General features: G+C 71.0%; 52 protein-coding genes (1 of these 52 only partly in view). 25 read left to right on the top strand and 27 right to left on the bottom strand.

The window, feature by feature from the left end:
- Positions 1-180 precede the first annotated feature (180 nt).
- The 5 genes from ABD831_RS04145 to ABD831_RS04165 all read left to right on the top strand — a co-directional run bounded on the left by ABD831_RS04145 (position 181) and on the right by ABD831_RS04165 (position 3,177).
- The gene (locus ABD831_RS04145) at positions 181-744 is read left to right on the top strand and encodes a DoxX family membrane protein (protein WP_344941925.1); all 564 of its coding nucleotides are present in this window, start codon (positions 181-183) and stop codon (positions 742-744) included.
- 115 nt (positions 745-859) lie between these two features.
- Positions 860-1,300 carry a hypothetical protein gene (locus tag ABD831_RS04150; RefSeq protein ID WP_344941928.1) on the top strand — a complete coding sequence of 147 codons (441 nt, stop codon included), beginning with the start codon at positions 860-862 and terminating at the stop codon, positions 1,298-1,300.
- A 100-nt stretch (positions 1,301-1,400) separates the two neighbouring features.
- The gene (locus tag ABD831_RS04155; protein ID WP_344941931.1) at positions 1,401-2,120 is read left to right on the top strand and encodes a dienelactone hydrolase family protein; all 720 of its coding nucleotides are present in this window, start codon (positions 1,401-1,403) and stop codon (positions 2,118-2,120) included.
- Positions 2,121-2,244: 124 nt separating this feature from the next.
- Positions 2,245-2,592 (top strand): YciI family protein, encoded by a 348-nt coding sequence (locus tag ABD831_RS04160; RefSeq protein ID WP_344941934.1) that lies wholly within the window; start codon positions 2,245-2,247, stop codon positions 2,590-2,592.
- Positions 2,593-2,736: 144 nt separating this feature from the next.
- Complete coding sequence (locus ABD831_RS04165; RefSeq protein ID WP_344941937.1) at positions 2,737-3,177, top strand: hypothetical protein; 441 nt, start codon at positions 2,737-2,739, stop codon at positions 3,175-3,177.
- A gap of 16 nt (positions 3,178-3,193) precedes the next feature.
- Here the strand turns inward: ABD831_RS04165 and ABD831_RS04170 are convergent, their stop codons facing one another.
- The 5 genes from ABD831_RS04170 to ABD831_RS04190 form a co-directional block, all read right to left on the bottom strand.
- Positions 3,194-3,955, bottom strand: coding sequence for a phosphodiesterase (locus tag ABD831_RS04170; RefSeq protein WP_344941940.1), 762 nt, complete (start codon positions 3,953-3,955; stop codon positions 3,194-3,196).
- A 105-nt stretch (positions 3,956-4,060) separates the two neighbouring features.
- Entirely contained in the window at positions 4,061-4,675 is a 615-nt protein-coding gene (gene idi, locus ABD831_RS04175) for an isopentenyl-diphosphate Delta-isomerase (protein WP_344941943.1), read from the bottom strand.
- Positions 4,672-5,754: an NAD(P)/FAD-dependent oxidoreductase gene (locus ABD831_RS04180; RefSeq protein ID WP_344941946.1), complete on the bottom strand. Its 1,083-nt coding sequence runs from the start codon at positions 5,752-5,754 to the stop codon at positions 4,672-4,674. Before ABD831_RS04180 ends, idi begins: the two co-directional genes overlap by 4 nt.
- Complete coding sequence (locus ABD831_RS04185) at positions 5,751-6,302, bottom strand: isoprenylcysteine carboxyl methyltransferase family protein (RefSeq protein WP_344941948.1); 552 nt, start codon at positions 6,300-6,302, stop codon at positions 5,751-5,753. The genes ABD831_RS04180 and ABD831_RS04185 overlap by 4 nt, the downstream gene beginning before the upstream one ends.
- A 7-nt stretch (positions 6,303-6,309) precedes the next feature.
- Positions 6,310-7,380, bottom strand: coding sequence for a type III polyketide synthase (locus tag ABD831_RS04190; RefSeq protein ID WP_344941951.1), 1,071 nt, complete (start codon positions 7,378-7,380; stop codon positions 6,310-6,312).
- A gap of 105 nt (positions 7,381-7,485) precedes the next feature.
- On the opposite strand from ABD831_RS04190, the gene ABD831_RS04195 reads away from it, so the two are divergent.
- A complete protein-coding gene (locus tag ABD831_RS04195; RefSeq protein WP_344941954.1) occupies positions 7,486-8,292 on the top strand; it encodes a UbiA family prenyltransferase in 807 nt (268 codons plus the stop codon).
- Between the two features lie 12 nt (positions 8,293-8,304).
- Here the strand turns inward: ABD831_RS04195 and ABD831_RS04200 are convergent, their stop codons facing one another.
- On the bottom strand, positions 8,305-8,706 hold the full coding sequence (locus ABD831_RS04200) for a PPOX class F420-dependent oxidoreductase (protein ID WP_344941957.1): 402 nt from the start codon (positions 8,704-8,706) through the stop codon (positions 8,305-8,307).
- Between the two features lie 55 nt (positions 8,707-8,761).
- A complete protein-coding gene (locus ABD831_RS04205; RefSeq protein ID WP_344941960.1) occupies positions 8,762-9,427 on the bottom strand; it encodes an endonuclease/exonuclease/phosphatase family protein in 666 nt (221 codons plus the stop codon).
- A gap of 224 nt (positions 9,428-9,651) precedes the next feature.
- On the opposite strand from ABD831_RS04205, the gene ABD831_RS04210 reads away from it, so the two are divergent.
- A complete protein-coding gene (locus tag ABD831_RS04210) occupies positions 9,652-11,850 on the top strand; it encodes an ATP-dependent DNA ligase (protein ID WP_344941963.1) in 2,199 nt (732 codons plus the stop codon).
- Between the two features lie 45 nt (positions 11,851-11,895).
- Here ABD831_RS04210 and ABD831_RS04215 read toward each other — a convergent pair whose 3' ends face one another.
- The gene (locus ABD831_RS04215) at positions 11,896-12,237 is read right to left on the bottom strand and encodes a hypothetical protein (RefSeq protein ID WP_142175804.1); all 342 of its coding nucleotides are present in this window, start codon (positions 12,235-12,237) and stop codon (positions 11,896-11,898) included.
- A gap of 117 nt (positions 12,238-12,354) precedes the next feature.
- Positions 12,355-12,873, bottom strand: a complete 519-nt coding sequence (locus ABD831_RS04220; protein ID WP_344941968.1) for a hypothetical protein — start codon at positions 12,871-12,873, stop codon at positions 12,355-12,357.
- An 80-nt stretch (positions 12,874-12,953) separates the two neighbouring features.
- On the opposite strand from ABD831_RS04220, the gene ABD831_RS04225 reads away from it, so the two are divergent.
- On the top strand, positions 12,954-13,955 hold the full coding sequence (locus ABD831_RS04225) for a methyltransferase (RefSeq protein ID WP_344941971.1): 1,002 nt from the start codon (positions 12,954-12,956) through the stop codon (positions 13,953-13,955).
- A gap of 26 nt (positions 13,956-13,981) precedes the next feature.
- Here ABD831_RS04225 and ptsP read toward each other — a convergent pair whose 3' ends face one another.
- The 5 genes from ptsP to ABD831_RS04250 all read right to left on the bottom strand — a co-directional run bounded on the left by ptsP (position 13,982) and on the right by ABD831_RS04250 (position 19,846).
- Positions 13,982-15,682 carry a phosphoenolpyruvate--protein phosphotransferase gene (gene ptsP, locus ABD831_RS04230; RefSeq protein WP_344941974.1) on the bottom strand — a complete coding sequence of 567 codons (1,701 nt, stop codon included), beginning with the start codon at positions 15,680-15,682 and terminating at the stop codon, positions 13,982-13,984.
- Positions 15,683-15,687: 5 nt separating this feature from the next.
- Positions 15,688-15,957: an HPr family phosphocarrier protein gene (locus tag ABD831_RS04235; protein ID WP_142175786.1), complete on the bottom strand. Its 270-nt coding sequence runs from the start codon at positions 15,955-15,957 to the stop codon at positions 15,688-15,690.
- 76 nt (positions 15,958-16,033) lie between these two features.
- Positions 16,034-18,088 carry a PTS fructose transporter subunit IIABC gene (locus ABD831_RS04240; RefSeq protein ID WP_344941978.1) on the bottom strand — a complete coding sequence of 685 codons (2,055 nt, stop codon included), beginning with the start codon at positions 18,086-18,088 and terminating at the stop codon, positions 16,034-16,036.
- A gap of 55 nt (positions 18,089-18,143) precedes the next feature.
- Positions 18,144-19,088: a 1-phosphofructokinase gene (gene pfkB, locus ABD831_RS04245; protein WP_344941981.1), complete on the bottom strand. Its 945-nt coding sequence runs from the start codon at positions 19,086-19,088 to the stop codon at positions 18,144-18,146.
- Positions 19,085-19,846, bottom strand: coding sequence for a DeoR/GlpR family DNA-binding transcription regulator (locus ABD831_RS04250; protein WP_344941984.1), 762 nt, complete (start codon positions 19,844-19,846; stop codon positions 19,085-19,087). The genes pfkB and ABD831_RS04250 overlap by 4 nt, the downstream gene beginning before the upstream one ends.
- Positions 19,847-20,038: 192 nt before the next feature.
- Between ABD831_RS04250 and ABD831_RS04255 the strand changes: the two genes are divergently transcribed.
- Together ABD831_RS04255 and ABD831_RS04260 are read left to right on the top strand one after the other, a co-directional pair.
- Complete coding sequence (locus tag ABD831_RS04255) at positions 20,039-20,974, top strand: alpha/beta hydrolase (protein WP_344941987.1); 936 nt, start codon at positions 20,039-20,041, stop codon at positions 20,972-20,974.
- Positions 20,975-21,009: 35 nt separating this feature from the next.
- Positions 21,010-21,756, top strand: a complete 747-nt coding sequence (locus tag ABD831_RS04260) for a DUF3291 domain-containing protein (protein WP_344941991.1) — start codon at positions 21,010-21,012, stop codon at positions 21,754-21,756.
- Here ABD831_RS04260 and ABD831_RS04265 read toward each other — a convergent pair.
- Genes ABD831_RS04265 through ABD831_RS04275 form a run of 3 tightly spaced genes read right to left on the bottom strand, consistent with a single transcriptional unit; the run spans position 21,741 to position 25,314 of the window.
- Positions 21,741-23,402, bottom strand: coding sequence for a DUF4389 domain-containing protein (locus ABD831_RS04265; RefSeq protein WP_344941994.1), 1,662 nt, complete (start codon positions 23,400-23,402; stop codon positions 21,741-21,743). The genes ABD831_RS04260 and ABD831_RS04265 overlap by 16 nt on opposite strands.
- Positions 23,403-23,407: 5 nt before the next feature.
- Positions 23,408-23,893 (bottom strand): hypothetical protein, encoded by a 486-nt coding sequence (locus ABD831_RS04270; protein WP_344941997.1) that lies wholly within the window; start codon positions 23,891-23,893, stop codon positions 23,408-23,410.
- Positions 23,890-25,314, bottom strand: a complete 1,425-nt coding sequence (locus tag ABD831_RS04275) for a cyclic 2,3-diphosphoglycerate synthase (protein WP_344942000.1) — start codon at positions 25,312-25,314, stop codon at positions 23,890-23,892. The genes ABD831_RS04270 and ABD831_RS04275 overlap by 4 nt, the downstream gene beginning before the upstream one ends.
- Before the next feature lie 175 nt (positions 25,315-25,489).
- On the opposite strand from ABD831_RS04275, the gene rocD reads away from it, so the two are divergent.
- Positions 25,490-26,743, top strand: a complete 1,254-nt coding sequence (gene rocD / locus ABD831_RS04280) for an ornithine--oxo-acid transaminase (RefSeq protein ID WP_344942003.1) — start codon at positions 25,490-25,492, stop codon at positions 26,741-26,743.
- 123 nt (positions 26,744-26,866) lie between these two features.
- Here the strand turns inward: rocD and ABD831_RS04285 are convergent, their stop codons facing one another.
- A complete protein-coding gene (locus ABD831_RS04285) occupies positions 26,867-27,565 on the bottom strand; it encodes a hypothetical protein (protein ID WP_344942005.1) in 699 nt (232 codons plus the stop codon).
- Between the two features lie 162 nt (positions 27,566-27,727).
- On the opposite strand from ABD831_RS04285, the gene ABD831_RS04290 reads away from it, so the two are divergent.
- The gene (locus ABD831_RS04290; protein WP_344942007.1) at positions 27,728-27,967 is read left to right on the top strand and encodes a PLD nuclease N-terminal domain-containing protein; all 240 of its coding nucleotides are present in this window, start codon (positions 27,728-27,730) and stop codon (positions 27,965-27,967) included.
- 53 nt (positions 27,968-28,020) lie between these two features.
- Here the strand turns inward: ABD831_RS04290 and ABD831_RS04295 are convergent, their stop codons facing one another.
- Both ABD831_RS04295 and ABD831_RS04300 read right to left on the bottom strand, forming a co-directional pair.
- Positions 28,021-28,665 carry an SRPBCC family protein gene (locus ABD831_RS04295; protein WP_344942009.1) on the bottom strand — a complete coding sequence of 215 codons (645 nt, stop codon included), beginning with the start codon at positions 28,663-28,665 and terminating at the stop codon, positions 28,021-28,023.
- A gap of 282 nt (positions 28,666-28,947) precedes the next feature.
- Positions 28,948-29,472 carry a 2'-5' RNA ligase family protein gene (locus tag ABD831_RS04300; RefSeq protein ID WP_344942011.1) on the bottom strand — a complete coding sequence of 175 codons (525 nt, stop codon included), beginning with the start codon at positions 29,470-29,472 and terminating at the stop codon, positions 28,948-28,950.
- 84 nt (positions 29,473-29,556) lie between these two features.
- Here ABD831_RS04300 and ABD831_RS04305 point away from each other — a divergent pair, with 84 nt between their 5' ends.
- The 3 genes from ABD831_RS04305 (at position 29,557) to ABD831_RS04315 (ending at position 32,601) form a co-directional block, all read left to right on the top strand.
- On the top strand, positions 29,557-29,952 hold the full coding sequence (locus tag ABD831_RS04305) for a PPOX class F420-dependent oxidoreductase (protein WP_344943018.1): 396 nt from the start codon (positions 29,557-29,559) through the stop codon (positions 29,950-29,952).
- Positions 29,953-30,060: 108 nt separating this feature from the next.
- On the top strand, positions 30,061-31,017 hold the full coding sequence (locus ABD831_RS04310) for an oxygenase MpaB family protein (RefSeq protein WP_344942013.1): 957 nt from the start codon (positions 30,061-30,063) through the stop codon (positions 31,015-31,017).
- A gap of 252 nt (positions 31,018-31,269) precedes the next feature.
- The gene (locus ABD831_RS04315; RefSeq protein WP_344942016.1) at positions 31,270-32,601 is read left to right on the top strand and encodes a hypothetical protein; all 1,332 of its coding nucleotides are present in this window, start codon (positions 31,270-31,272) and stop codon (positions 32,599-32,601) included.
- 94 nt (positions 32,602-32,695) lie between these two features.
- Here the strand turns inward: ABD831_RS04315 and ABD831_RS04320 are convergent, their stop codons facing one another.
- On the bottom strand, positions 32,696-35,155 hold the full coding sequence (locus ABD831_RS04320; protein WP_344942019.1) for an Ig-like domain-containing protein: 2,460 nt from the start codon (positions 35,153-35,155) through the stop codon (positions 32,696-32,698).
- 203 nt (positions 35,156-35,358) lie between these two features.
- Here ABD831_RS04320 and ABD831_RS04325 point away from each other — a divergent pair, with 203 nt between their 5' ends.
- The 6 genes from ABD831_RS04325 to ABD831_RS04350 all read left to right on the top strand — a co-directional run bounded on the left by ABD831_RS04325 (position 35,359) and on the right by ABD831_RS04350 (position 42,501).
- Positions 35,359-35,883, top strand: a complete 525-nt coding sequence (locus tag ABD831_RS04325) for a glycine cleavage system transcriptional repressor (RefSeq protein WP_344942022.1) — start codon at positions 35,359-35,361, stop codon at positions 35,881-35,883.
- Between the two features lie 471 nt (positions 35,884-36,354).
- Positions 36,355-38,238, top strand: coding sequence for a glycoside hydrolase family 15 protein (locus ABD831_RS04330; RefSeq protein WP_344942025.1), 1,884 nt, complete (start codon positions 36,355-36,357; stop codon positions 38,236-38,238).
- 43 nt (positions 38,239-38,281) lie between these two features.
- Positions 38,282-38,917, top strand: a complete 636-nt coding sequence (locus tag ABD831_RS04335; RefSeq protein WP_344943021.1) for a cysteine hydrolase family protein — start codon at positions 38,282-38,284, stop codon at positions 38,915-38,917.
- A 45-nt stretch (positions 38,918-38,962) separates the two neighbouring features.
- Positions 38,963-39,520, top strand: coding sequence for a hypothetical protein (locus ABD831_RS04340; protein ID WP_142175752.1), 558 nt, complete (start codon positions 38,963-38,965; stop codon positions 39,518-39,520).
- Positions 39,521-39,789: 269 nt separating this feature from the next.
- Positions 39,790-41,310: a M28 family metallopeptidase gene (locus tag ABD831_RS04345; RefSeq protein ID WP_344942029.1), complete on the top strand. Its 1,521-nt coding sequence runs from the start codon at positions 39,790-39,792 to the stop codon at positions 41,308-41,310.
- 114 nt (positions 41,311-41,424) lie between these two features.
- Entirely contained in the window at positions 41,425-42,501 is a 1,077-nt protein-coding gene (locus ABD831_RS04350; RefSeq protein WP_344942032.1) for an NYN domain-containing protein, read from the top strand.
- Between the two features lie 47 nt (positions 42,502-42,548).
- Here ABD831_RS04350 and ABD831_RS04355 read toward each other — a convergent pair whose 3' ends face one another.
- From ABD831_RS04355 to ABD831_RS04365, 3 genes are all read right to left on the bottom strand, one after another.
- The gene (locus ABD831_RS04355) at positions 42,549-43,817 is read right to left on the bottom strand and encodes a S1C family serine protease (protein WP_344942035.1); all 1,269 of its coding nucleotides are present in this window, start codon (positions 43,815-43,817) and stop codon (positions 42,549-42,551) included.
- A 118-nt stretch (positions 43,818-43,935) separates the two neighbouring features.
- Positions 43,936-44,130 (bottom strand): DUF4177 domain-containing protein, encoded by a 195-nt coding sequence (locus ABD831_RS04360; RefSeq protein WP_142175740.1) that lies wholly within the window; start codon positions 44,128-44,130, stop codon positions 43,936-43,938.
- A gap of 48 nt (positions 44,131-44,178) precedes the next feature.
- Positions 44,179-45,642, bottom strand: a complete 1,464-nt coding sequence (locus ABD831_RS04365) for an MFS transporter (protein ID WP_344942039.1) — start codon at positions 45,640-45,642, stop codon at positions 44,179-44,181.
- A 112-nt stretch (positions 45,643-45,754) separates the two neighbouring features.
- Here ABD831_RS04365 and ABD831_RS04370 point away from each other — a divergent pair, with 112 nt between their 5' ends.
- Complete coding sequence (locus ABD831_RS04370) at positions 45,755-46,549, top strand: MerR family transcriptional regulator (RefSeq protein ID WP_344942042.1); 795 nt, start codon at positions 45,755-45,757, stop codon at positions 46,547-46,549.
- A gap of 13 nt (positions 46,550-46,562) precedes the next feature.
- On the opposite strand, the gene ABD831_RS04375 is transcribed toward ABD831_RS04370, so the two are convergent.
- The 3 genes from ABD831_RS04375 to ABD831_RS04385 form a co-directional block, all read right to left on the bottom strand.
- Positions 46,563-47,273, bottom strand: a complete 711-nt coding sequence (locus ABD831_RS04375; protein WP_344942045.1) for a DUF6308 family protein — start codon at positions 47,271-47,273, stop codon at positions 46,563-46,565.
- 96 nt (positions 47,274-47,369) lie between these two features.
- On the bottom strand, positions 47,370-47,972 hold the full coding sequence (locus ABD831_RS04380) for a PASTA domain-containing protein (protein WP_344942048.1): 603 nt from the start codon (positions 47,970-47,972) through the stop codon (positions 47,370-47,372).
- A 146-nt stretch (positions 47,973-48,118) separates the two neighbouring features.
- Positions 48,119-48,772 (bottom strand): DUF4352 domain-containing protein, encoded by a 654-nt coding sequence (locus ABD831_RS04385; protein ID WP_344942052.1) that lies wholly within the window; start codon positions 48,770-48,772, stop codon positions 48,119-48,121.
- Positions 48,773-48,944: 172 nt separating this feature from the next.
- Here ABD831_RS04385 and ABD831_RS04390 point away from each other — a divergent pair, with 172 nt between their 5' ends.
- The 3 genes from ABD831_RS04390 to ABD831_RS04400 form a co-directional block, all read left to right on the top strand.
- The gene (locus tag ABD831_RS04390) at positions 48,945-50,309 is read left to right on the top strand and encodes a sensor histidine kinase (RefSeq protein WP_344942055.1); all 1,365 of its coding nucleotides are present in this window, start codon (positions 48,945-48,947) and stop codon (positions 50,307-50,309) included.
- Entirely contained in the window at positions 50,297-51,004 is a 708-nt protein-coding gene (locus ABD831_RS04395) for a response regulator (protein ID WP_344942057.1), read from the top strand. Before ABD831_RS04390 ends, ABD831_RS04395 begins: the two co-directional genes overlap by 13 nt.
- A 304-nt stretch (positions 51,005-51,308) precedes the next feature.
- Positions 51,309-56,117 carry the 5' portion of an AAA domain-containing protein gene (locus tag ABD831_RS04400; protein ID WP_344942060.1) on the top strand. Its footprint extends 2,361 nt past the window's final position, so 4,809 of the gene's 7,170 nt are visible here — the first part of the coding sequence; its start codon is at positions 51,309-51,311; its stop codon lies off the right edge, out of view.

The following is a 56,117-nucleotide window of genomic DNA, read 5'->3' on the forward strand; positions in this document are numbered from 1 at the left end:
TCCACTGCGCGAATCCTGTTTCAGGTCAAGCGAATTGATGATGCAACAAACTGCGCCCGTTTTGCCCGCGTAGGGCTGCGTTTCGTCTAGGTACATCGACTCAACCCGTCGCTGAGGCGTATCTGCCAGCGTGCTTCTCCTTCTGAGGTCTCGACAGTTCGACCTCAAGGAGCAACCACCATGTCCCAGCTCGTCATCGACCACCTCGACCAGCAGACCGGCCGTCCGGCCTCGTCCCGCGCGAACGACACGACCACTGCACCGGGCCTGCGCCGACACGTGACCCGGATGGCCACGTCCGCCGTCGACCGCCTCCAGGCGTTCCTCGTCGCCTACAGCCTCCAGGCCCTGCGGATCTGCCTCGGGCTGGTCTTCCTCGGCTTCGGTGTCATCAAGTTCGTGCCGGGCCTCAGCCCGGCCGAGGCCATCGCCTCGGCGACCATCGACCGGCTCACCTTCGGGCTCGTCTCGGGTCACACGGCCGTGCTGCTCACGGCCGTCACTGAGACGGTCATCGGCCTGACGCTCGTCACCGGCAAGTTCCTGCGCGTCGGCATCGTCGTCCTCGGCGGCGCCCTCATCGGGATCATGTCGCCGCTCGCGCTCTTCACGGCCGAGCTCTTCCCGCACGGCCCGACCCTCCTGGGCCAGTACGTCCTCAAGGACATCGTCCTCGCCGCGTCGGCCCTCGTCGTCGCCGCGTACGCCCTCGGCGCCCGGCTGCACACCGGCTCCGACGACTGACCGGAACCCCTCCCGGCGAGCCACCGCTGGGTGCACCCTGAGAGTGACGGGGCACCCAGCGGTGCCACGCCGTCCGGTCACCCCACCGTCCAGACCACCGACAAGGAGCCAGCAGATGACCGCCCTGACCGCGACGCCCGCACCACACCCACACCTCGTCGACGTCCCGTCCGACTACCGACCGCACGTGCGCGGCCGCCGCGGCGACCCGCACCGCTTCCCGGCCGCGACCTACCTGTGCCGCAGCGTCGCCCGTGAGGAGCGAGCCATCGCCCAGGAGTCGCTGAGCGCGGTCGACCGCACCGCCTCGCGGCGCATCAGCGGACTCGGCACCGTCGTGGCACTGCTCTTCGCGGCCGCCCTCTTCCTCCTCGCCACCGGGCGGGCCGAGACCGGTACCGGCGTCATCGCCCTTGCCGGCCTCGGCGCCCTGGCCGTCGTCACGATCGTCGCGCTCGTCGCGGTGCTCCGCAGCCACGAGCGCGAGCACGACATCCTCGCCGAGCGGGTCCGGATGTACGACGCCCGCCTGCTCGAGCTCCGTCCGCGACGCTGACCACCCGGGAACCGCGCTACGAGCACCCGACCCGGGCACACGGCATACGCCATCCCGCCCGCCCCGGGGGGACCGGGACCATCCCAGACATACTGACCGCATGACCGAACACGTGACGATCACGACCGATGCCGGCGACATGCCCGCGCACCTCTGGCTCCCGCCGACCGGTCACGGGCCCGGGATCGTCGTGCTGCAGGAGATCTTCGGCGTCAGCGACTACATCCAGCGGCGCGCCGCCCAGCTCGCCGAGCACGGCTACGTCGTCGTCGCGCCCGAGATCTTCTGGCGCCTCGGCGTGACCTCGCCCGTCGAGGGCGACGACGCGCTGCAGCAGGGCATGGGTCTCGTGCAGCACCTCGACTGGGACGCCGCCGTCAGCGACGCGGCCACGACGGTGGAGTGGCTTCGCGGCCGCGACGAGGTCACCGCCGGTGTCGGCGCGGTCGGCTTCTGCTTCGGTGGCGGGCTCGGCTACGCCACCGCCGCGCACCTCGAGTCCGGTGACGCCGGAGACACCACGCCCCTGGACGCGCTCGTCAGCTACTACGGGTCGGCGCTGCCCGGCCTGCACGACACCCTGACGGTGACGGCGCCGAGCCTGCACCACTTCGGGCTCGCCGACTCCTTCATCGACACCGAGACGGTGCGGCGGATCGAGGCCTCGGTGACCGAGCAGCCCGCCACCGTGTTCGAGACGTATGCCGGCGCCGACCACGCGTTCGACAACGACGACATGCCGTGGCACGACCCCGCCTCCTCGACGCTCGCCTGGGCGACCACGGTCGAGTTCCTGCGCGAGCAGCTGCCCGTCTCCTGAGGTCGCAGATTTTCTCAGCGGGACGTGTCGAGTCTGCTCCCGTCCGTTCGACGCAGGAGCGGGCCGGCAGTCACGCCGTCAGCCACCGACCAGCGCCGAGCACCCATCACACCAGGAGCACCTCATGACGCAGTTCCTTCTCTCCGTCCACCACCGTGAGGGCGACGCCATGCCCTCCACCGACGAGATGCAGCAGATGTATGCCTCCGTCGACGCCTTCAACCAGAAGCTGCAGGCGACCGGTGCGTGGGTCGTCGCCGGCGGCCTCACCGACGTCAGCCAGGCCAAGGTCGTCGACGCCTCGGCGGGGGCCACGGCGGTCACCGACGGACCGTTCAGCGAGGCGCGCGAGTGGCTCGGCGGCTTCTGGATCATCGAGGCCGCAGACCTCGACGCCGCCCTCGCCCTGGCCCGGGAGGGCTCGGCGGCCTGCCACGGACCGGTCGAGGTGCGGGCCCTGCAGGGAGAATGACCGGGCGACTGGTGCATTTCGTGTCGTGACGGGAGTGTCTCCCCGTCACGACACCCCCGGGCACCGGGAGGGCACGACCCGCAACGGGTATGGCCCGGAGGGCTGTTCCTGCAGTGCCGACCGTTACTGCTGAGGAGAGAGCCCGTGGAGCTGCACAGGGTCGAGGCCGTGGCGCCCGGCCTCGCCGCGCGGATTGCGGGCGCCGAACCGGCGAGCGCACGCACGTTCGCGTTCCGCGTCGCCCGCCTCGCGTGCGCGGTGGCGGGGGTCCACGACGCCAATGCCCTCGAGGTCGCGCGCGGTGGCCTGGAGCGCTACCCCGAGATCGCCGAGCTGGTCCAGCTGTGGGACCTCGAGCGCGAGCTCGACGCCGCATGTGACGACCGGCTCGAGGCTGCGACGGTCGCGCGCTCGCTCCAGGAGCTGCAGCAGCCCTCGGAGTGCGTCGAGGCGCGCGCCGTCGGCGCGGTCATCGCCGCCCTGACCCCGGACGCGCGCGAGGCGGCCCGGGGCGCGACGTACGAGGCGCTCACGGCCGGCTGCGACGGCAGGGCCCTCGAGGCCCTCGCCGACGAGCTCTTCTGACACCTCGAGCGAGCGCTCAGCCCCACTCGAGCGAGCGCTCAGCCCCACTCGAGCGAGCGCTCAGCCCCACCCCGTCTCGCGTTCTGCGCCCATGACGACTGAGCCGCCGCGCCCAGCGGTAGGCGGGCTCGCGGAGCGCGACGACCCAGGCCGGCGCGGTCGTGCCCTCGAGCTCGTCGACGACCGGGTCGAAGCGCAGGGCTGAGTCGAAACGCTCCTGCCGCAGCTGGAGCAGTCCCACCACGTCCCAGGCGCCGCGGTCCACGGCGACGGCCAGCTCGAACTCCTGCGGCGCCGGCTCGTCGTCGACCGGTTGCACGAGCAACGCCATCGTGTGCCCCCCAGCTCTCGTCGGCAGGAGCGTGGTCAAGGGCCGACCGGCGGCACGACGCACGGGACGCAGGAGGTGACGCGTCACGCGCCCCGTGCCCGTGGTGGCGAAGAGCAGGTCTGCCGGCCGGCCGGCGGTCCCTGCACCGGGCAGGCGCAGCGCCAGACCGCCGATGTCCCACCAGCCCTCGGGGGTGCCGACCGCCCGCGAGACTCGAACGGTGCACGGGTGCACGCCGCGGTCCCGCAGCAGCGGCACCCCGAGGCGGGTCTGCGGCGCGTCGATGCGCAGGTCCGCGGCCCAGGTGCGACCAACCGCGTGCAGCGGTTTGCGTCCGGTGGCCAGGGCGACGAGACCGAGTCCTGCGGCCAGCGCGACTCCGAAGGCCCGAGCCGGTGGTGTGGGCAGGCGCGGGGACGCCGGCGTCGAAGTGGGGATGGTGCTCACCCCCTCCACCTACCCATCGGTCGGCGAGCCAGCCCTCCCAGACATCCAGGCGGAGGCGCAGCGCTCACTCGTGTGGGGCGGGGCGCTCGCTCGACGCCGTGGGGGTCACAGACGGGTGGTCATGGCGGGCGGGAGGTCGGCGGGGTCGGCCGTGGGCCAGGCGATCGGGTCGGGACCGAGGGACTCCAGCTCCGCCACCTGCTCGCGGCACCAGGTGGACACCGCGCGAGCACCGGAGAGGACGTCCGCGGCGAACGACACCCACGGCACCCACCGGGCCTCCTCGACCTCGCCCGGGTCGGGGCGGGGCCCCGGCGTCGTCCCTCCAACGCGTCCGGTGAGCACCGGGCACAGCTCCCACTCGACGACGCCGTCCATCTCGGCACGGTAGGAGAAGCGCGGCAGGACGAGGCGCAGGTCGTGCACGTCGAGGCCGAGCTCGTCCCGCGCACGCCGGCCGACGGCGTCCTCGACGGGCTCGCCGGGCGCCGGGTGGCCGCACGCCGAGTTGGTCCAGACGCCCGGGAAGGTGGCCTTCGCGAGCGCACGCTGGGTCACGAGGAGCGAGCCGGTGTCGTCGAAGAGGTAGACCGAGAAGGCGAGGTGGAGCGGGGTGTCGGCGTGGTGCACCGTCGCCTTGGGCGCCGTGCCGATGGCCTCGCCGGCGGCAGAGACGAGGACGACGAGCTCCTCCTCCACGGCCGGCTTCATCGCGGTCATCGGCCCGGCCTCGCGAGCTCGTTGACCGCACCGCGGAAGACCGGCGGCAGCGTGGCGGCGGCCGGCACGAGCAGCCGTCGGGTCCACGACGGCCGCGTCACCTGGACGAGCGTGTGGGTCAGCAGCGAGTAGCGCCGGGTGGCGGCGCGCCACGACCGCTCGTAGGACTGCGGGTCGTCCGCGGAGATGGCCAGGACCGCTGCCCGCGCGTGGGCGAGGCCGAGCGAGATCCCCTCCCCGGTCAGGGCATCCACGTAGCCGCTCGCGTCACCGGCGAGCAGGACCCGGCCCGCGACGCGGTGCGTCGTCCGCTGCCGCAGCGGTCCGGCGCCGCGCACCGACGTGACGACCGGCGCGCCCTCGAGCCGTTCGCGCAGCTGAGGGAACTCGGCGAGGCTGTCCGACAGGGGGTTTCGCTGCCTGCTGAGCACCGCCACGCCGACGAGGTCGTCGGCGACGGGAGTCACGTAGGCCTCGCCGTGGGTGCCCCAGTGCACCTCGACGTGATCACCCCAGGGTCGTATGCGGTGGTGCTGGCGCAGCCCGTAGCGGCGCAGCGGGCGCGCCTCGACCGCACGTCCGACGGTGTGGTCGCGGTCGAGCCCGAGGGCGCGGCGCGTGGGCGAGTGCAGTCCGTCGGCCGCGACGACCCACGGGGCGACGAGGGTCGGCCCGGCGTTGCCGGACTCCTCGGTGCGCACGGTCACGAGATCGTCGTCCTGCGTCACCTCGGCGGCGCCGAACGGCAGCACCTCGATGCCGGCGGCCCTCACCGCTGCGCTCAGCGCGTCGTGGAGGGTCGTGCGCCGCACGCCCCGGCCGAGCCCTGCGGTGAAGTCGGCCTGGGCGCACCGCCCTCGGGCGACGTAACGGATGCCGCGCAGGTCGTGACCGGGCGGGTCGACGCCGAGGTCGGTGAGCGCCTGGAGCCCGCCGGGCATGAGCCCCTCGCCACAGGCCTTGTCGATGGTCCCGGCCCGCGGCTCGAGGACGACGGGAGACAGACCCGAGCAGACGGCATACAAGGCCGTGGCGAGCCCGACGGGGCCCCCGCCGATGACGATGACGTCGGCACTCATGTGGCGACTTCGCTGGACGCGTTTGCGGGAGAGGCGATCTCACGCAAGGCGGCGTTCTCGACCCGGATGCGGACGGCGAGCAAGAGGGCGTTGGCGACGGTGAAGACGAGCGCCGTCACCCAGGCCGTGTGCACGAGCGGGAGGGCGAGACCCTCGACGACGACGGCGACGTAGTTCGGGTGGGGGACGACGCCGTAGGGACCACGGCGCACGAGGGAGAGTCCGGGCACGACTATGACGCGGGTGTTCCACTGGTTGCCCAGGGTGCTGATGCACCACCAGCGCAGCGCCTGGCTCGCGACGACGAGGGCGAGCATGACCCAGCCGAGGGCGGGCACGAAGGGCCGGTCGGCCAGCCACACCTCCGCGACGGCGCCCACGAGCAGCCCGGTGTGGAGCACGACCATGACCGGGTAGTGCGACTGGCCTCGCTCCACCCCGCCGCGCGAGAACGCCCATGCCGCATGCCGTTTCGAGACGACGAGCTCGGCGAGCCGCTCGATCCCGACAAGCAGGACGAGACCGGTGAAGAGCCACTGCGAGATCATCGGCGCCTCAGTCGGCCGCGCGGAGCAGGACGAGCTCGAGGCAGAAGCCAGGGCCCATGGCCAGCAGGACGCCCCACGAGCCGGGCTCGGGCGTGTGGTCGGCAAGGGTGTCGGCGAGGACGTGCAGCACCGACGCGGAGCTGAGGTTGCCGATCCGGTCGAGGGAGCGCCACGTGACGCCGAGCGCCTCACGGTCGACCTCGAGCGCCTCCTCCATCGCCTCGAGCACCTTCGGGCCGCCGGGGTGCGCGACCCACCAGCCGATGTCGGAACGGGTCAGGCCCTGGCTCACGAGGAAGCGGTCGACGTCGTCACGGACGTTCTCGCGCACGAGGTCGGGCACCTCTGCGCCGAGGACGATGCGCAGCCCGGTCGCGCCGACGTCCCAGCCCATGGCGCGCTCGGTCTCGGGGTAGAGGCGGCTCCGGGTGGCGACGACGCGGGGCTGGTCCGGCGCGAGGGCTGCGGCACGGTTCGCGCCGACCATGACGACCGCGGCGGCGCCGTCCCCGAAGAGGCCACTGGCGACGAGGTTCGCGACCGAGCGGTCGTCGCGCTGGACGGTCAGGCTGCACAGCTCGACCGAGAGCAGCACGGCGACGTCGTCCGGGTGGCCGAGAAGGTAGTCGTGGACGCGAGCCACACCGGCGGCACCGGCGACGCAGCCGAGCCCGACGAGCGGGACGCGCTTCACGTCGTCCCGGAGCCCGATCTCGGCTGCGACCCGGGCCTCGATCGAGGGGACGGCGAGGCCGGTGATCGTCGTCGACATGATGAGATCGACGTCCCGCGGAGTGAGACCGGCGGCTGCGAGCGCCTTGGTCACGGCATGTGCGCCGAGCTCGGTGGCGACGCGGATGAACTCGTCGTTCGCCGCACCGAAGTCCTCGAGCTCCCAGTAGCGCTCCAGCGGCAGCGCGAGGTGCCGCTGACTGACGCCGGCGTTGGCGTGGAAGCGCTCCAGCAGCGCCCGGTCGGACCCGACCGAGCCGAGCACGTCGGCGAAGGCAGCCGTGACGTCGGCCTGCGCGTAGGTGTGCTCGGGCAGGACGCCGCGGACGGCCGCAAGGTGGCTCACCGCGCCAGCCTAGGCGGCGCGGCTCGGAACATGGGTGGAGGTTGGACAGAGTCGGGCGCAGGCGGTCACGGGTCCTGCGTACCCGCGGGCCCCTAGGCTCAGCGCGTGGCGGTCGGTCGGACGGTTCGGGGGCTGGCGCTCGCCTGCCATCCCGGGCCCACCGTGGCGGTCACCGCCCTGACCGCGCTCCTCGCCTGGTCGGCCGGGCACACGCTGGGTCGCGGGGCGCTCGTGACCACCGCCGTGCTGACCGGCCAGCTGTCGATCGGCTGGTCCAACGACCTGCTCGACGCGCGTCGCGACCGTGCCGTGGGGCGTACCGACAAGCCCCTGGCTGCCGGTGACCTGACGGAGTCCGTCGTCCGGACCGCGTGCGGCGCCGCGCTCGCCGTGTGCGTCGTGCTCTCCCTGGCGTGCGGCTGGGCATCCGGTCTCGTCCACCTGCTGCTCGGGGTCGCGTCCGGCTGGGCCTACAACCTCTGGTTCAAGCGCACCCCACTCTCCCCGCTGCCGTATGCCGTCGCCTTCGGCGCGCTGCCCGCTGTCGTCACGCTCGCCCTCCCCTCCCCCACGTGGCCACCGGCCTGGGTGCTCGTCACGGGCGCCCTGCTCGGCGTCGGAGCGCACCTGCTCAACGCGCTGCCCGACCTGGCCGACGACGAGGCCACGGGCGTACGCGGGCTGCCGCACCGCCTCGGGGCGCGGGTGGTCCGGTGGCTGGCGCCCGCGGTGCTGCTCGCAGGGTCGGTCGTCGCGGCATACGGCCCCGGGCTCGACGGCACCGGGCTGGGACTGCTCGCTGCGTGCGTCGCCCTCGCGGTGGTCGCCGTCGTGGGGCGCGGGCGGCTGCCGTTCGTGGCGGCCGTGCTCATCGCGCTCGCGAACGTCGTCAGCCTCGTCGCGCGGAGCTGACGCCTGCCGACGTCAGTCGGTCGGGGTGATCCGCACGACGACGCGGTTGCTGTTGCCGCGGCGCACGACCCACTCGATGGCCATGAAGATGCGGAACTCGACGCCGTACTTGCGCGAGAGCCGGCGGTTCACGGCCTCGGACGCGGCGGAGTCGGTGATGATCTCGGCGCGACCCTCGACGACCGGGGCGCCATCCTCGACGTTGCCACGACGGTCGCACGGCGCGAGCGTGACCCGAGGGTCGTTGCGCAGCCGCTTGAGCTTGCCGGCGCCCTCAGGCGTGCTGACGATGGCCGCACCGGCGTCGGGCAGCACCCACACCGGGGTCTGCACCGGCTCGCCGGAGCGGCGGTAGGTCGTCAGCAGCACGAAGCGTTCGCCGCCGAGGTTGTGGAGGGTTGGCGCCTGGGTCATGGCGGGGACATACCCGTTGACCGTTCATCGACCTCGCTTTCCTCGGCGTCTGGGCTCAGACGCCGAGCGCCACCTCCACGACGTAGGCATCGTGGTCGGACAGGTGCCGTCCGTCCTCCTCCATGGAGACGCGTTCGGCAGGGTGAACCACTCTCGCCCTGGACGGAACCGCGAGGTGGTCGATCGTGCCGTGTCCGTCGAGTCGGTGCGCCAGCCCCGTCGTGAGGATGGTGAGCCCGAGCCCGGTCGCTGCATCGAGGATCGCCTCACGGCCAGCCCGGCTGCCGGCATGCTCTGGCCCTTCGACCGCGTGGTTCCAGTCACCGCCCCAGACCGTTCTGTCCACGGGAAGGACGGATGTCAGGTCGCCGAGGGCGTATGCCGTCCGCTCGGCGGTGCTCGACCCGCGCCATGGGTGGTCCCCTCCGCTGGTGCGCCACGGCAGGACGCTGCTGCAGAAGGTGACCCCGCCGACGGCCACCGCTGCGCTCGCCGGGTGGGGGTCCGGCAAGGGACACGGGTCCAGCTCTTCGCGTGCAGCCACAGCAGCCCAGCGCCGTCCCGGGGCCATCGAACCGGCCGTCGTGTGCATGGCGTAGCCGTCGAGTGTCGCCGCGGTCGGGACCTCTGTGAGGAGCCAGATGTCGCAGTCCTGTCGGCCCAACGCCCTGACCTGCGCGGGAGTCCATCGGCCTTCGAGGTTCCACGTCCCGATTCGCATGGGCTGACCGTAGCCACAGGAGACGGGGAGCGTCGTCCCTTCAGCGAGGGCGGGTGGGATCCGCTGTTGGCTTGCCCGTCCCCTGTGCCTTGGGTCGCCAGGTGACTCACGCGGGGCGGCTCCGTGGTGCGACGGGCCCACGAGCATCCGCTGGGTCACGTCAGGACGCGATGCACAGTGCGCGCCACACGTCGTGCGTCGGACCCCGTGGCTACGATCGGCGGGTGAGCGCCAAGCCCGTCGTCGTCGCAGCGCCCAGTCCATCGAGCCCGTCCGGGGTGCGGGAGGTGCGTGTCTCGAGCCCCGACCGAGTGCTGTGGCCGGCGGCGGGGATGGCCGACGGCCGGCCCGTCACCAAGCTCGACATGGCGCACTATCTCGTCGCGGTCGCCGACCCGATGCTGCGGGCACTCGGCGACCGGCCGGTGACCCTCCAGCGCTTCCCGGAGGGCATCGAGGGCGAGGAGTTCTTCTCCAAGAACCCGCCCAAGGGCGTTCCGGAGGGCACGCGAACGGTGATGTGCACCTATCCGTCGGGGCGCAAGCACCCGCAGCTCGTCATCGACGAGATCGCCGACGCCGTGTGGGCGGCGCAGATGAACACCATCACCTTCCACCCGTGGCCGGTCCGCACGGCCGACGTCGACAAGCCCGACGAGCTGCGCATCGACCTCGACCCGCAGCCGGGCCGGGGCTTCAAGGACGCCGTCGAGGCGGCCGTCGCCCTGCGCGAGGTGATGGCCGAGATCGGGCTGACCGCCTGGGCCAAGACCTCGGGCAACCGTGGTGTGCACGTCTACGCGAGGGTCGCGCCGACGCACGAGTTCCTCGACGTGCGGCACGGCGTCATCGGCATCGCGCGCGAGCTCGAGCGACGACTCCCCGACCTCGTCACGACCTCGTGGTGGAAGGAGGAGCGGGGCGAGAAGATCTTCGTCGACTTCAACCAGGCCTGCCGCGACCGCACCATCGCCTCTGCCTACTCACCGCGACCCCTGCCGGGTGCGCCCGTGTCGACGCCGGTCACGTGGGACGAGCTCGGGTCCGTCGACCCGAAGGAGCTCACGGTGCGCACGGTGCCGGAGCTCGTGGCGTCGCGGGGCGACGCCTGGGCCGGCATCGACGACGCGGTCGGCGACGTAGCGGCCGCGATCGCGTTGTGGGACAAGGACGTCGAGCGCGGTCTCGGAGAGCTGAACTTCCCGCCGGACTACCCGAAGATGCCCGGCGAGCCGCCGCGCGTCCAGCCGAGCAAGCGACGCACCGACAAGGCCGACGCTGAGTACATGGCGCCCAAGGCCGAGCGGGACGCCGACCTGCGCACGACATGGGGTATGCCGGTCGTCCCTCCCGTGTCCCCGATGCTCGCCAAGCCGGTCAAGGACGTCACGGCCGTCAAGGTCGACGTGCTCTACGAGCCGAAGTGGGACGGCTTCCGCTCGATCATCTTCCGGTCCGGCGACCTCGTCGAGATCGGGTCGCGCAACGAGAAGCCCATGACGCGCTACTTCCCCGACGTCGTGGAGGCGGTGCTCGCCAACTTCCCCGAGAAGTGCGTCATCGACGGCGAGATCGTCCTCGTCTCGCCCGAGTCCGGGGACCGGCTCGACTTCGACCTGCTCCAGCAGCGCATCCACCCGGCGGCGTCCCGCGTCAAGAAGCTCGCCGCCGAGACGCCGGCCTCGTTCGTCGCCTTCGACCTGCTGGCGCTCGGAGAGGAGTCCTACCTGGACAAGCCCTTCTCCGAGCGGCGCGCAGCGCTGGAGAAGGCGCTCGCCGCCGCCGAGGCCCCCATCCACCTGACGGCTGCCACGGCCGACCGCGACGTCGCGAAGGGCTGGTTCACCAAGTTCGAGGGCGCCGGCCTCGACGGGGTCATCGCCAAGCCGGTCGACGTCGCCTACGAGCCCGACAAGCGCCTGATGTTCAAGATCAAGCACGAGCGCACCGCGGACTGCGTCGTGGCGGGCTACCGCGTGCACAAGAGCGGCCCCGACGCGATCGGCTCGCTGCTCCTCGGCCTCTACGGCGAGGACGGGCAGCTCGCCTCGGTCGGGGTCATCGGCGCCTTCCCCATGGCACGGCGTCGGGAGCTCTTCGAGGAGCTCCAGCCGCTCGTGGCCGAGTGGGACGAACACCCCTGGAACTGGGCCGCTCCCGCAGAGGAGGCGGGCGGCGTACGTACTCCACGCTCGTCGGAGTTCTCCCGCTGGAACAACCAGAAGGACCTCTCGTTCGTGCCGCTGCGACCCGAGCGGGTCGTCGAGGTGCGCTACGACCACATGGAGGGTGCCCGCTTCCGGCACACGGCCCAGTTCGTCCGGTGGCGCGAGGACCGCACGCCCGAGTCGTGCACGTTCGAGCAGCTCGACGAGCCCGTCAGCTACGACCTTGCCGACGTGCTGTCCGCCGGTTCCGACTGACCCTCGGCATCGGGCCGTCGGCGGCGGGCTGTCAGTGCCAGACCCTCAGTGACGCGTCTGGCGGGGGCGGCGGTCGTGGTGGCGGTCCGCGGCTTCGCGCAGCTGCGAGACGACCTTGGCCTCGGCGTCGTTGAGGGCGGCCTTGGTGTCGCCCAGGTTCGAGACGCCGATGACGGTCGGCAGGCCACTGATGCACACCTCGACAGAGGTGTGCATGCCCGGCTGCCCGCGGTCCTTGACCCGGAGGCCGATGTGCACCATCGACGGGTCGAAGCGCTCCAGCTGGGTGAACAGCTGGGTCAGTGCGTGCTCGATGAAGGGGAGGTCGTCCTCGTGGTACCCGTCCTCGAGGCGGACCCGCTCCATGTACAGGCTGGACGTGCTCATGCCGAGCTCCTTTGCCGCGTGGACGCCGTTCTCGACGTCCGACTCGAGTCTATCGATCGCCCTCGGCGCCAAGCCGTTCCGCGGCTATGAAAGTGGTCACCCCCGCCCGTAGGTGACCTATCGGTCGCTGTGCCCCGAGCGCCGCACGTGCCGCCTCACCGAGCCGTCCGCGACGAGGGCGGCACCGGCCCGGTGGACTCGGGCCAGGACCACCTGGTCGGCGGCGGGACCGCCGGGACCGAACTCGAGGAGCACCAGTCGGGGACGCTCGACGAAGTGCCCCGGCACGGGACCCTCGGGCCCGATCACCTCGTCGTCGGGCTCCTCGCTCCACGACACCGCGAGGTGGACGCGCCCGTGGCTGCTCGCGACGACGGCGCTCGCGTCCACGCAGGCCTGTTCGACCAGCACGATCTCGCGCCCCATGCCATCGATGGCCATGCCCGGTGACACCACGAGGTCGTCGCCCTGCACGGTGACCTCGAAACCGGAGACGACGCCCTCGCCGTGCAGCACCCGGTTGTGCAGCCACGTGCGCTCCCGCGCGTACTGCTGCTCGGCAGCAAGGTCGCCCGCGCTGAGCAGGCGCCCCTCGAAGTAGTTCACCCTCCGGCGTGGTGCCCCCGGCAGCGTCATGGCTGGCTCCTTGTCGTGGTCGCAGCCCCATTGTCGTCCGAAACTGTCACGTCGACAGGCACTCGGAGGACGATGGCGGCATGGACGTCTGGCCGGACCTCGGGTCGCTGATCACCGGCTTCCGGACGTCGGCAGCCATCAGCGTGGCCGCCGAGCTCGGGATCAGCGACGAGCTCGCTGCGGGTCCGCTGTCCCTCGCGGAGCTCGCCGCACGGGTGGGCGCGGACGAGGACACGCTCGGCCGGCTCATGCGGGTCCTCACCGAGCTCGGGTTGTATGCCGTGTCGCCCGAGGGCGCTTGTGCTGCAACGCCGCTCGGGGCCGAGTTGCGCTCGGACGTGGCCGGGTCCCTGCGTCCGCTGGCCCGCACGCTCCAGGACCCAGCGACGTGGGCGGCCTGGGGGCACCTGCTCCACAGCGTGCGCACGGGCGAGACCGCGTTCGAGGCCCTGCACGGCGTCGACGTGTGGAACTACCGGGCCGACCACCCGCAGGCCGGCGACGTCTTCAACGACAACATGACGGCGCTGACGTCGCGGGTGGCCGCTGCGGTGGCTCGCGCGTACGACTTCGACGGCCTCCGGTCGGTCGTCGACGTCGGGGGTGGCCACGGGGTGCTGCTCGAGGCCGTCCTGACGCGGCACGCGCATCTGCAGGGCGCCGTGTTCGACCTGCCACAGGGCATCCCGGACGGCCCGCCCGCGAGCGCGAGCGAGTCCGTCGCGTCGCGGTGGTCGGTCGTGCCGGGGAGCTTCTTCGAGTCGGTCCCGCCTGCCGACGCGTACCTCTTGAAGAAGGTCCTGCACGACTGGTCAGACGAGAAGTGCGTCGAGATCCTGAGCACGTGCCGTCGCTCGCTCGAGCCGGGAGGGGTCGTGCTCGTCGTGGAGCTGGTGCTCGACCGACCGGGGCACGAGCTCGAGGCCGCGCTGTCGGACCTCAACATGCTGGTGCTTCCCGGAGGGCGTGAACGCACGGTGGCGCAGTTCGACGAATTGTTCACCGCCGCCGGCTTCGAGCCCGCGCGAGTGGTCGACACGGACGCCGACGTCGTGATCCTCGAGGCCCACGCGGCTCGCTGAGCAGGAGTGGGCACTCGAGGCCGATGTCAGAGCAGGTCGGTCAGCTCGGTCCTCGCGGCCTCGCGAACGGCGGTGAGCGCGTCGACGGCGGTGCGCGCACCTCGTGCGGCGACGGCGATCGCCTGGCACTCGGCCACGGAGTGCAGCGAGAGCGCCAGCCGCACGACGGGCACCTTGCTCGGCGCCATCGACAGGGACGATACGCCGAGCCCGACGAGCACGAGCGCGAGCAGCGGGTCGCCGGCCGACTCTCCGCACACACCGATCGGCCGGTCGGCGCGGGCGGCGCCCTCGCAGGCCAGCCCGACGACGTCGAGCACGCCCGGCTGCCACGGGTCGAGCAGGTCGGACAGCGCGCCCTGCATGCGGTCGGCGGCCATCGTGTACTGCGCGAGGTCGTTGGTGCCGAGCGAGCCGAAGTCGACCTCACCCAGGACGTCGTGCGCTCGCAGGGCGGCCCCCGGCACCTCGATCATGACGCCGGCCTTGGGCAGCCCGTTCTCGCGGACGCGCCGCGCGAACCACGCCGCCTCCTCGGCCGTCGCGACCATGGGCGCCATGACGCGCACGTCGGCTCCCGTCTCGCGGGCGGCGATGGCGAGCGCCTCGAGCTGGGCGTCGAGCAGGTCGGGGCGCTCGGCCGACAGGCGCAGGCCGCGGCGCCCGAGGGCCGGGTTCTCCTCCGGCCCGAGGTCGGCGAACTTCAGCGGCTTGTCGGCCCCCGCGTCGAGGGTGCGCACGACGACGCGCCGCCCCTCGAACGGCGCGAAGACGCCGCGGTAGATCTCGGTCTGCTCCTCGACGGTCGGCGCCTTGGTCGCGGAGAGGTAGACGAACTCCGTGCGGAAGAGCCCGACCCCCTCGAGGTCCTGGGCGCCAGCGTCGACCGCGTCCTCGACGCCGCCGATGTTGGCGAGCAGCGCGACCTCGACGCCGTCAGACGTCCGTCCCGGGCCGGAGAGGTGCGACAGCGCCTCGGCCCGGCGGGCGGCCCGCTCCCGCTGGGCGGTGACGAGCTCCATGTCGGGGGCGATCGTCACCTCGCCGGTGTCCCCGTCGAGCGCCACGGGCGTGCCGGGCGCGATCTCCATGGCGTCGGCGAGCTGCACGACGGCCGGGATCCCCATCTGGGCGGCGAGGATCGCGGTGTGGCTCGTGCGGCCGCCGGTCTCGGTGATGATGCCGACGACGAGCCGCCGGTCGAGCGTCGCCGTCTCGGCGGGCGCGAGGTCCTCGGCCACGATGACGCTCGGCTCGGAGAACGAGGGCACGCCCGGAGCCGGGACCCCGAGCACCGCTGCGACGGCTCGTGACCCGACGTCCCGCAGGTCGGCCACCCGCTCGGCGAAGTAGCCGCCGAGCGCCTCGAACTGCGCGGTATACGTCTCCACGGCGTTGGCGATGGAGTGCGCCCGGCCGTGGCCGGCGGCGAGCTCCTTGGCGGCCGCCTTGACCAGGCCCTTGTCGCGCGCGATGAGGGCGGTCGCCTTGAGGATCTGCTGGGCCGTGTCCTCGACCCGCGTCGCCCGCTCCTCGAGCGAGACGGCGACCGACTCGAAGGCCGCGCGCACGTCGGCGAGCGCGGCCTCCTCGTCGTCGACGGCTCCCTCGTCGGCCGGCGGCCGGACCGGCGGTGCGACCTGCACCACCGGCCCGTATGCCGTGCCCGGGCTGACACCGATGCCGTGCCGGGTCTCCGGCTGGGCGTGGGTCTCCGAGTCGGCCATGGTCGTTACTCCGCGTCGAGGTCGCGCGACAGGAGCGCGACGAGCGAGTCGAGCGTCTCGTCGGCGCCGTCGCCGTCGGCCGTCAGGACGACCTCCTCGCCGTACTTGGCTCCGAGGGCCATGACGCCGAGGATGCTCGTGGCGTCGACCGGGTCCTCGCCGGGCTTGGCGATCTCGACGTCGAGGCCGGAGGCGCTGGCTGCCTCGACGAAGAGGGCGGCCGGGCGGGCGTGCAGGCCCACCGAGGAGGCGATGGTGACGGTGCGGGTTGCCATGGGACGTGCTCCTTCGTTGGAAACGGGTAGTCGTGCTGTCGGTGAGGATCAGACGGCGATCGCGATCACGCCCTGATCAGACCGTAGCGGTCGCCTCGACCTGCGCAAGGTTCCCTTCGCGGGAGCGCAGCGCGATGAAGATGACGGTCATGACCGCCACGCCGGCGAGAAGGGCGAGGATGAAGAGCGCGAAGTTGCCGATGAGCGGCAGCACCCAGATGCCTCCGTGCGGGGCCCGCAGCGTCGCCCCGAACAGCATGACCAGGGCGCCGGTGACAGCGGAGCCGACGACCGAGCTGGCGATGACGCGGACCGGGTCAGCGGCCGCGAACGGGATCGCGCCCTCGGAGATGAACGACAGGCCCAGCAGCCAGGCAGCTTTGCCGTTCTCGCGCTCGGGCTCGGAGAACAGCTTCGGTCGCAGGGTGGTGGCGAGAGCCATGGACAGCGGGGCGACCATGCCGGCCGCCATGACGGCGGCCATGATCTTCAGCTGAGGTGCGTCGGTGGCGGCGCCGGCCGCGGCGAGACCGGTGGTGGCGAAGGCGTAGGCGACCTTGTTGACCGGTCCGCCGAGGTCGAAGCCCATCATGGCGCCGAGGATGATGCCGAGGATGATCGCGCTGGCGCCGGTCATGCCCGTCAGCCAGCTGTTGAGGGCGTCGGTGAGGCCCTTGATGGGGCGGCCGAGCACGGTGATGAACAAGCCGATGGTGATGAGCGAGCTCACGAGCGGGATGACGACCACCGGCATGACGCCTCGGACCCCCTTGGCGACGTTCCAGCCGGAGACCCACCGGGCGACGAAGCCACCGAGCAGGCCGGTGACGAGGCCGCCGAGGAAGCCGGCTCCCATGGTCGCGGCGACCGCGCCACCGACGATGCCGGGCACGAGGCCGGGGCGGTCGGCGATCGCGAAGGCGATGAAGCCGGAGAGGATCGGCACGAGGAAGCCGAAGGCCGCGCCACCGATGACGAAGAGCAGCGCCGCCCACGAGGTGAGGCTGGTGACGCTGAAGGTCTCCGCGATGTTGAGCGGGTCGCCGGGCTTGAGGTTGTACTTGACGATCTCGATGGCGCCGTTGGAGCCCATCGCGACCTGGGCGAGCATGAACGACAGGGCGATGAGGATCCCGCCGGCCGCGACGAACGGGATCATGTAGGAGACACCGGTCATGAGCCACTGGCGGATCTTGGTGCCCGTGCTCGCGCCCTCCTCGACCTTGGAGACGAGCCCACCGGAGGCGACGGCCATGCCGGCGCCCGCGACGGCGGCCGCGCGCTTGGCCGGGTCGGCGTCCCACTCGGCGACGAGCTGCTCCGCCTGGGAGACCAGCGCCGGGCCGTCGGAGATGCCCTTCTTGACGGCGACGTCGACCAGCGGCTTGCCCGCGAAGCGGCCGACGTCCTTGACGGGCAGGTCGTGGGCGAAGATGACGGCGTCGGCCGCGGCGATCACGTCGGCGCCGAGCGGCTTGGAGCCCGCCGAGCCCTGCGTCTCGACGACCATCGTGTGACCCGCGGCCTTGGCGGCGTTCTCGAGACCCTCGGCCGCCATGTAGGTGTGGGCGATCCCGGTGGGGCACGAGGTGACGCCGACGAGCTTGAGGCTGCGCCTGGCGGCCGGGGCCGGGGCCGCGGCTCCCGTGCGGTCTGCGCCGGCGGCGGTGGCGGCGCCGGCAGGCTGGTCGAGGGCGACCTCGGCGCTGACGATCCGGACGACCTCGGCCTCCGTCGTCGCGGCGGCGAGCGCGGCCTTGAAGTCCTTCTTCATGAGGGCGCGGGCGAGCTTGGGCAGCATCTGCATGTGCGCGTCGCCACCACCCTCGGGCGCCGCGATGAGGAAGACGAGGGTGGCCGGGCCGTCCTTGGCTCCCCAGTCGATGCCCTCGGTGCGCCCGAAGACGAGTGACGGCTCGGTGATGGCGGCGCTGCGGGCGTGCGGGATGCCGATGCCGCCGGGCAGGCCGGTCGCCATCGTCTCCTCGCGCTTGCGCACGTCGTCGAGGAACGTCTCGAGGTCGGTGCACCGACCGGAGGCGACGAGCCGCTCGCCGAGCCTCCGGGTCGCCTCGTGGCGATCGGCACCGGTGAGGTCGAGGACGACCTGGTCTTCGGTGATCAGGGACATTGCATTTCCTTTCGGGACGATCTGGGCGATCAGGTGTTCGGCGTCTGGTGGCGCGTCAGGTGAGGACGCGGTCGAGGTCGGGCTCGCGGGTCAGCACGGCGCGTATGCCGTCGAGGTCGTCGGGTGAGGGCACGCGGCTTCCGGGGAGGGTGACCGCCGCGGCGCCCCACGTCACCCCCGTCATGAGGGCGTCCGCCGGGTCGAGGCCGGTGGACAGGCCGTGGAGCAGGCCGGCGAGCATGCAGTCGCCGGCGCCCACGGTGGACAGGGGGGCCGTGATCGTGGCCCTGGCGTGCGCGCACTCGTCGGCGGTCACGAGCAGGGCGCCGTCTCCGCCGAGGCTGACGGCGACGACGTCGATGCCGGCCGTGACGAGCTCGCGGGCCGCGTCGCGCACGTGGCCCAGCGTGGGCAGGTCATGGTCGACGAGCTCGGCGAGCTCCTCGTGGTTGGGCTTGATGAGGTTGGGCCTCGCAGCGACGGCGGCCGCGAACGGGGCCCCGGACGAGTCGATGGCGACGCGGCCCCCGCGCTGGCGCACCCGGCCGACGAGGACGGCATACAGGTCGGTCGGGGCGCCCGGCGGGAGGCTGCCGCAGCCGACGACCCACTCGGCCCCCTCGGCGCGCTGGAGCGTCGTGGCGAGCAGCGCCTCGACCTCGTCGGACGACAGGTCGGGCCCCGGCTCGTTGAGCTTGGTCGTCGTGCCGTCGGGCTCGAGGACGCTGATGTTCATCCGCACGGAGCCGCGCACCGGGACGGACGCGTAGGTGACTCCGGCTGCGTCGAGGAGCTCCTCGAGCAGGTGGCCCTCGGGGCCACCGCTGGGCAGCACGGCGGTGGTCTCGCCGCCCTGGGCCGCGAGCGCCCGGGACACGTTGACGCCCTTGCCGCCCGGGTCGATCCGGCTGCTGCTGGCCCGGTGCACCTCGCCGCGACGGAGCGCGTCGATGAGCACGGCGCGGTCGATGCTCGGGTTGGGTGTGAGGGTCACGATCATGCGGTCACCACTTCCGGTCCGGCCGCACGGATCTCGGCGGCGACGTCGTCGTCGAGGTCGGTGTCGGTGATGACGACGTCGACGTCGGCGAGCTGGGCGAATCGGTGGAGGTGGTCGTCGCCGGCCTTGCTCGAGTCGGTGAGGACCACGCACTTGCGGGCGGCACCGACCATGGCGCGCTTGATGAGGGACTCGGACTGGTCGGGCGTCGTCAGGCCGCGTGCGACGGAGAGTCCGTTGGTGCCGATGATCGCGACGTCGACGACGACGTCGGCCAGGGCCCCGGTGGCCCAGTCGCCGACTGCCGCGCCGGTCGTCCCACGGACGCGGCCGCCGAGCAGGTAGAGCGAGATGCCGGGGTGCGTCGAGAGGACGGTGGCGGCGGCGAGGCTGTTGGTGAGGACCGTGAGGTCGAGGTCGGGCGGGAGCATCTCGGCGACGGCCAGGGTGGTCGACCCCGCGTCGAGGATGATGCTGCCGCCGCTGGGGAGCTCGTCGAGGGCGCGGGCGGCGATGCGGCGCTTGACGTCGGCCAGGCGACCGGAGCGGGTGGCGAGGGTCGGTTCGACCTCGAGGCGCTCGACCGGGATGGCGCCGCCGTGGACCCGGCGGAGGGAGCCTCGGCGCTCGAGCGCGGTGAGGTCGCGGCGCACGGTCTCGGCGGCGACCCCGAGGGAGTCGGCGAGGGCGGTGACCTCGACGCGGCCGGCACGACGTGCCTCGGCGATGATCCGCTGCTGCCGCTCCGCTGCGTACATCGGACTCCCTCGTCCTGGTGGTCTCCATCGTGGCCCTGCGGCCTCGTGACACAAGGAAACCATCGGCGCGGCGTGAAGTAAATAGATTCGGGCACCCGTTTTTGTGGCTTTCACAGTCAGTCGGACCGAAACGGGCGCGCGACGGCGGCGCGGAACCGAGCGGCCCGGAGCCACGCGGCATACAGTTCGGCCATGCAGAGCAGCACCTTCATGCTGACCACGCCCGACGGCACCGAGGTCTTCGTCAACCGATGGTTGCCCGACAGCGGCGCCTCCAAGGCCGTCGTGCAGATCGCGCACGGGCTGGCCGAGCACTCGAGCCGCTACGCCCGCTTCGCCCAGCGCCTGACCGACCACGGGTATGCCGTCTACGGCTCCGACCACCGCGGCCACGGCAAGACCTCGAGCGCCCGCGGCTCCTTCGCCGAGCACGACGGCTGGAAGACGGTCATCGACGACCTGCACGCGGTGACCGACCGGGCCCGCGAGGAGCAGCCGGGCCTGCCGGTCTTCCTCCTCGGCCACAGCATGGGCTCGTTCATCTCACGGGGGTATGCCGCGCAGTACGGTTCGGAGCTCGCCGGCCTCGTGCTCTCGGGCACCGCCGGAGGGGCCGGCGCGATCGGCCGCGTCGGCATCTTCCTCGCCTCCACGCAGGCCCGGCTCCGCGGCCACAGCCACACGAGCGGCCTGATGAACTCGCTGACCTTCGGTCCGTACAACAAGGCCTTCAAGCCGACCCGAACCGACTTCGACTGGCTCTCGCGCGACCCGGTCGAGGTGGACAAGTACGTCAACGACCCCGACTGCGGGTTCGTCTTCAGCGCAGGCGGTTTCGCCGACCTGCTCCGCGGCCTCGAGAGCGTCAACACCGACGCCGTGGCTGCCCGCGTGCCCAAGGACCTGCCCGTCCACCTCGCCTCGGGCGACAAGGACCCGGTCGGCGCCAACGGCAAGGGTGTGCGCCAGGTCGCCGACCAGCTCCGCCGGCTCGGGGTCAGGGACGTCACGATGACCCTGTGGCCCGACGCCCGGCACGAGATCCTCAACGAGACGAACCGCGACGAGGTCGAGATCGAGATCCTCAACTGGCTCGACGCCCACCTCACCCCGGCAGGGCAGGCGTAGCGTCGACCCATGAGCACCTGGCTGCGAGCCTCGTCATGAGCCGTCCCGTTCGCGTGGTCATCGGCGTGCTCCTGCTGCTCGTCGGGGCGTTGTGGACGTTGCAGGGACTCGGCTACGTCGGCGGGAGCGCCATGTCGGGCGTCACCCTCTGGGCGGTCATCGGTCCGATCGTCGCCGTCGCGGGGCTCGGGCTGGCGCTCTCGCGCCCTCGACCCGGCCCTGATCCCGGCAGCCCTCCCCAGGACAGCAACGAGCCGACCACTGGCCGTCGCCCATGCCGTCCGGATGGCACGCTGGAGGCCATGGAGGCACCCCGCGAGCTGGCCCAGGTCAACGTCTCGATCGCCCGTGCCCCGCTCGATGACCCCACGATGCGTGGCTTCGTCTCCGCCTTCGCCCGAACTGCCGACCTCGCCGAGCGCAGTCCGGGGCATGTCTGGCACCTGCGTCCCGCGCCCGGGGAGGAGACCGTGTCCCGCGACGGCCGGCTCCTCGTCGTCAACGTCTCCGTGTGGCGGGACCACGCGAGCCTGCACGACTTCGTCTACCGCAGCAGCCACGGCCAGCTGCTCAGCCGGGGCCGGCGCTGGTTCCACCCCTCGACCCAACCGTCGACGGCGCTCTGGTGGGTCGAGGCGGGCACCCGCCCGACGACGGGTGAGGGTCTCGACAGGCTCGAGCACCTGCGCGCGCACGGCCCCTCCCCCACGGCCTTCTCACTGCGCCGGCAGTTCGATGCCGAGGGGAAGGAGCTCCCCCGCAGCGCTCAGCCGGTGAGCTGACGAGGCGGCTCGGCCGGGTGTCCCGGCTCCGACGACTCCGCGCCCTCCACGGGCGCCGCGCCCTCCACGGGCTCGACCCGGTCGGTCGGGATCGGCGGCGGGGGCGGCGGCGGCCCGGGCGGGACCTCCGCGCCACCCTCGTCGAGCTGGAACGGCGGGTAGACGTCCGTCATCAGCGCGGCATACGCGATGACGCGGTAGACCCAGCGGTTCAGGCCGACGACGAGGTCGAAGAGTGCGCGCGGGTAGTGCCCGGCGAAGAGGAGCGACAGCCCGGCGATGAGCACGAGCAGGCCGAGGAGGCCGCCGCCGAAGACCTCGAGGTGCGCGTTGCCGTAGCGGCTCTGTTCCCAGGCCCACGTGCCACCGCCGACGAGCACGCCGACGATGATGTAGTGCGGGATCGCGAGCAGCCACCACTTGACGAGGACGAGCCCGCGAGAGAGCCGCTCGGGGTAGGCGATGTCGAGCCGCGCCGGGTAGTCCGGCTCGGGCCCCAGGCTGAACGGCGGGTAGCGGTCGGTGCCGAGTCCGCCGTTGCTGCAGTAGTAGGACACGCGCCACGACCACTGCAGGACACCGAGGTTGAACTCGAAGAGCCCCCGCGGGTAGCGACCGGTGAAGAGGATCGCGAAGAACGCGAGGATGCTGACCACCGAGAACGCGATCCACAGGAAGCCGAGCACGAAGAAGTGCGGGATCGCGAGGAACCACTTGACCAGCCAGAGCCAGCGCGAGAGCGGCTCGTCGAGACGCGCGTCGAGCGCGACCGGGCTCACGGCCCGCGGGTGCGGCTGCCAGGCTGCCGGTGCCGTCGCGGCCATGGGCACCGCCGCGGACGCGCCGGTCGCGTCAGCCGGCACGGGTGGTGCCGCCGGTGTCGACGGTGCCGGTGGCCGGCTCCCGTTCGCGCCGATGATGATGAGCGCGACAGCCCCGCCGGTGACCACGAGCCCGAGGCCCAGCATGAGCAGGGCGAGCGGCAGCAGGAAGCCGGCACGGACGCCGATCGACGACGCGACGGCCACGCCGCTGCTGCCGTCGGCGTTCATGATGACGGCTGCCCACTGGCCGCCGGTGACGCGCCAGGTCAGCTGCTGCTGCCCGGCGCCGGTGGCCGATGCGGTCCAGAAGGTCTGGCTCGTCGGTGCGGGCGCCCGGTCGGCGCCGGGGGTGGCGCGAAGCACGGCGGTGCGGCCGCCGTCGCTGCGTGGGTCGGTGATGCCGACGACCTGGTCGTGGGCGACGCCCGCGAGGTAGGTCGACAGGTCACTGGCGGGCGCGATCCCGAGGAACACCGTCTTGCCGGACTCCAGGGGTCTTGCGGTCATCCGGACGTCGAGCTGGAGCCGGTCGAGCACCCAGCTCGGCACGTCGGAGCTCGTGGAGACGACCGCGTCCCCGGCGGTGATCGCCGGCGACGAGCTCGACAGGACGGGCATCGTCAGCGAGAGGTAGCCGGCGCTGTCCCGGGCGACGGCATACGTGATGCCGATGGCTGCCCCGCCGAAGAGCAGTCCGACCCCCGGGAGGATCAGCAGGCAGCCGATGATGAGGGCGACGAGACGGCCGCCGTTCGGATGGGACCGCCCGGGGGCAGGGACCCCGGAGGGACCTGTGGTCGGGGGGACGTTGGTGGTGGTCATGTGAATCACTCCCTGGGGAAGCGGCCGCGGACGAGCCTGCTGAAGGCCTCGACGAGCCCGACGACGCTGCCGACGAAGCCGAGCACGAGCAGGACCCGCGCCACGACCTCCCATGCAGTTCCGATGACGTCGAGCGGGAAGACCTGCCAGATCTCGATGAGGGCGACGAGCCCGAAGCCGATGGAGACGATGTCGCCGAGGGCCCGCGGTCGAGGCAGGTTCAGGACGACGTTGACGGCGTCGGCGACGACTCGAGCGATGATCGAGGCGTTGACGGCGCCGATGACGAGCACGGTGCGGTCGGTGAGGAAGGGCACGGCCTCCCATCCGGGCCAGCCGTTGATGAGCCAGAGCATGACGAGGTTGACGGCCATGGACCCGACGTAGCCGCCACGCCGGTTGGACACTCTCGTGACGTGGTCGGCCTCGTGCAGGTGCCCGGACCGGTGGTCTCGGGAGTCGGAGGGAAGGTGTTCGGTCGGTGTGGTCATGAGGTACTCCCTGCAAACGTGGCGTCGGCGTCGGCGCGGGTGGTCTCCAGCGCGAGCGCGGAGCGCAGCGCGGCTGACAGACCGCCCGGCACCACCTCGCGCAGCTCGTAGCGGGCCCGCACGAGGGGCGCGGGCACCGACAGGACGCGCGTGAGGTCGATCGGGGTGCCGCTGACGACGGCCTCGCACTCCCCCGCCTCGACGGCTGCGCGGATCGTGGCCTCGAGGTCGTGGACCTGCTCGGCGCCGTAGCCCATGGCGGGCAGGACGCCGCGCGCGTTCGGGTACTTCGCGTAGGTCGCGGCGATCGAACCCACGGCATACGGAGTCGGGTCGACGAGCTGCGCCGCACCCGCCGCGCGGGCGCCGACGACGCCCGCCCCGTAGCTCATCGAACCGTGCGTCAACGTCGGGCCGTCCTCGACGACGACGACGCGACGGCCCTGCACCGCAGCCGGGTCGTCCACGGTGACGGGGCTGTCGGCGCGCAGGATCATCGCGCGCGGGTTCAGCTCGCGGACGGATCTCTCGACGGCCTCGACGTCGGCCGTCCGTGCCGAGTCGCACTTGGCGATGAGGACGACGTCGGCCATCCGGACGTTGGCCTCACCGGGGTGGTATGCCGTCTCGTCGCCCGGGCGCAGCGGGTCGGCGAGCACGACGTGCAGGTCGGGGACGTAGAACGGCAGGTCGTTGTTGCCGCCGTCCCAGAGGATGACGTCGGCCTCCTGCTCGGCCTCGCGCAGGATCCGCTCGTAGTCGACGCCGGCATAGACGACGACACCGGCGTCGAGGTGCGGCTCGTACTCCTCGCGCTCCTCGATGGTGCACTCGTGGCGGTCGAGATCGGCATACGTCGCAAATCGCTGGGACGCCTGGGCGGCGAGGTTGCCGTAGGGCATGGGGTGGCGGATCGCGACGACGCGCAGGCCGCGGTCGAGGAGCATCCGGGCGAGGTAGCGAGTGGTCTGGCTCTTGCCGACGCCGGTGCGCACGGCGGTCACGGCGACGACGGGCCTCGTGCTGCGCAGCATCGTGTGCCGCGCGCTGTGCAGTCGGAAGTCGGCGCCTGCCGCGATGCACCGCTCGGCCAGGTGCATGGCGTGCTCGTGCCGCACGTCGGAGTAGGCGAAGACGACGACGTCGACGTGCTCGCGCTCGACGAGGTCGGTCAGCTCGGTCTCGGCGAGGATCGGAATGCCCTGCGGATACAGCGATCCCGCGAGCTCGGGCGGATAGCGGCGCCCCTCGATGTCGGGGATCTGCGTCGCGGTGAAGGCGACGACCTCGTAGGCCGGGTCGTCGCGGAAGACGACGTTGAAGTCGTGGAAGTCGCGTCCGGCCGCGCCGAGGATGACGACGCGGGTGCGACGGTCGGGGGCGGTGCTCGTGCCTGTCGTGCTGGTCGCGGGGGTGCTCATAGCCATCTCCGTGGCTGGGCCATCGACGTGACCGACACACCCCACTGCGGGTAGTCCTGGCTGCGGGACCCGCCTCTTCGAGTCTCCCACCGTGGCTCGGACGCGGCAGGAGTCCGAGAGCGGGATCACCTCACATTCCGGTGCCGGGACGAGGCCGCGGTGCCACGATCGAGGGGTGAGCGACACGGCCGCACGACCCGGGGCCCGTGAGCGGACCGGCCCGACCCCGGGCACTCCCACGCATGAGCACGTCAGCCTCGCCGAGGACTGGGTGGCGAGCAACTACAGCCCGCTGCCCGTGGTCCTCTCGCACGCCGAGGGCGCTTGGGTCACGGACGTCGAGGGGCGCCGCTACCTCGACGCGCTGGCCGGCTACTCGGCCCTCAACTTCGGGCACCTGCACCCGGCGCTCGTCGGCGCGGCCAGGACGCAGCTGGACCGGCTGACCCTGACGAGCCGCGCCTTCCACAGCGACCGGCTCGGCCCGTTCTGCCGGGACCTCGCGACGCTCGCCGGCAAGGAGCTCGTGCTGCCGATGAACACCGGCGCCGAGGCCGTCGAGACGGCGATCAAGACGGTGCGCAAGTGGGGCTACGAGGTCAAGGGCGTGCCGGACGGCCGGGCCCGCATCGTCGTCATGGCCGGCAACTTCCACGGTCGCACGACGACGATCATCAGCTTCTCGGACGACCCGGTCGCGCACGACCACTACGGCCCCTACACGCCGGGCTTCGACGTCGTGCCGTTCGGCGACATCGAGGCACTCGAGGCGGCCATCACCGACGACACCGTGGCGGTGCTGCTCGAGCCGATCCAGGGCGAGGGCGGCGTCATCCTGCCCCCGGACGGCTGGCTGCGCGACGTCCGCGAGCTGACCCGGCGGCGGGGAGTGCTCATGGTCGCCGACGAGATCCAGTCGGGCCTGGGCCGCACCGGCACGACCTTCGCCTGCGACCTCGAGGGCGTGGTCCCCGACGTCTACGTGCTCGGCAAGGCGCTCGGCGGCGGCATCGTCCCGGTGTCGGCGATCGTCGCGGACCGTGACGTGCTCGGCGTCTTCACGCCCGGCAGCCACGGGTCGACCTTCGGCGGCAACCCGCTCGGCGCGGCGGTCGGCCAGGCGGTCGTCGGGCTGCTCGCGACCGGAGAGTTCCAGCAGCGGGCCCGGTGGCTGGGGGCGCTGCTCGACGAGGGACTGCGGGAGATGGTCGGGCACGGCGTCGACGCGGTGCGCTGCCGCGGGCTCTGGGCCGGCGTCGACCTCGACCCGCGACTCATGACCGGCAGGGAGGCGTCGCACCGGCTGCTCGAGCGCGGCGTCCTCGTGAAGGACACGCACGGATCGACCGTGCGCATCGCTCCCCCGCTCATCATCGGCGAGCTCGAGATCCAGATCCTCCTCGACGCGTTCGCCGCCATCCTGCATTGAGAGCGTTCCGAGGGCGAGGTGGCTGCGGGCCGCTGTGCACGCGGGCGGGGGGTTCGTATGCCGTCCCCGCCCGCGCGCTGCTCGTGGCCTTCCATCTCGCGACCCCGGGCGACGGGCTGCCGGTCAGCCCGGGAAGCCGAAGCAGGGGAAGAAGCCTTCGACGCCGGGGCGCGGCACCTCGATGCAGCGCGACCGGGTCTGCTCGATGACGGCACCGGGGTCGGTGCCGGTCGCCGAGCGTCCGGCGACCTGGACACTGATGCGGGCCGAGGCGTTGCGACGGAGGTTGTTGTCGGTGGCGTTGACGTTGCCGTCGGTGGAGTGGGTGTGGTTCGAGACCAGCGTGTGCTCGAGCGGGCCGGTGCCGGTCCACGCCGCGACGAGGTGGACCGTGACCGGGTTGCCCTCGCCGTCGGTGCCGGCCAGGTCGGTGGTCACCGAGGCACGGGTCAGGCGCGGGTCGACGACGAGCGGCGCCCCGTTCTGCGCGTCCGCCTCGAAGAGGACCGGGCCGCCGCCGCCACCTGCCGCCGCGCCGACCCGCACGCCGGCGGGGACGCAGGAGTCGGTGACGCGGACGAAGACCGAGGTCAGGCCCTGCTTGTTCACGGGGCCCGGCTGCGCGGCATACATCGCCTTGCTCGACGAGACGAAGACCTCGGTGAGCTCGCAGCCCTGCGATGCGGTGGCGGTCGCCGACGCGGAGGTCGAGCCGATGGTGTGGTAGATCCGGGGTGGCGCGGCTCCGGCGGAGCCCGTCGTCAGCGGTCCGAGGACGAGCGGCGCGGCGAGGACCGTCGCGACGGCGATGGCACGTTTCATGAGGACTCCCAACCTCTTCCCCGATCTCTCCAGCGTGACACCGGGGGGCGGGCCCGGCTGCGGCGCAGGGCGTCTCGTGCGTCACATCGCCCGGCGCGGGCGTCGTCGACCTGCTAGTCCGGAGGGAACGGGTGTCTCGAGACCTCAGGAGGAGTCATGCCCATGAAGGCGAACAAGAAGTGGTCGGACCTGACGAGCGGCCAGCAGACCGCGGTCATCGTGGCGGGCTGTGTGCAGGTGGCGCTCGCGGCGACGGCCTGGGCCGACCTGGCCCGCCGTCCGGCGGAGGAGGTCGTGGGGAGCAAGGCGAGGTGGGCGGCGGTCATCGCGATCAACTTCGTCGGTCCGCTCGCCTACTTCGCTCGCGGCCGCCGCATCGCGCCTGAGCAGCCGTTGTCCTGAGCGCCGACGTGACAGGGCAGACGGGACCTGACAGGGCGGAAGCGGGGCGCAGCCTAGGACAGGGCCGCGCGCTCGGCGCGGTCGCGGATGCCGCGGAGCATCTTCTGGCTCATCAGCGAGCTCGCGGCCGCGACGGGCTCGACGAGCAGCGGCGACCACCGGTGGGTGTACGCGAAGCGCTCTCGGGCGATGAGCCGGGTCGCCCGGTGCGGGTGGCGCCGCAGGACGAACGACCACGTGAAGTCGTAGGGGGCCGCGTCGGGGACGCCCGGCATGGCGGGACCGGCGTGCAGCACCAGCGACCGCGCCGGCTCGACCGCTGCCACGGCGAGCGCGACGCGCGGGTGGAGCCGCACGAGGTCACCGGGGACCAGGTGCTGCCAGGCCTCGACGACCGCGTCGGCGCTGTGCAGGTGGCAGCCGGCGAGGTTCTCGAGACCGTCGTAGCTGTAGAAGCCGCCACGGTCCGACCCCATCTGCACGACCCAGCGCCAGACCTCCTCGGGCGGTGCCTCGATGGTGACGGCACGGGTCGCGACGAGTCCGGGGTCGGGCAGGATCTCGTCGCCGGGCAGGCGTTCGCGGGTCTCCTCGGTCGTGGCGCCCCAGTGCAGCGCGGACCAGCGCAGCGTCACCACGGACAGTGCGGCGACACCCACGACCACGGGTGCGACCAGCGGTGCGACGCGGCGCCTCATGCCACCACGGTAGTCCGGATCCCGTTGGCGGTCAGAGCGACCCGGACATGATGGAGCCCGGCTCGCGTTCGCGATGCCGGGCTACCAGTGACGGTTCACGTACCACAACGGGCCAACCGTCGAAGTCTCTGTCCCCTGTTATCGAGTGTCCCGTTCAGGGGCGACCGCGACAGAGTGACACGCCGACAAGGTGGTGGTGGTTCGAAATGTCCGGATCTGGTCCGAATGGACCAGAGGTGACCACTGCGGGTGGCCACTCGCTGACCACTCGCTGGCTACCTCTCACGGCACGCCCTGAAGCTCCCAGGTCGTGCCGTCGGTCGTGTCGATGACGGCGGCCCGGTCGCAGCGGAGGGTCAGGGGCAGGCGGTCGGAGACGGCGTCGACGACGGAGGGCAGGCGCGCGCCGACGACGCCCGTCGTCAGCGACACGTGCGGCATCCAGTGTCCGGGCTCGTAGTGGCGGTGAACCGTCGCACCGGTCGCGCGCAGCGCCTCGACCGCGCGCTCCTGACGGATGGCGAGCGCAGCTGTCGTGGAACCGGCGAGCGCCACGCGGCCACGCGGGAAGACGACGGTGCCCTGGACGGCCACCTCGAGCGGACCCGCGTCGGCCACCCCGGCCGCCGCGGACAGCACCGCCTCCTGCTCGGCGGCGAGCAGCACGGCATACGACAGGTGGGGCACGTGCCGGCCGTGGGTGTGCGTGAGCAGCGTCGGGATGCCGTCCGCCTCGAGCCGCTGCCACAGCGCGCGGACGAGCCGGTCGGACCCGGGGTCGAGCAGGAGACAGAGCGCCAGCGCCATGGCTCATTGTGGACGCTCGCAGGACGCGCACGGGGACCCGCGTGTGGGCGCGGGCGGGCCGCCTACGCTGGGCCGGTGAGCCCCATGCCGAGCGACCTCGACGTCCTCAACGCCCAGCGTTACGTGTCGCTGACGACCTTCCGCCGGACCGGGGCACCCGTGTCGACGCCGGTGTGGATCGCGCGCGACGGCGCCGAGCTCGTCGTCGTCAGCGTCGACCCGGCCGGCAAGCTCAAGCGGCTCGCCCACACCGCGCGGGTGGAGCTGCGGCCGTGCAACCCCCGTGGTCGCGTGCCCGAGGGAGCGCCGACGTATGCCGGGACCGCCGTTGTCGTCCGCACGCCCGAGGGCGTCGCCGCGGTCAAACGCGCCCTGGCTCGCAAGTACGTCATGGCTCGCCTCGGCGATGCCGTCGCCAAGGTCACGGACCGGGTGCGGCCGCGGGCACCGCGGGCCGGGATCCGGATCACGCTCGGCTGAGCGCCCGGAGCCGTGTCAGGACGCGCAGTCAGACACTTGTTCGAGACTGCCCACCAACCTTGGACAAAGGTTTCAGCAGCGGCTTGACCTGCGGTTATCTTGACGTGCATGAGTCCCACCGCAGGAGCCCGGCTGGTCCAGCGCCAGCTCGGCAGGATGCTGCGCAGCAAGGTCGCCGGCGACGACGCACCGGCCCGCGCGCAGCGCATCTGGGGTGCCCAGGGAGAGCGGTGGTTCACGCCCGAAGACCCGGTGTGGCGGGTCCATGCCGACGCGTCGATGTTCCCGGCGGGGATCACCTCGCTCCTGCTGCAGATGCTGCACCCGATGGCCATGGCCGGGGTCGCAGGCCACAGCGGCTACAAGAGTGACCCCTGGGGGCGGCTGCAGCGCACGAGCCACTACCTCGCGACGACGACCTTCGGCACGATCGAGCACGCCGAGGAGGCCATCGCGATGGTCCGCTCGATCCACGAGCGGGTGCGCGGCAAGGACGACCTCGGGCGGCCCTACCGTGCCGACGACCCGCACCTGCTCAAATGGGTGCACGTCGCGGAGATCGACTCGTTCCTGCGCGGCTACCAGACCTTCGGCGACACCCCGCTGACGGACGAGGAAGCCGACGTGTACGTCGCGCAGGCCGGCATCCCCGCCGCGCGCCTCGGCGTCATCGACCCGCCGACCTCGGTGGCGGAGCTCCGGGCCGTGCTGAGCTCGTACCGCCCCGAGCTGCAGACAACGGCGTCCGCCCGCGAGGCGGCGCGCTTCCTGCTGCTCGACCCGCCGCTACCGCTCTATGCCAGGCCGGGCTACGGGACCCTCGCCTCTGGCGGGGTCTCACTGCTGCCCGGGTGGGCCCGCGAGATGCTCGGCATCCCGCTCCCGGGCGTCGTGTCGACGCTCGTGGCACGGCCGCTCGGGCACCTCGGCACCGCAGCCGTGCGATGGGGCATGGCCGGACTGGCCGAGCGCCGGCCCTCCGACACCCCCACCGACACCCCGCCGGACACCCACAGACCCCCCGACGAGCCGGATGAACTCGTCGGGGTCCAGGCCGCGAGCTGAGCGGCCACCTTTGACCGGGCCGGGCGGCACTCAAGAAGCGGGTGCCCCCGGCCCGGTGCCTCTCCGGCACGTGGTGGACCCTCCCCTGCCTGAGAGAGCGATGCCAGCAGCATGTGAATCTCCTGCACGTCGTGCGTGAGAGGGGCCCTCCCGGAAATCCGGCGCGCGTCCATGGGCCTTTTCGACTGGAACGCGAGGCTATGTTCCGGCCATCGGGGGCCAGTCCCACAACCCATGGACGGAGCCAGCTCAATGACGATCCGCACCTTGACGACGGCGGCCTTGGCCGCCGGCGCCCTGGTCCTGGCCGCGGGCACCACCGCGACCGCCAGCACCCACAGCACCACGAGTCCCACCAACGGCACGAGCACGACAGCGACCGAGCCGCAGCTGATCAACGACGCCGACCTCAAGGCCGAGACGATCACGATGGGCGGCGCCACGGTCCTGCCCACGACCCGGACGATCCCGCACTGGTTCGGCCGGACCACCGACCCGACCAACGGCGTCAGCTACGGCTACAACATGGTCGGCGCCGACCCGCACTCGTGCTCCGGCGCGGCCTGCGATGTCACGATCAAGGTCGACATCACGCCGATCAAGGTGGTCATGGGCGGCATGACGTTCGACGGGTCCGGTGTGGTCGATCCCACGCTGGCCTCACCGCAGTTCGCGACCAACGACTACGGCTCGACACCGGCGGCGACCAACTCCAGCTTCGCGAAGGGTCCCGGCGGCCTCCTGTCCCAGGCCGACGCGGGCGTGCCCCTGCAGCTGCAGGACGCGACGATGCGGGCTCAGTTCGCAAAGACCGGAGCCAGCGGCTACCACCTGCGCCTGGAGCCGAACGTCCTCGCGCCCGTGACCATCACGGTCCCGAGCAACCAGGGCAGCCTCATCCAGAGCGGCCGCGGCGTGATCGGCGGCAACGTCGACGTCGGCTGGTGGTCCGCGCAGATCAACAACCTCGAGACGAGCGCCGACCCGACGCACCTGCCGCTCTACCTGACCGACAACATCTTCCTGCACACGAGCAACGACCCGACCGAGTGCTGCATCATCGGCTACCACGGCACCAAGGCGGCGGGCGACCGTCTCGGCAACGGCAAGACGCAGGGCAACGCGCCGGTCCAGACCTTCGCCTGGGCGTCCTACGTCCGGCCCGGCTTCTACTCGCGTGCCAACGGTGGCGCCAACTGGGCCCTGCAGGACATCCACGCGATCAGCCACGAGATCGCCGAGTGGGCCGACGACCCCTTCGTCAACAACACGGTGAACCCCTGGCTCACACCGACAGCGCCGCAGTACGGCTGCACCGGCGTGCTCGAGACCGGTGACCCCGTCGTCTCGATCGGCTTCGCGATGGGCTCGAACACCGCGTTCCAGGGTCCCAACCCGAACGGGACGCAGAGCGCCGACGGCTACTACCACCCGGAGGACGAGGCGCTGCTGCCCTGGTTCCTGCGGCTGCCGTCGCTCGCGACCGGCTCCGAGGCCAACCAGACCAGCCCCGGCGGCCGCTACACCCTGATGGGCGACCTCAACCCGTTCCCGGGCTTCCGGGCACCGGCGACGGGCTGCTGATCGCCTGACCGGCTGAACGGGGGCGCGTGCGCCTCACCCACTCGGCGGCATACGGATCTTCTTCCGTGTGCCGCCGAGTGCTGTCCCGGTGGCGTCACCTCGTCGGCGGGCGCGTCCCCGGTGGCGGCGGGGTCGTGCCGCCGCCCGCCGGAGCCTCGCTGACGTCACCGACGGTGATGGTGAGGAGCTGGTCGAACGACTGGGCCGGGGAGCCGCTGTCGGTGACCCGCACGCACACGTTGTAGGACGACTTCGTCTCGAAGTCCAGCGGCACCGTCGTGACGAGCGCACCGGCGTTGACGGTGAAGCTGCCGGCGCCGTCGGCGTACTGGCCGCCGCAGCCGTCCGACAGCACCGCGAAGGTATGCGTCTGGCCGACGTCCGGGTCGAGGGCGCCGAGGGTGCCGACGGTCGTCCCGGCCGGCTGGTTCTCGAGGACCGACGAGGTGGAGAGCGTGATGCCGGTAGGGGGCTCGTTGACGTCGGTCACCGAGATCGTGAGGGCCTTGTCGAAGACGCGCCCCGCCGAGTCGGTCGAGCGGACACGGATCGAGTAGGAGGACTTCGTCTCGTGGTCGAAGCGTGCGGCGGTGCGCAGCTCGTCGCCGACGACGGTGAACGACCCGTTGTCGGTGTCGCCGACGCCCGTCGCCAAGGCGTAGGTGAAGGTGTCGCCCGGGTCAGGGTCCCTGGTCGAGAAGGTGCCGACGAGCGCGCCGGCGGGCAGGTTCTCGGCGACGCGCGACGTGGCGAGCGCGAGGTCGGTCGGAGCGCCGTTGCCGGTGTCGAACGTGGTGAAGCCGACGCTGACGTCCGCCGTCATCGTGTCGGGCGCGTCGCCGAGGTCCTTGTCGTGCACCTTGCTCGCGACGACCTCGAGGCGGCAGGTGGCCGTCCCGGGCAGGTCGCTCGTGGGGGTCAGGGTCACGACGGTGTCGCTACCACCCAGCCTGACGGGGACCGCGGTGCCGTCGCAGGTGAGCGCGAACGAGTCCCGGGTGACGTGGACGGGCTCGGAGAAGGTGACGGTGAGCGCCTGTCCGGCCGGCACGTCGGCCGCCTGGTCGAGCGGGTCGGTGGAGAGGACGGCCGGCGGGCCGTCGACGGTGAAGGAGAACGTGTGGTCGCCGAAGGGGTGGTCGGGCGGGTCGACGGCGTCCTTGTCGCTGACCTTCGTCCTGTCGACCGTGCCCGTGCAGGCCTCACCGGCGTTCAGGGCGGAGGTCGGCGAGAAGGTGAAGCTGCTGTCGTCGGTCGTCCGTGGTGGCGCCATCGCGACCGGGGCGCCCCCGCACGCGAGGTAGAGGGCACCCGGGTCGAGGGTGACCGGCTCCGAGAAGGTCACGATGACGTCGCCGGTCGTCGCGACGTCGGTCGCGCCCTCGCGGGGCGTCGTCGCGGTGACCGAAGGGGCGGCGTCGAAGGTCGTGAAGGTGATGCTGACCGGGGCGGTGATCGCGGCGTGCGTGTCGACGTCGGTGATCGCTTCGGCGGGCGCCGACAAGGTGCAGGTGGAGGTCTGCGGGAGGTCGACGCCGGGGTCGACCTGGACCACGGCACTGTGCGAGCCGGTGACGGCATACGGCACCGTGCTGCCGCCACAGCTGAGCGCGAAGGCGCTGGGGGCGACGTCGACGGACTCGCTGAAGGCGAGCACGAGGTCGTCCCGCGTGACGAAGCCGGTGCTGTCGGCGTCCGGTACGGAGGAGACGAGGGAGGGAGCCGAGTCGGTCGTGAAGGTGAACGTGTGGTCAGCAACGGGGTTGTCCGGCGGGTCGAGGGTGTCGACGTCACTGATGCCCGCGGCATGCACGGTCACCGTGCAGGCGGCACCGGCGGGCAGGAGGTCGGTGGGGTCGAGGGCCACGGTGCTCCCGACGGATCCCCTGGCCCTGAAGGGGATCGGGGTGCTGTCGCAGGCGAGGTCGAAGGAGGCGCTCGTGGCGGTCACGGGCTCGCTGAAGGTGACGGTGGGGCTGACGGCCGTGCTGACCCGGGTGGCGCCCGTGGTCGGTGAGGTCGCGGTGACGACCGGCGCGGCGTCGTTGGGGGTCACCTCGAGCTGCACCTCGTCGTTGAGGCAGCTGCCCGGGCTCGAGGTGTAGCGGAGAATGCCGGCCGGGAGCGCGGCGCAGAAGTAGACGGTGCCGGACCGCGGCGGCAGGGTCAGCGTGACCGCTGGCGGCGTGCAGTCGCGGGGCCCCGCGACGAGCCGTGTCGAGCCGGACGGCTGGAGGCAAGTGGTCACCTGGGCGGGCTTGACCGTCACCCTGGTCTCGGTGCCCCTGCAGTCGCTCGGGGAGGTGACGGCGCGCAGCTGGCCGCTGCCGTTGGCGACGCAGGCATGGGACAGCTCTCCGCCCGTGGGGACGGCGGCAGGGACGGCGGCGGGGACGGCGGCGGCGGCGGCGGCCGAGCAGGCAGGCCCGAGAACCACGGCGACGAGCAGCAGCGCGCACACCGCAGCGATCCGGTGGAACGGGCGCAAGGGCCGCTGGGAGTGCACTGGGCGCAGTCGGGCGGCAGGACTCGAACTGGCGCTGGCGCGCGACATCGCGACCTCCCCTCAGAGCCCGCCGACACGGCAGTTGCCGTGCGGACGTGATCCCGGTTGCCACCTTACTTCGACAGCGCCGCGCTCCAACATGTTGACCAGGAACGCGGGAAACGCACGGAGCAGGGCGCCGGCCGTCTCCGTCCTGCCCTGTCTGTCCCGCTCTCCGGCCCGGGGCCGCGTCGGGTCAGTAGGCTGCAGACGTGCCCAGACTCGTGCTCACCGTCATCGGCGACGACCGCGCCGGCCTCGTCAGTGCTCTCGCGGACGTCGTCACCGCGCACGACGGCAACTGGGAGGACAGCCAGCTCGCCGAGCTGGCCGGCAAGTTCGCCGGCATCGTCGTCGTCGGGGTGCCGGCCGAGCGCGTCGACGAGCTGACCTCGGCGCTGCACGAGCTCGACGGGCTCCTGGAGGTGACGTCGCACCCCGGCGCCGAGGGAGCCCCGGGCGCCGTGGCGGACGACGCCGACGCCCAGCGGCTGACGGTCGACCTGCTCGGCAACGACAGCCCGGGCATCGTGCGCGAGGTGTCGTCGGTGCTGAGCCGGCACGAGCTGTCCATCGAGACGATGACGACGGAGACGCGCGAGGCCCCGATGGCCGGCGGCCTGCTCTTCGAGGCGCACGTCGTCGTGCGGGTGCCCGGTGGCTCCGACACGGCTGCACTGCGCGCCGACCTCGAGCGGCTCGCCAGCGAGCTGCTCGTCGACATCGCCGTCGCCTGACGGGCACAAGACGATGGGGCCCGCCTCGCGATGCGAGCTCGGACCCCGAGACGGTTCACGTACCACAACGGGCCAACCGCCAAAGTCTTCGTCATCCAAGGACGACACCATTCAGTGGACGGCATCTCGGATAGTGATACGTCCCGATTCGGGAGTGCTTGCGCAAATCTTGCAGTGCGCTTGCGGCTGGAATCGCGGCCCGAAGCGCCAAAGACTGGCCGGATCTGCGAATCCGTGGTGGCGCTCGGGGCGTCAGGGGACACTGAGGAGACGGGGAAACTCACGCGCCAGAGTGCCGTGAATCCATGAACAGCCCGTCAACTCGGGTGGTTCACCGTCGTCGTGGCGCTGGCCACTACCTCCCTGGCTGCGCGCAGCCGTGTGCCCAGCGCCACGGCGGCCCGTGCCCACGCATCGATGACCTGAGCCGGCGCTCTTGCGGGCACCGCGGGCCGCGAGCACGCTGAGGTCATGCAGGGTTCAGGTGACATGGTGACCCCGACGGCCCACGTCAAGGCCGTTCCGATCGCGGACTACGGCTTCCTCTCCGACGGCGAGGTGGCGGCGCTCGTCGCGCCTGGCGGCGACGTCGACTGGATGTGCCTGCCGCGCATGGACTCGCCGAGCGTCTTCGGCGCTCTCCTCGGTCGGCACGCGGGGCGCTTCCGCCTCGGGCCCTCGGACGTCAGCGTGCCGACGGCGCGGCGCTACCTGCCGGGCACTATGGTGCTCGAGACGAGCTGGGGCACGCCGACGGGCTGGATCATCGTGCGCGACGTGCTGCTCATCGGGCCGTGGCACCACGACGACGGGGTGTCGCAGAAGCACCGGCGCACGCCAGCGGACTACGACGCGGAGCACACGCTCCTGCGGACGATCCGGTGCGTGTCGGGCGAGGTGCAGACGGTGATGGAGTGCGAGCCGGTGCTCGACTACGGCCGTTCGCCGGTGCGGTGGACCTACTCCGAGGACGACTACCACCAGGGCCGTGGTGAGGCCCAGGGGTCCGACCTGACGCTGACCCTCACGACCGACCTGCGGCTCGGCTTCGAGGGCGGGCAGGCCTCCGCGCGAACGCTGCTCAAGGAGGGCGACGAGCGCTTCATCGCCCTGTCGTGGGCTGCGGTGCCGCCGCCGACGACGAGCGCGGAGGCGCACGACCGGCTCGAGTGGACGGCGCACCACTGGCAGCACTGGCTCGCCCGCGGCCACTTCCCGGACCACCCGTGGCGCAGCTACCTGCAGCGGAGCGCCCTGACCCTGAAGGGTCTGACGTATGCGCCGACGGGAGCGATCGCGGCCGCGGCAACGACGTCGTTGCCGGAGAGCATCGGTGGAGAGCGCAACTACGACTACCGCTACACGTGGATCCGTGACGCGACGTTCGCGCTGTGGGGCATGTACTCGCTCGGGTTCGACTGGGAGGCCGTCGACTTCTTCTCGTTCATCGCCGACGTCGCCGAGCGGGACGACGACCTGCAGATCATGTACGGCATCGGCGGGGAGCGTGAGCTCCCCGAGTCGACGCTGGACCACCTGCAGGGGTATGCCGCGTCGCGCCCCGTGCGCATCGGCAACGCCGCGCACGCGCAGGTGCAGCACGACGTCTGGGGCGCGCTGCTCGACTCCGTCTACCTCCACTCGAAGGTGGCCGACCACCTCGACGGGCGCATCTGGCCGATCCTCGGCAAGCAGGTGGAGGCGGCGCTCAAGCACTGGCGCGAGCCCGACGCCGGGATCTGGGAGGTGCGCGGCGAGCTGCAGCACTTCACGTCCTCGAAGATCATGTGCTGGGTCGCGGTCGACCGCGGAGCCCGGTTGGCCTCGATGATCGGGCAGGACTCGCAGGCGGCCGAGTGGCAGATGGCGGCTGACGAGATCAAGGCCGACATCCTCGAGCACGGCGTCGACTCGCGGGGCGTGCTGACGCAGTACTACGGCACGGACGCCCTGGACGCCTCGCTGCTGCTCGCGCCGCTCGTGCGGTTCCTGCCTCCGGACCACCCGGTGATCCGGGCGACGGTGCTGGCCATCGCGGACGAGCTGACCGTGGACGGGCTGGTACTGCGCTACCGGGTCGAGGAGACCGACGACGGCTTCTCCGGCGCGGAGGGGACCTTCACGATCTGCTCGTTCTGGCTCGTGTCCGCCTTGTCGGAGATCGGCGAGACGAAGCGGGCGCACGAGCTGTGCGCGAAGCTGCTCAGCTTCGCCGGCCCGCTCGAGCTGTATGCCGAGGAGATCGACACCCACACCGGGCGACACCTCGGCAACTTCCCGCAGGCCTTCACCCACCTGGCCCTCATCAACGCCGTCATGCACGTCATCGCCACCGAGACGGCCGAGCAGACGTGACCCGCGGTCGAGGGCTGCCACAAGGATCGGATGGTGCACCGTGATGCAGTTCGAGGTCGTGCCGGCACGCATGGCGCTGCTCAACATCGACATCCAGAACGTCTTCGTCGAGTCGGCCGTCGACGGGCTGGAGGTGACGCACCGCATCAACCGCCTCGCCCAGGTCTGCCGCGACGCGGGGATCCCGGTCATCCACGTGCGGCACGCGGTCCCGGCGGGCGCCGACCTCGGCATCTTCGGCGAGATGTTCCCCGGTGTGGAGGACATGCTCGAGCGCACCTCGCACTCGGCGGCCTTCCACGAGGCACTCGTCCTGGAGCCGACGGACCACCTGCTCGAGAAGCCGCACTTCGGGGCCTTCCACGACACGGACCTGCTGGCCCGGCTCGACGTGCTCGGCGTCGACACGATCATCATCACCGGCATCGAGACGAACGTCTGCTGCGAGACCACGGCCCGCGAGGCGATGGTCCGCGACGTCCGGGCCTTCTTCATCAGCGACGCCACGACGACCGCCGGGGTGCCCGGACTGGACGTGGCAGAGGTCCAGCGGGCCTCCCTGGCGACCGTCGGCAGGTTCTTCGCCCAGCTGGCCACGGTCGAGGAGATGGTCGGCTGGATCACGGCGGCGACCGGGCGGGACGGGGCCGCCGACGACACCGACCGGGCAACTGCTTGACTGGACCCCTGTCGACGGATCCACGAAGGAAGCGAATGGCTGACCATGTCTGAGCACGAGACGTACGTGACGCCCAAGTTCGCGCAGCCCTACTGGGCGAAGGCCGCCTACGAGGTGCTTGCGGAGACCGCCAGCCGCTACAACGCCGTCATCACCTACTCCGAGCTCGCCGAGGAGGTCCAGCGACGCTCGTCGTTCCACTCCAAGTCGCAGATGCGCAACTGGATCGGGGCCCTGCTGGCCGACCTCGCGAAGGTCAACCAGGTCCGCGGCGAGCCGCCGCTGACCGCACTGGTCGTCCGCAAGGACGACGGGCAGGTCGGCGCCGGCTACGACGAGGTGCTCCGCCTCGCCGGCGAGGCACCGATCACCGACCCGCTCGAGCGGGAGACCCACGCCGCTGCGGCGCGGCTCGAGTGCTACCGCCACTGGGGAGCCGACGTCCCCGCCGACGCGGAGCCGACGCTGAGCGCCCGCGCCCGAGTCGTCCGGGCCCGGACCCCCGTGGTGCGGAAGGTTCACGTCGAGGCTCGACGGGGCGCGGTGTGCCCGACGTGCTTCATGGAGATGCCCGTCTCCGGCGCCTGCCCCAACTGCGGCTGACCAGCGCACTGGACCGCAGGGCGCTGCGGTCAAGCCCGTGACGAAAGCCGGGCTGACCGATACCGTCGGTTGATCGAGGTCTTCATCCTTCCGGATGCGAGGTCAGCTGATGCGCACCGATCGCCGCGGCGCCGTCACGGTCCCCCTCACGGGGTCGACCGAGGGTGGGGGCTGCCCCTGACACTCGAGTTCGTCCTGGCAGCAACGCATTCCGCTGCGCCGGCGGACAGCGCCGGTGCGCGTGACCCCTCACGAAGGAGCACCTCACCATGCGACTGCGCAATACCCGTGTCGCGGCTGCTTTCGCCTCAGCCGCCCTCGTCGTCGCCGCTGGCGTCGCGACGACCGATGCCGTGGCGGCTCCGGCCGCCTGTGCCACCAGAGTCAACAACAACATCCCGCTGCTGCTCGAGTGCATGGACCTCACCGGGGTCCGGGAGCACCAGTCGGCCCTCCAGGCCATCGCCGACGCGAACGGCTCGACGCGCGTGTCCGGCTCGCCGGGCTACAACGCCTCCGTCGACTACGTCGAGGCGCGCGTGAAGGCGGCCGGATGGAAGGTGACGCGGCAGGCCTTCGACTTCCAGACCTTCGTGTCGCTGACGCCGTCGGTCCTCGCGCAGGTGTCACCGCCACCGGCCGGGCCCCTGGCGCACAGCATCATGTCCTACTCGGGCAGCGCCGACGTCACGGCCGCGGTCAGCACCCCGAGCGGCGACGCCCGCGGCTGCAGCGCGTCGGACTGGGCCGGCTTCCCTGCCGGCAACATCGCGCTCGTCTCGCGCGGGACACCGGTCGGCTTCCCGGTTGCGTGCACCTTCGCCCTCAAGGCCGAGAACGCCCGGGCCGCCGGCGCCGTGGGCATCGTCATCTACAACAACGTCGACGGCCCGCTCAACGGCACGCTCGGCGCGACCTACACGGCCGACTTCCCAGCGGTCGGCATCACGCAGGCCCTGGGGCTGCAGCTGGCCGCGACACCGGGCCTGGTCCTGCGCCTCAAGACCGACACCCTGCGCGGCACGGCCACGACGTACAACGTGCTGGCGGAGCTGCCGGGCAAGAACACGAAGAACGTCGTCATGGCGGGCGCCCACCTCGACTCCGTCAACGCCGGCCCCGGCATCAACGACAACGGCAGCGGGTCGGCGGCCCTCGTCGAGCTCGCCGAGAACCTGTCGAAGGTCAAGCCGCAGAACACGATCCGCCTCGCCTGGTGGGGCGCCGAGGAGTCCAACCTCGTCGGCTCCACCTACTACGTCAACAACCTGTCGCAGGCCGAGCTCGACCGGATCGCGCTCTACCTCAACTTCGACATGATCGGCTCGCCGAACCACGTCTTCTTCATCTACGACGGTGACGACTCCGACGCCGTGGGCGCGGGAGCGGGCCCTGCCGGATCGGCGCAGATCGAGAAGACCTTCGAGGCCTACTTCACCTCCCGTGGCCTGCCGTTCAAGGGCACCGACTTCAGCGGTCGCTCGGACTACGGCCCGTTCATCGCGAGCGGGGTGCCGTCCGGTGGGCTCTTCACCGGCGCCGAGGGCATCAAGACGACCGAGGAGGCGACGCTCTGGGGTGGCACGGCCGGTCAGGCCTACGACCCCTGCTACCACCAGGCCTGTGACACCTACGCCAACAACAACGACACGGCTCTCGCGGAGAACAGCGACGCCGTCGCCTACGCCACGCTGAGCTACGCGATGAGCACCAACCTCATCAACGGCACGAAGTCCAAGGGCAACTTCCGTCCGCCCGTGGACAGGGAGCACGCGCCGGCCACCTCCTGACCTCTCGGTCGGGGAGCGCAAGGGAGCGTATGCCGTCAGGCCCGCCTGACGGCATACGCTCGCTTGTCGGTCGGGCGCCGTGAGATGGGGCGCGTCTCGTGAGAACCTGCCCCCATGCGGTCCTACTGCGCGCTCTACGTCGACGTCGGCTACCTGCTGGCGGCCGCGGCGACGCGGGTGACCGGCACGTCGCTGCGCAAGGGGATCGTCGTGTCCTACCCGGACCTCGTCGCGCGCCTCATCAAGGACGCCGAGGCCGCGAGCGGGCTGCCGCTGCTGCGGCTGCACTGGTACGACTCGGGCAACCGCGCCGGTGGCACGCCGGACTCGACGCAGGAGGCCATCGGCATGCTGCCGCGGGTCAAGCTGCGGCTCGGGCGCACGTCGCCGCAGGGTGAGCAGAAGGGCGTCGACCTGCGCATCGGTCTCGACCTGGCGGCGCACGGGCGCAACCGCTCCGTCGACATCATCTACCTCCTGTCCGGCGACGACGACCTGAGCGAGGCCGTCGAGGAGGCGCAGAGCCACGGCATGCAGGTGGTGCTCATGGCCGTCCCGGACCGGTCGGGCAAGCCGCACGCCGTCTCGCGCCATCTGATCCGTGAGGCCGACGACCTCATCGTGCTCGATGGAGCCGTCGTCGACGACACGGTGCACGTGCGCCAGCTCCAGCCCGAGACCGAGGTGCCCGTGTCGGCAGCTGCCGCTGCAGTGGACGTGCCGTTGCCGGGGCCGCGGGTCGGTGTGAGCGAGACGCCTGCGGCTGCAGCGACCGCGCCGAAGCCGGCGGCGGCCACCCCACCCCGTCCCACGCCGGCGGTGCTGGCGGAGCACAAGGGGCCCCAGCCCCCGGCCGTGCCGGCTGGCGCGGCTCCTGGTCGGCTCGTCTGGTCGAGCGCGAGCGAAGGCCTCGGGGGGACCGAGCGTCCCGGCGCCGCACCGGTGGTCGGGCAGCGCGAGCTCGACCTCATCGATGATGTATGCCGTGGGGTGATCGCCACGTGGTCCATCACCGCGAGCGCCACCGACCGGACCCGTCTGATGAGCCAGAAGCCGTTCATCCCAGGCGACCTCGACCGGGCGCTGCTGCTCGACCTGTCCGCCCGGCTCGACCGGTATGACGTCGAGGACCACCTCCGCTTCCTGCTCCGCGACCATTTCTGGGAGCAGGTCAAGAAGCTCGACCGCTGACCGCGTCGATTCGCGCGGCCGACGGCACCGCTGGATCGATCGCGGTGTCAGCAGGCGCTGGGAGGACCGCTCGGGCTCTTGGCCGAGTTGATGAGCCAGGCCCCCGACACTCGGACCATGCCGTAGTCGATGACCCAGACGCTGCAGGTCTGGCCGTCGTGCCCGTTCTCGGCGGACTGTTCGGTCCGGAGGATGGTCCTGACGACTTTGGCGTCGTCGGCGGCGCCGGTCACCTTCTGGATCGAGATGCCCTTCCAGTAGGACGTGCCGAGGCCCGCAGACCACGAACCGACACTCTGGAGCTTGCGCTGCATCCGGCTCGTGAAAACCTGCCAGGCCGCGTCGTAGTTGCCGGTGTTGATCGCCTCGCCGTGAACGAGGAGAGATCGCGCGATGTCCGGAGCCACACGGTCGTCGGAGCTGACGTTGACGTCGATGGTGCGCTCTGCCCCGGCTGCGTCGTACGGGTCGCTGCAGTCCGCCAAGGGCTGGTCGGGCTGCGAGCGCCACCGGTCGAGGTTGGTGGCGAGATCGGGCCCGGGGATGAGATACCCCTGTCCTTGGGCGGGCTCTGGCGAGCGGGCCCCCGCGACCCAGAGCCGGTGTCCGGAGACGAGGCCGATGACCCGACCGGTCGCATCGAGCACGGGACCACCCGAGTTGCCACCGTTGATGGCCGAGTCCGTGACCATGGCATCGATCTCAGGTCCACCGTCGTAGCTGATGGGTTGGTGCAGCCCGCTGACGGAGCCCTCGTTGAAGCGGAGCTCATACGTCTGCAGCGGAAATCCAAGCACGCCGACCGACTCGCCCAGGTCCGGGAGGGCACGAGCGAGCGGCAGTGCCTTGTCCGTGATCGGGTCGTCGGTCCGTAGCAGGGCGGAATCGGTCTTCGGATCCAGCCCCACGACGCGTGCGCGCGTTACCCCGTCGGCGTACTGGAGCGTGATGGCCGAGGCGCCCGCTGCGACATGGTTCGCCGTCATGACGAGGTGGTCCCCCACGACGAAGCCGGAGCCCATCCACCTGGCGTCACAGGTGACGACGTCGATGCGCACGATGGCGGGCTTGGCCAGCTTGGCGACCTCGGCCCAGCTGGCAGGACTCGCTGTCGTCGTCGGCGTCGAGCTGGGCGAATCAGCTGTCGAGATGGGCGGGCTGGTCGCCGTGACGGTGACCGTCGCGGGTTGCGGCTGGCTCGTGGCGCCGTCCGTGACCGTTGGCGACGAGGTCACCGGCGCCTTCGCCGAGCAGGCCGCCACCGGGCCGCAGAGGGCGACGACTCCAGCCGCCACCACCAGATGAAGCGCTCGCATGGTGCCTCCCGTCGCACGACCCCCGTGAGTCATGATGCATGGGCCGCCACGTGACGGAAGCAGGTGTTGCGCACGTGGATGGCGCGTGCAACACCGCGAGCCGAGCCCTTCGAGTCGCTCAGGCCTTCTCGAAGGTGACCAGCAGGCCGCTGACACCGCCGGGACCGACGCGACCCTTGACGTCCACGGACGTGATCGCCTTGAGGGCCCAGCCCTTCGAGCCGTACTCGTTGAGTACCTTCTCAAGCTTCTCGCCTGACATCTTCCCGCCGATCATGCCCTCGCGGAGCTCGACGACCTTGTACTGCGGCATGCTGCGACTCCCTGTCTCTCGGTCCGTCGAGCCTACGGCGACGGCCACTCACCCGGGCCGGAAGGACCAGCGGCCGACCACCTCACACCGACACCGGTCCGACGCGGCGTGACGGGATGGCCGAGACCGCGGCGAGCAGGGCCAGGACGCCGCGAGGTAGACGAGGCTGTGCTGAAAGGCGACGCCGGGACCGACCGTCGTGGCCCCGAAGTAGACGAGGCCAACGAAGGCGACGCCGACACAGTTGCCGAGCTGCTGCACCGTCGACATGGTGCCGCTGACGAGGGCGCCGTCCTCCGGCTTCGCCTGCGACATGACGGCGCCGATCTGTGCGGTGAGGCAGACCCCCATGCCGAAGCCGGCGACGACGAGACCGGGCGCCAGCCACAGGACCGAACCGTGCGCTCCGGCGTCGGCGACCCCGACCCAGGTCAGGATGTGACCGGCCAGGAAGAGGAGCGCCGCTGCCGGGCCGACGCGGCGACCCCAGCGGGCGACGAGACCGGCTGCCTTCGAGGTGCCGGCGAGGTAGGGCACGGCGACGAGGGCGAAGAGCGCACCCGAACCGAGGGCGTCGAGGCCGCGGTCGGTCTGGAGGTAGAGCGCGAGCACGAGGAAGTGGGACGCCATGCCGAGGAAGAGCAGGAACTGCCGGACGAGGCCGTGTCGCAGGGCCGGAGTCGCGTCGAGGGCGATGCGGAGGAGCGGGTCGGCTCCGCGCCGGTGCAAGGTGCGGGCTCGGGCGACGAGGGGCACGGTGAGCAGCGTGCCGACCGCGAGGCTGAACCACGTCCAGAGCGGCCAGCCGTGGCTCTGGCCCTCCATGAGCGGCAGGAGCACGGCGACGAGCACCGTTGTGGCGAGGGCCAGTTCGAGCAGATCGAGGCGCGCTGTGCGTTGGGTCTGGCCTCTGGGAAGGGTACGGCGCACGAGCGCCAGGGTGACGATGCCGACGGGCACGTTGACGAGGAAGATCGAGCGCCAGCCGAGGCCGAAGAGGTCGAGGTGGATGAGGATGCCGCCGATGAGCTGCCCCGACACGGCCGCGAGTCCCATCGCCGTCGAGTACGCCGCGATCGCACGGCGGTACACGGCGCCGGAGTAGACGTCGCCGATGAGGGCCAGCACCATCGGCGTCAGCATCGCGGCGGCGATGCCCTGGGCGAAGCGGGCCGCGACGAGGACGTCCATTGTGGGAGCGAGTCCGCACGCGGCCGAGGTGACGACGAAGAGGGCGGTGCCTGCGGCATACATCCGCCTGCGACCCCAGCGGTCGCCGAGGCGGGTGGCCGCGAGCAGCATGGCGCCGTAGGTGAGCCCGTAGCCGGCGACGACCCACTCGAGGGCGGTGGCCGTGGCGCGGAGGTCGCGCTCGATCGACGGGAGGGCGACGTTGACGATGAAGAAGTCGAGGACGTTGAGGAAGATGCCTGCGAGCAGCACGAGGAGCGGCAGGCGGCCGGGAGCGTCGGTGACGCGGCCGGCGTCGGTGGGGGTCTGTGTCTGGGTCATGACTCCGTTGTCCGGTCTCCGGCAAGGGGAGAGTCAAGCGCCACTGCGGAATTCGTCGCAGCCGGTGTCGGCGGCTTGAGTCTCCCCCTGTGGGAGAGTCGACGCTGTGGGCATGAGCACGCGACTGAGCATCGGCGACTTCTCCCGGATGACGTTCCTCAGCGTCAAGACCCTGCGGCACTACCACGAGGTCGGGCTGCTCGCGCCGGCCGAGATCGACGCGCACTCCGGCTACCGCTACTACACGCCTGGGCAGGTCGGCTCGGCCCAGCTCATCCGGCGTCTGCGCGACCTCGACCTGCCGTTGCCGCAGGTGCGTGAGGTGCTGGCGGCTCCGTCGGCGACGGAGCGGGATGCCGTAATCGCCGAGCATCTCGACCGGATGACCCGCCAGCTCGAGCAGACGCAAGCGACGGTGGAGTCGCTGCGGCGGCTGCTCGTAGGCGGCGGGTCGTCGCTCGAGGTGACGGTGATCGACGAGCCTTCAGTGTTTGCTCTCGTGGCTCGCGCGGTCGTTGGCGGCGACGAGGCGCCGGCGTGGTGGGTGCAGACCTTCACCGACCTGCACTCGCGACTGCGGTCGCTCGGGGTGTCACGGACTGGGCCGGACGGGACACTCTTTCCGACGGAGTTCTTCACTGAGGGCGCGGCCGAGCTGACCTGCTACCTGCCGGTGCCGGAGGGCACGCCGGGTTCCGAGTTGGTGGACGGCGAGAGACTTGCCACGACGGTCCATGACGGACCCTTCGTCGACCTGGACACGGCCTACGGCGCCTTGGGCACGGCGGTCGTCGAGCGCGCGATCGCGAGTGACGGCCCCGTCCGCGAGCGCTACCTCCCCCGCGGCGATGAGGCCGACCTCCTCGACCACCGCACCGTCGTCTGCTGGCCCGTCGATCCCGTTTGAGATCAGACAACGCTCAGGCTGAGGCCTCTGCGGGGTCGGCCATCGTGACGCTCGACCACAGGGCAGCATCGAGGACTCGGAGAGGCTCTTGGTCAATGACCAGCGTCGCTCCCTCCGCCCCCTGGGTTGCCGCAGCCCTTGCTGCAACGATCGCGTCGAGGACCTCGGGGTCACGCATCAGATGACGGAAGGCCTGCCAGTCCACCTGGTAGTCGCCCTTGGGCAACAACCCCAACAGCGTGTAGACCACGTTGTCGCGCACCGGGAAGAGGTCGGGGCGCTTGCGCGCGCAGAGCTTGCTTGCCGTGACCCAGGGGTTCGAGTTCTCCACACCCGCCTTGGCCAAGGCTTTCTTCACGTGGCGGTAGAAGACCTCCATGTGTCGAAGACCGTCATCATCGACATCCCGCAGGGCAGCAGTCGGCAGCGCCTGCAATGCCTCGTCGACCGCCGCCTTCGTCTCGCCAGGCAACGTCAGGAGGCGCGCCGCACCGGCCGGGACACTGACGCTGAGCAGAGTCACCGCAAAGAGGTCATCCGCAGCGATTGCCTCCGGGTTGTTCGTGCCGATCGATGCGAAGCTCGCCCCGGCGTAGTCACCAGCCACGTTGTAGTAGCGGCGCAGCCGCCATCCGGCGCGCTCCGGCTTCAGAGCATGCAGCGCCTGGCTCTTCGCATTGGACAGCCGCTCGGGCGTAGGTCGGTTCCACTCATCCTGGATCATCGTCAGCTCCCCTGCTCGCGGAGTCGCAAGATAGCAACGGCGCACGACAACGGACGGGTGCCGCGCCTCGTGGCGCGGCACCCGTCACTCACATCCTCAGCCGTCGGTGTACTTCTTAACGGTGGCAGTGATCATGGAGTCGGCGGCCACCTTGCTGCCGGCCTTCAGGTCCTGAGCCAGCACGACCCAGTTGGAGTCGAGAACCGGGAGTCGGTTGGCACCGGTCGCATCCTCCGCGGGGGCCACGAGCAGACCCGCCGCTCGCCACAGGTCCTGGGCGTCCTGGTAGTTCATGCCGACGCCGTCGGGGACCGTGATCTTGCTGGCCGGCTTGGCCGCCTGGTTGGCGCCCGAGTCAGCGGCAGCAGCCGGCTTCTTCTCGGGAGCGGCCACCGTCACCGTTGCCTGCACGGTCTGTGTGACGGTCTCGGGCGATGGCGCGGGAGCGGTCTGGGTGACCACCACGGTCGGCGAGGCCGCCGTCGGAGCAGACGCGTCCGCGTTGCCCCCTCCTGCCGCACCGATGCCCAGCGCCAGGAGGGCCGTCACGGGGTAGCCGATCAGGTGCTTCCTGCTGCGCTTCTGCGGCTGGGTCTGCGGTGCCCGAGCGGCCCACGCGTGGGGGTGACCGAGTGCCGGCGGCGGCAGTTGGATGGTCGGCTCGGTCGGGGCGGGGGTGGGCTGGCCCTGTTCGTTCACGTGGCGTCGTCGCTTTCTCATCGGGGCAAAAGGCTCATCTTGGACGCTGACCGGGACCGCTGGACCCGTTTTGGCGAAACTGCTCGTGTCATGGCGGGCGCCGCGCCCCTTCACCACGCGGCGCCCACCACACGGCATACGACCGCTCAGCGCAGCTGGACGGTGACGCCGTCGGAGAAGGGCGAGTCGTGCAGCTCGATGCTGGCCGGCTCGGTGCCCTTGGGCATGTCGAAGACGAGAGTGCCCTTGACCGTGTTGCCGGGGTTGATCTCCTCGAGGAAGACCTTGTTGTCCTTGACGTAGATCGCGGCCGCCGTGTCGCTGGAGAACTCGCGCCCCTTGGCGTCGCGCACCTTCTGCGAGGAGTCGGAGAGCGTCTGCGCGGCGTCGCCGATGTTGCTGACGGTGACGTTGACGAGGACGAACTGTCCCTGCGCCTTCTCATTGAGGTACTGGTCGCCGACCGACTTCACGCCCTTCTGCACCTTGGTGACGGTGAACTCGAACTGGCCGTCGCGCACCTTCTGGCCGACCTTGGCGGTGGCGGGAGCGTCCTCGGCGGGCGCGTCGCCACCCTGCCCACCGGCGGCTCCGGACGAGGTGGTCGTGGGCGAGCTCGACCCTCCCCCGTTGACGGCGCTCGCGACGATGCCGATGAGGACGAGGGCGAGCAGCCCCGTCATGATCTTGTGCCGGGCGAACCAGCTCTTGCGCGGCGGCGCCGGGACGGGCGGCGCAGGAACCATCGGCGGCTGCCAGGTGGGCTGCTGGGTCGGGTCGTTCGGCTGGTTGGTGCTCATGGCGGGTCTCCCTGGGTCGGTCTGCTGTATGCCGGGGAGACCGTCTCGCGTGGACGCCGGCGGCCGCCTCGGCCGAGAGGACCGAGCAGGCTGACCGAAAGGATGAGATCGGGACGGGCGAACTACCCGGACGGTGGAGGCCGTGGTCGGCTCCGTGCCCTACCTTTCGGGTATGCCGTCCAGCCTGCCCCCGTGGGTGCGTGACCTCTCGCGCCGCGACCTCTGGCTGCGCCGGCTGCGCACGGTCGGGCTCGGGTTCCTCCTGCTCCTTGACGCGGTGTATGCGTCGGGGGGCTTCGACGGTCGTCGCCGGGCTGCCGAGGGGCTGCCGGTGTCGATGTCCGACACTGCGAGCGGTGTCGGCATGTTCATCGCGCTGCTGGGGATGGCACTCATGGTCGCGGTGGCCTGGCGGCAGCGGTGGCCGGTGGTGCTGACACTCGTCGGGTGCGCCGCCACCCTCGTCCAGCTCGGCCCGACCGCGGCCCTCATCGGCCTCATGTCGGTCCTGATCTGCCGGCCCCTCGTCGACGCCTACCGGCTGGCCCCGCTCGTCGTGGCCGCGACCTTCTTCGCGGTGTCCCGCGACCTGCGGTGGACGCCGCGGCCAGTCTCCTTCTGGGGCAGTCTCTTTGCCGCCGACGGCGAGCCCGTCGGATGGTTCGTCGTGGTGGTGCTCACCGTGGCGCTCGTGGCTCTCTTCGTCGGCATGGGGGTTTGGCTGCGGACGCGAGCGCAGTTGCGGACGGCGGCTGTGGTCGTGGCCGAGGAGCGTGAGGTGGTCTCGTCGCTGGCCGACCAGGTCTCGCGGCAGGCAGAGCGCGAGCGGCTGGCTCGCGAGATCCACGACGGTCTCGGCCACAACCTGTCGATCCTCTCCGTGCACGCCGGTGCCTTGCAGGCGATGGCTGACGCGTCGGCGGCGGAGGCGCAGCACGCGGCTGCGGAGCCGCGTGCTGCGACGGCCCAGATGAGGGAGTCGGCGCAGGTGGTGCGCGAGACGGCGGCACGCTCAGTGGCGGAGCTGCACAGTCTGCTCGACCTGCTCCGCAGCTCCGACGACCCCGACGTCGCCGCGCCGACGAAGACGCTGCGCGACGTCCGTGCCCTCATCGACGACTCCGTGACCGCCGGCATGCCGCTCGTCGCGACGGTCTACGTCGAGGACGGCGAAGCGCTCGACCCGCACATCGCCCAGGCCGCCTACCGGATCGTGCAAGAGCTGCTGACCAATGCGCGCAAGCACGCCTCGACGGTCAGCGTGCGGCTGTCCGTGACCGGCGGGCCGGCTGAGGGCCACCTCGTCATCGCGACGGCGAACCATCTGCCACCGCCCCTGGGCCCGCACGGTGCAGGCGTTGCCGACGCCGGCGCGCGGGCCGGGATGGGTCTGACCGGCATCCGAGAGCGGGTGGAGCACTACGGCGGTGACATGCAGGCCGGCGTCGACCCCGACGCAGCCTTCCGAGTGTCGATCCGCCTGCCCTGGCGTGCTCCCGAAGCCGACCCGACGAAGGGGATCCGATGGACGACGTGAACACGGCCAGCTCCGAGCGCGCGATCCGCGTGATGCTCGTGGACGACGACCCCATGGTGCGGATGGGCCTGCGGCACATGCTCGGCGCGGCGTCGGACCTCGAGGTCGTGTCGGAGGTGAGCGACGGCGACGAGGTCGTCGCCGCGGTGCAAGCGCATCGACCCGACGTCATCGTGCTCGACGTGCGCATGGCGCGGTTGGGTGGCATCGAGACCATCGCCGCGGTCAAGGCACGGCCGGAGGCACCCAAGGTCCTGATGTTCACCGTCTTCGACCACGACGATGTCGCTCAGCGGGCCATCCGCGCGGGTGCGGATGGCTTCCTGCTCAAGACGGCCTCGCCGGAGGAGATCTGCGGCGGCATCCGCAACGTGGCCGCCGGGCTCGGGGCCGTGTCCCCGAAGACAGCGGCTCAGCTGTTCACTCAGGTCCGGGAGGACCCGGCCGCGGCTCAGCGCGCCGAGGCGGCCCGGCTCATGTCGACGTTGACGGCGCGAGAACGCGACGTCGTCTCGGGGCTGGCGCGGGGGCTCTCGAACGCCGACCTGGCGAGGGAGTTGTACGTCAGCGAGACGACGGTCAAGACGCACCTGCAGAGCGCCTTCACCAAGCTCGGCGTCGACAACCGTGTCCAAGCCGGAGTCATCGCCGACCGCGCCTGGTCTGCAGGTGCGTGCTCCGGCGGTGAGGCGTGACGAGGAAGGGCATAGGTTGTGCGACTGACCGCAGCCCCCGGAGTGGGCTGATCATGGGCTTTCATTCAAGACCGCGCGCTCGGCAAAGCTTGCTTCAACGACCGCATCGTGACTTGGGCTGGAGCCGCGCGATGGCTCAAATCCAGATGATGGCCCCGCCGAGGGCATGCGCAGCACCGGGGGCAAGTACTGTCCGTCATGGTTTAGCAGAGCCGCGTGGACGCGGTTGAGAGTGGAGTAGACGACAGTGGACGACAGGGTGCCTTCGGGCTCGACGGGGAGCCTAAACGCGAGAACGACCGCCTTGGCAGAAGCGTTCTTTGAGGACGTTGGTCAGAGGGCACATATGGTTCGCGGCGAGGACGGCACTTGGCTCGCGTTCGAAGAGACCTCCAACGCCATCACCTTCGTCGAGGCGCGTGGCGACCAAATGAGCATCGTCCCGTTCGTGGGCGACGCCTCGGCCGTCGGCTTGCGGCCGTTCGCGCGAGACATCCAGCAGTCCTCGTGGCTGGATGGTGAGGCCGAGTTGCTTGTCGACGTAACAGCGTTGTCAAGCTACGCAGATCGCGGCCAGGTCCTTGACCTGATGAACAATGCGCTCGACTACTGGGCAACTCGCAGTGCTCCGGCCACACGCGAGGAGTCTGCCTTTGAGACCCAGGTCGTCGAACCACTGCCCATATCGGAGGCAATGCCGGTCGACTTCAGCGATTCACCTGTCGATGAAGTCGCGGAGCCAGCAGCCGCAGCTCCACTGGTCACGGTTGACGCGCAGTTGCGCGCCGACATCAGTGACCAATGGTCATGGGCCTCATCAGCGGCGCGGATCCCCCAGATCACAGATCTAAGGCTCGCCCTGTCAGAGCCTCTCGGCCATGCACGCATCAGAGTCGCGGTCCGCGATGCAGATGTGCAGTTCGGCGCCAAAATCGTCCACGACGGCCCTTTGCCGGCGGGTCCTACCGACTTCGGCAGCATCAACGTCCCGCTATCCGCTCGAGTGATGTCGCAGGTTGAGGAACGACGCGGCGCGGACTGCGTCATCACTCTCGAAGACGCAGCCACCGGACGAGTCTTGTCCCGTCACGAGGAAGCGATCGACGTTCAGCCTCGCGATTTGTGGTTTTGGGGTGGCGACCCTCGACGCTCGGAAGAGCATGCTCGTCTAGTGCAGCGTCACGAGGCGCTCGCAGCCAAGCTCCGCGAGGACCCAGAGCACCTGGACACCGATGTCGAACAAGAACTAGCCGCCGTAGAGCAGGCGCTGCGTGCTCAGGGCGCGAGTTCGTCGCGGCTCGCGCGCTCCCTCCTTGCCTCCTTCGTCAGACCGAACCATCCCGAGATCGCAGCAGTGGCGCGTGAGGCAGCCGAGCGCCTCGGCCGGTCGACAGGCGACTCGTCCTTCTTCGCCTTCCAAATCAGCGACGTGCAGCAGGCCGAAGAACGCGCGGACGCGACCGTTGCTGCAATCTATGAAGCGCTTCAAGCGCGTTCGATCTCCTACTCCGAGCCGCCGCCAGGCTGGGACTACCGCGACGCGGGCCAGCGCATCAGGGACCACGGTGACGTTGCACGGGCAGGCCTCGGCACGTGCATGGATACCACCGTCCTCACCGCCGCGGTGATCGAGCAGGCCGGATTGCATCCGGTCCTGGTCCTCGTGAGCGGCCACATCTTCGTCGGCTATTGGCGCAGGGATCCGCTGCCAGAGCATGGATCGAGGCCTGACTGGTATCCAGGAACACCTGTCGTCGCCGACCCTGCAGCCATTGGGACATTGATCGAGGGCGGTTGGCTCGGTGTCATCGAGACGACGGCCTTCACCGCGGGCAAGAACACCACGGCCAGCCAGGCCCGAAGCATCGCGCGCCACACAAACGTCGCCCAAGCCCTCGAGGAGGATTTCCTCCTGTTCATCGACGTCGCGGCCGCCCGACGCGCCGGCGTGTCGCCGCTCCCGGCTGTCAACGAGCGCAGTGACGGCATCACGGAGATTGTCGAGTACCGCCCCGGTGGGGCACCGGCCGTGACCCAGATCTCGAGCGACATCCCTGACCGGGCGGCTCGGGACCGACGCGTGGACGACCACCCTGCGCGCTATCGCACCTGGAAGTCGTCGCTGTTCAGTCTCAACGCGACTAACGCCCTCCTGAACCTTGGGAGCAACGCGCGAGTGCAGCCGCTTGCGCTGCCCCCGGAGTCTTTGGGCGTCCTCGAAGACAAACTGAATCAGGACGTCGCGTTCAGCCTGCACAGCGGCTACGACGTTCCGGAGGTTTGGCGCGCAAGGGACATCGCCAACGCACTGCAACTGGCGCAGTCGGGCGCACCAGACGACCGACGTGAGCTAGTGGGGCATCTCAACGACAAGAAGCTCTACATCCAGCGGATGGGACGTTCCGGAGGCAAGCCAGCCCCGATCACTCCCGCCACCTTCTTCAAAGAGATCCGATCGATGGCGCACGGCGCGAAGACGGCACGGGAGGAGCGCGGCATGAATCCGCTCTTCTTGTGCCTGGGGCTATTGCGGTGGCCCTACAAGCCAGGTGTCCTGGCCGACGCGCCGTTGATCCTCGTACCGGTCAACATCGCCGTCACCCGAGGTCGGCAGGAATTCACACTCTCACTCGACAGCTCGCAGCAGACGACGCCCAACGCAGCGCTCCTCGAGTGGCTGCGACGCGAGCACGGCCTCTCCATTCCTGGGCTGGCTGAGCCCTTGGCCGATCGCGCCGGTATTGACGTCGACGGAGTACTCGCCGAAGTTCGGGCCGCCATCGCTGACCGAGGCCTCTCGCTGGAGGTATCCGGCCAAGCCCGCCTCGCCATGCTGGACCTGTCAGCCTTCCGTATGTGGCAAGACCTCAACAACAACGCTGAACACTTCTTCGAGCGTCCACTTGTCAAACACCTCGTTCACACGCCGACCGACACCTTCCAGGACCCCGCCGCGGCGGCCAATGGCCCCGTCGACGGGGAAGCGTTCGAGGGGGAGCTCGAGAAGCTCGAAACGCCGATTCCGGCTGACTCGACCCAGAAGCGAGCCGTGATGTGGGCTCGAGAAGGCCGGACCTTCGTCCTGCAGGGACCTCCTGGCACGGGTAAATCCCAGACGATCACCAACATGGTTGCCGAGTGCCTTCTCGGGGGCCTCCGCGTGTTGTTCGTGGCTGAGAAGGGAACCGCACTCGCCGTCGTGCAACGGCGACTGGACGCAGTCGGCCTCGGCCCTTTCAGTCTGAACCTGCACCATGAGGGCTCCAATTCCGTTCAGGTACGCGCCCAGCTCAAACGTTCGCTGACGACATCCGTCCACCCCGACACTCTCGCGATGGAAAGCGCACGCCGCCGGCTCAGAAATGCTCGCTTCGAACTGACCCAGTACCCCGAGCGTCTGCACGGGGCGAACGCCAGCGGACTCTCGGCGTACGCAGCACACGACGAGTTGCTCGTGCTCGGTGACGGGCCCGCAATGCCTGTTCCCCGTGACCTGGTTGCGCATCGCGCTGAGCAGATCGCGGTGCTCCGCGAGCTCTTCGCCGATCTCCAGAGGTGGACTGCCGCCGCTGGTGTGCGCGCCGACCACCCGTGGCGGCTGGCAGGTGCTGGAAGAGGCAACCCGATCGACGTGGACGCCGCGAGCCAGGCCATTCGTGGTGTGCTCAGTGGAGCCGCGTGGGCAGCAACGACCACTGGCGCTCTCAGCGAAGCGCTCGAATCGGTGACCCATCCTTCGCAGCTGGATGTGCTGGCGTCGGCGGCGAGTCACACCCTTCCTACGGGCGGGGAACTGACAGCGCTGCTGGACGCAACGTGGCCCACGATGGCCGACGAAACGGTCACGAACTGTGAGCGTGCCGTCCAGGAAGCGAGGGCGAGACTTCACGGCTTCGCGTCGGATGTCCTCGGTCTGGATCTCCGAGCAATCCTCCAACAACTCGAGGCCGCCAAGACTTCCAGCTTCTTCGGACGTAAGGGCCGGCAAGCTACCGCGCTGGCCCCGCTGGCAGTCTTTGCGCCCGCAGAACTCGACCTGACTGCGGCGAAGGCCGAGTCCATCATGGCCGACCTCGTCGCCGCCCAAGATGCCGGAATCGAGATCCGAGCCTCGATCCTTGCCACACCGGGCCTGTCCGGCACTGCACCTTCGAGCCCCTTCGAACCCGATGCCCTGTCGCCAGCTCGGAGCCGCATGAAGGAGCTCAACGAGGCGTCGGCCAACTTGCGGCAACCAGGCGAATGGACCGACCGAGTCCACCACCTTGCACGCGACGGAGAGTTGACCCAGCACCACGAGGCTCTTCACTCCTACGCCCAGTCCTGGCGCCGCCTCTGGGACGAGCTCACTGTCCAAGAGGGTCACTTCGACACCTGGCGAAACGGTGCAAGCCTCGCCGCCGCGATCAGTCGTGTCGAGGAGACGTGGCTTCGCAGTGTCGAATTCGAGCGGCTGGTTCAGCTGCAACGGTGGTGCACCCTCGTGCGCAAGCTCGAGCCGCTCGAAGGGGCTGGTTTGGAGCAGGTGCGAACCGATCTCCTCGAAGGACGGTTCTCGGCACACACCGCGGAGGAGGCCTTCGCTCGTGGGGTGGCTCAGGCGTCGCGGGACGAGCGCATAGGAACGCAGGGCCTCGACCTCTTCGACTCTGTGGCACACGACCAGCGAGTCGTCGGCTACTCGGAAGCGCAGGAGCAGGTCCGTCTCCAGTGGACGACCGACGGACCCGCGCGTCTGTTGGCGCGGCGCGGTGGCGGTGGCCTCGGCTCGAGTACCGGCGCGCTGGCGCGCGAGTTGGAAAAGACCACTCGAAAACTCGGTACTCGACCGCTGCTCCGCAAGTTCGGCGCAGCAGTGCAGGAGCTGACACCGCTCGTGTTGTGCAGCCCGTCATCGGTCGTCGATCTGATCGAGCCCGGTGTCATGGAATTTGACCTCGTCATCTTCGATGAGGCCTCACAGATCACTGTCCCAGAGGCGGTCGGCGCGCTGGGCCGGGCCCGTGCTGCAATCGTCGTGGGGGACACCAAACAAATGCCACCCACGCGCAGGGTCGGCGGCGGTACGGCCGATAACGACGAGATCGATGACATCGAGCTCGATGAGGTCGTC

This window comes from Terrabacter ginsenosidimutans (assembly GCF_039539425.1).
GTDB classification, from domain to species: domain Bacteria; phylum Actinomycetota; class Actinomycetes; order Actinomycetales; family Dermatophilaceae; genus Terrabacter; species Terrabacter ginsenosidimutans.

Coding starts and splice junctions, on each gene's coding strand:
- ABD831_RS04145 (WP_344941925.1), top strand. CDS start 181: ATGTCCCAGCTCGTCATCGACCACCTCGACCAGCAGACCGGCCGTCCG.
- ABD831_RS04150 (WP_344941928.1), top strand. CDS start 860: ATGACCGCCCTGACCGCGACGCCCGCACCACACCCACACCTCGTCGAC.
- ABD831_RS04155 (WP_344941931.1), top strand. CDS start 1,401: ATGACCGAACACGTGACGATCACGACCGATGCCGGCGACATGCCCGCG.
- ABD831_RS04160 (WP_344941934.1), top strand. CDS start 2,245: ATGACGCAGTTCCTTCTCTCCGTCCACCACCGTGAGGGCGACGCCATG.
- idi (WP_344941943.1), bottom strand. CDS start 4,675: ATGACCGCGATGAAGCCGGCCGTGGAGGAGGAGCTCGTCGTCCTCGTC.
- ABD831_RS04180 (WP_344941946.1), bottom strand. CDS start 5,754: ATGAGTGCCGACGTCATCGTCATCGGCGGGGGCCCCGTCGGGCTCGCC.
- ABD831_RS04185 (WP_344941948.1), bottom strand. CDS start 6,302: ATGATCTCGCAGTGGCTCTTCACCGGTCTCGTCCTGCTTGTCGGGATC.
- ABD831_RS04200 (WP_344941957.1), bottom strand. CDS start 8,706: ATGACCCAGGCGCCAACCCTCCACAACCTCGGCGGCGAACGCTTCGTG.
- ABD831_RS04205 (WP_344941960.1), bottom strand. CDS start 9,427: ATGCGAATCGGGACGTGGAACCTCGAAGGCCGATGGACTCCCGCGCAG.
- ABD831_RS04215 (WP_142175804.1), bottom strand. CDS start 12,237: ATGAGCACGTCCAGCCTGTACATGGAGCGGGTCCGCCTCGAGGACGGG.
- ABD831_RS04220 (WP_344941968.1), bottom strand. CDS start 12,873: ATGACGCTGCCGGGGGCACCACGCCGGAGGGTGAACTACTTCGAGGGG.
- ABD831_RS04225 (WP_344941971.1), top strand. CDS start 12,954: ATGGACGTCTGGCCGGACCTCGGGTCGCTGATCACCGGCTTCCGGACG.
- ptsP (WP_344941974.1), bottom strand. CDS start 15,682: ATGGCCGACTCGGAGACCCACGCCCAGCCGGAGACCCGGCACGGCATC.
- ABD831_RS04235 (WP_142175786.1), bottom strand. CDS start 15,957: ATGGCAACCCGCACCGTCACCATCGCCTCCTCGGTGGGCCTGCACGCC.
- ABD831_RS04240 (WP_344941978.1), bottom strand. CDS start 18,088: ATGTCCCTGATCACCGAAGACCAGGTCGTCCTCGACCTCACCGGTGCC.
- pfkB (WP_344941981.1), bottom strand. CDS start 19,088: ATGATCGTGACCCTCACACCCAACCCGAGCATCGACCGCGCCGTGCTC.
- ABD831_RS04250 (WP_344941984.1), bottom strand. CDS start 19,846: ATGTACGCAGCGGAGCGGCAGCAGCGGATCATCGCCGAGGCACGTCGT.
- ABD831_RS04255 (WP_344941987.1), top strand. CDS start 20,039: ATGCAGAGCAGCACCTTCATGCTGACCACGCCCGACGGCACCGAGGTC.
- ABD831_RS04260 (WP_344941991.1), top strand. CDS start 21,010: ATGAGCCGTCCCGTTCGCGTGGTCATCGGCGTGCTCCTGCTGCTCGTC.
- ABD831_RS04265 (WP_344941994.1), bottom strand. CDS start 23,402: ATGACCACCACCAACGTCCCCCCGACCACAGGTCCCTCCGGGGTCCCT.
- ABD831_RS04270 (WP_344941997.1), bottom strand. CDS start 23,893: ATGACCACACCGACCGAACACCTTCCCTCCGACTCCCGAGACCACCGG.
- ABD831_RS04275 (WP_344942000.1), bottom strand. CDS start 25,314: ATGAGCACCCCCGCGACCAGCACGACAGGCACGAGCACCGCCCCCGAC.
- ABD831_RS04285 (WP_344942005.1), bottom strand. CDS start 27,565: ATGAAACGTGCCATCGCCGTCGCGACGGTCCTCGCCGCGCCGCTCGTC.
- ABD831_RS04290 (WP_344942007.1), top strand. CDS start 27,728: ATGAAGGCGAACAAGAAGTGGTCGGACCTGACGAGCGGCCAGCAGACC.
- ABD831_RS04295 (WP_344942009.1), bottom strand. CDS start 28,665: ATGAGGCGCCGCGTCGCACCGCTGGTCGCACCCGTGGTCGTGGGTGTC.
- ABD831_RS04300 (WP_344942011.1), bottom strand. CDS start 29,472: ATGGCGCTGGCGCTCTGTCTCCTGCTCGACCCCGGGTCCGACCGGCTC.
- ABD831_RS04305 (WP_344943018.1), top strand. CDS start 29,557: ATGCCGAGCGACCTCGACGTCCTCAACGCCCAGCGTTACGTGTCGCTG.
- ABD831_RS04310 (WP_344942013.1), top strand. CDS start 30,061: ATGAGTCCCACCGCAGGAGCCCGGCTGGTCCAGCGCCAGCTCGGCAGG.
- ABD831_RS04315 (WP_344942016.1), top strand. CDS start 31,270: ATGACGATCCGCACCTTGACGACGGCGGCCTTGGCCGCCGGCGCCCTG.
- ABD831_RS04320 (WP_344942019.1), bottom strand. CDS start 35,155: ATGTCGCGCGCCAGCGCCAGTTCGAGTCCTGCCGCCCGACTGCGCCCA.
- ABD831_RS04330 (WP_344942025.1), top strand. CDS start 36,355: ATGCAGGGTTCAGGTGACATGGTGACCCCGACGGCCCACGTCAAGGCC.
- ABD831_RS04335 (WP_344943021.1), top strand. CDS start 38,282: ATGCAGTTCGAGGTCGTGCCGGCACGCATGGCGCTGCTCAACATCGAC.
- ABD831_RS04340 (WP_142175752.1), top strand. CDS start 38,963: ATGTCTGAGCACGAGACGTACGTGACGCCCAAGTTCGCGCAGCCCTAC.
- ABD831_RS04345 (WP_344942029.1), top strand. CDS start 39,790: ATGCGACTGCGCAATACCCGTGTCGCGGCTGCTTTCGCCTCAGCCGCC.
- ABD831_RS04350 (WP_344942032.1), top strand. CDS start 41,425: ATGCGGTCCTACTGCGCGCTCTACGTCGACGTCGGCTACCTGCTGGCG.
- ABD831_RS04355 (WP_344942035.1), bottom strand. CDS start 43,817: ATGCGAGCGCTTCATCTGGTGGTGGCGGCTGGAGTCGTCGCCCTCTGC.
- ABD831_RS04360 (WP_142175740.1), bottom strand. CDS start 44,130: ATGCCGCAGTACAAGGTCGTCGAGCTCCGCGAGGGCATGATCGGCGGG.
- ABD831_RS04365 (WP_344942039.1), bottom strand. CDS start 45,642: ATGACCCAGACACAGACCCCCACCGACGCCGGCCGCGTCACCGACGCT.
- ABD831_RS04370 (WP_344942042.1), top strand. CDS start 45,755: ATGAGCACGCGACTGAGCATCGGCGACTTCTCCCGGATGACGTTCCTC.
- ABD831_RS04375 (WP_344942045.1), bottom strand. CDS start 47,273: ATGATCCAGGATGAGTGGAACCGACCTACGCCCGAGCGGCTGTCCAAT.
- ABD831_RS04385 (WP_344942052.1), bottom strand. CDS start 48,772: ATGAGCACCAACCAGCCGAACGACCCGACCCAGCAGCCCACCTGGCAG.
- ABD831_RS04390 (WP_344942055.1), top strand. CDS start 48,945: ATGCCGTCCAGCCTGCCCCCGTGGGTGCGTGACCTCTCGCGCCGCGAC.
- ABD831_RS04395 (WP_344942057.1), top strand. CDS start 50,297: ATGGACGACGTGAACACGGCCAGCTCCGAGCGCGCGATCCGCGTGATG.